Origin of the sequence: Paenibacillus flagellatus (genome assembly GCF_003217775.1) — a bacterium.
Taxonomy (GTDB): domain Bacteria; phylum Bacillota; class Bacilli; order Paenibacillales; family NBRC-103111; genus Paenibacillus_AB; species Paenibacillus_AB flagellatus.
Map to the genome: position 1 here is coordinate 1 of NZ_QJVJ01000010.1, position 57,671 is coordinate 57,671.

General features: G+C 60.8%; 40 protein-coding genes, 1 pseudogene and 4 riboswitches (1 of these 45 running past the window's edge). Of the genes and pseudogenes, 35 read left to right on the top strand and 6 right to left on the bottom strand.

What is annotated here, in order from left to right; all coding sequences use genetic code 11:
- Positions 1–395 (top strand): annotated as a pseudogene (locus DLM86_RS21280) (IS3 family transposase); the annotation flags it as partial.
- Positions 396–1,278: 883 nt separating this feature from the next.
- Here DLM86_RS21280 and DLM86_RS21285 read toward each other — a convergent pair.
- Entirely contained in the window at positions 1,279–2,670 is a 1,392-nt protein-coding gene (locus DLM86_RS21285; protein ID WP_110842092.1) for a sensor histidine kinase, read from the bottom strand.
- Positions 2,667–3,338, bottom strand: coding sequence for a response regulator transcription factor (locus DLM86_RS21290; RefSeq protein WP_110842093.1), 672 nt, complete (start codon positions 3,336–3,338; stop codon positions 2,667–2,669). The genes DLM86_RS21285 and DLM86_RS21290 overlap by 4 nt, the downstream gene beginning before the upstream one ends.
- A gap of 278 nt (positions 3,339–3,616) precedes the next feature.
- Between DLM86_RS21290 and DLM86_RS21295 the strand changes: the two genes are divergently transcribed.
- The 22 genes from DLM86_RS21295 to DLM86_RS21390 all read left to right on the top strand — a co-directional run bounded on the left by DLM86_RS21295 (position 3,617) and on the right by DLM86_RS21390 (position 33,314).
- Positions 3,617–4,633, top strand: a complete 1,017-nt coding sequence (locus DLM86_RS21295) for an NAD-dependent epimerase/dehydratase family protein (protein WP_110842094.1) — start codon at positions 3,617–3,619, stop codon at positions 4,631–4,633.
- Positions 4,634–4,635: 2 nt separating this feature from the next.
- Positions 4,636–5,703 carry a dihydrodipicolinate synthase family protein gene (locus DLM86_RS21300; RefSeq protein ID WP_110842095.1) on the top strand — a complete coding sequence of 356 codons (1,068 nt, stop codon included), beginning with the start codon at positions 4,636–4,638 and terminating at the stop codon, positions 5,701–5,703.
- A gap of 102 nt (positions 5,704–5,805) precedes the next feature.
- Positions 5,806–6,495 (top strand): L-serine ammonia-lyase, iron-sulfur-dependent subunit beta, encoded by a 690-nt coding sequence (sdaAB, locus tag DLM86_RS21305; RefSeq protein ID WP_110842096.1) that lies wholly within the window; start codon positions 5,806–5,808, stop codon positions 6,493–6,495.
- Complete coding sequence (gene sdaAA / locus DLM86_RS21310; protein ID WP_110842097.1) at positions 6,492–7,412, top strand: L-serine ammonia-lyase, iron-sulfur-dependent, subunit alpha; 921 nt, start codon at positions 6,492–6,494, stop codon at positions 7,410–7,412. The genes sdaAB and sdaAA overlap by 4 nt, the downstream gene beginning before the upstream one ends.
- A 30-nt stretch (positions 7,413–7,442) precedes the next feature.
- Entirely contained in the window at positions 7,443–8,636 is a 1,194-nt protein-coding gene (locus DLM86_RS21315) for a M20 metallopeptidase family protein (RefSeq protein WP_110842098.1), read from the top strand.
- A gap of 75 nt (positions 8,637–8,711) precedes the next feature.
- A complete protein-coding gene (locus tag DLM86_RS21320; RefSeq protein WP_110842099.1) occupies positions 8,712–10,058 on the top strand; it encodes a helix-turn-helix domain-containing protein in 1,347 nt (448 codons plus the stop codon).
- A gap of 51 nt (positions 10,059–10,109) precedes the next feature.
- Complete coding sequence (locus DLM86_RS31785) at positions 10,110–10,367, top strand: hypothetical protein (protein ID WP_146250268.1); 258 nt, start codon at positions 10,110–10,112, stop codon at positions 10,365–10,367.
- Positions 10,364–14,587, top strand: coding sequence for an S-layer homology domain-containing protein (locus DLM86_RS21325; RefSeq protein ID WP_110842100.1), 4,224 nt, complete (start codon positions 10,364–10,366; stop codon positions 14,585–14,587). The genes DLM86_RS31785 and DLM86_RS21325 overlap by 4 nt, the downstream gene beginning before the upstream one ends.
- A 273-nt stretch (positions 14,588–14,860) precedes the next feature.
- A complete protein-coding gene (locus DLM86_RS21330; RefSeq protein WP_110842101.1) occupies positions 14,861–15,721 on the top strand; it encodes an MSCRAMM family protein in 861 nt (286 codons plus the stop codon).
- 4 nt (positions 15,722–15,725) lie between these two features.
- The gene (locus DLM86_RS21335) at positions 15,726–16,106 is read left to right on the top strand and encodes a hypothetical protein (RefSeq protein WP_110842102.1); all 381 of its coding nucleotides are present in this window, start codon (positions 15,726–15,728) and stop codon (positions 16,104–16,106) included.
- 117 nt (positions 16,107–16,223) lie between these two features.
- A riboswitch (cobalamin riboswitch) is annotated at positions 16,224–16,430 on the top strand.
- A gap of 212 nt (positions 16,431–16,642) precedes the next feature.
- Entirely contained in the window at positions 16,643–18,934 is a 2,292-nt protein-coding gene (metE, locus tag DLM86_RS21340; RefSeq protein ID WP_110842103.1) for a 5-methyltetrahydropteroyltriglutamate--homocysteine S-methyltransferase, read from the top strand.
- A gap of 239 nt (positions 18,935–19,173) precedes the next feature.
- Positions 19,174–19,563: a hypothetical protein gene (locus DLM86_RS32145; protein WP_158289599.1), complete on the top strand. Its 390-nt coding sequence runs from the start codon at positions 19,174–19,176 to the stop codon at positions 19,561–19,563.
- A 38-nt stretch (positions 19,564–19,601) separates the two neighbouring features.
- Positions 19,602–20,801 (top strand): sensor histidine kinase, encoded by a 1,200-nt coding sequence (locus tag DLM86_RS21345; protein ID WP_158289600.1) that lies wholly within the window; start codon positions 19,602–19,604, stop codon positions 20,799–20,801.
- The gene (locus DLM86_RS21350) at positions 20,798–21,484 is read left to right on the top strand and encodes a response regulator (RefSeq protein ID WP_110842105.1); all 687 of its coding nucleotides are present in this window, start codon (positions 20,798–20,800) and stop codon (positions 21,482–21,484) included. The genes DLM86_RS21345 and DLM86_RS21350 overlap by 4 nt, the downstream gene beginning before the upstream one ends.
- A 275-nt stretch (positions 21,485–21,759) precedes the next feature.
- On the top strand, positions 21,760–23,586 hold the full coding sequence (locus DLM86_RS21355) for a sensor histidine kinase (protein WP_110842106.1): 1,827 nt from the start codon (positions 21,760–21,762) through the stop codon (positions 23,584–23,586).
- The gene (locus tag DLM86_RS21360) at positions 23,528–25,072 is read left to right on the top strand and encodes a helix-turn-helix domain-containing protein (RefSeq protein WP_110842107.1); all 1,545 of its coding nucleotides are present in this window, start codon (positions 23,528–23,530) and stop codon (positions 25,070–25,072) included. The genes DLM86_RS21355 and DLM86_RS21360 overlap by 59 nt, the downstream gene beginning before the upstream one ends.
- A 78-nt stretch (positions 25,073–25,150) precedes the next feature.
- Entirely contained in the window at positions 25,151–26,068 is a 918-nt protein-coding gene (locus DLM86_RS21365) for an ABC transporter permease (RefSeq protein WP_110842108.1), read from the top strand.
- Positions 26,062–26,922 carry a carbohydrate ABC transporter permease gene (locus DLM86_RS21370; RefSeq protein ID WP_110842109.1) on the top strand — a complete coding sequence of 287 codons (861 nt, stop codon included), beginning with the start codon at positions 26,062–26,064 and terminating at the stop codon, positions 26,920–26,922. Before DLM86_RS21365 ends, DLM86_RS21370 begins: the two co-directional genes overlap by 7 nt.
- A 66-nt stretch (positions 26,923–26,988) precedes the next feature.
- Positions 26,989–28,539 (top strand): extracellular solute-binding protein, encoded by a 1,551-nt coding sequence (locus DLM86_RS21375; protein WP_158289601.1) that lies wholly within the window; start codon positions 26,989–26,991, stop codon positions 28,537–28,539.
- 31 nt (positions 28,540–28,570) lie between these two features.
- Entirely contained in the window at positions 28,571–29,869 is a 1,299-nt protein-coding gene (locus DLM86_RS21380; protein ID WP_211326565.1) for an FAD-dependent oxidoreductase, read from the top strand.
- Positions 29,870–29,897: 28 nt separating this feature from the next.
- A complete protein-coding gene (locus DLM86_RS21385; protein ID WP_110842112.1) occupies positions 29,898–31,958 on the top strand; it encodes a glycosyl hydrolase family 28-related protein in 2,061 nt (686 codons plus the stop codon).
- A 39-nt stretch (positions 31,959–31,997) separates the two neighbouring features.
- Entirely contained in the window at positions 31,998–33,314 is a 1,317-nt protein-coding gene (locus DLM86_RS21390) for a Gfo/Idh/MocA family protein (RefSeq protein WP_110842113.1), read from the top strand.
- A 388-nt stretch (positions 33,315–33,702) separates the two neighbouring features.
- Here the strand turns inward: DLM86_RS21390 and DLM86_RS21395 are convergent, their stop codons facing one another.
- Positions 33,703–35,637, bottom strand: a complete 1,935-nt coding sequence (locus DLM86_RS21395; RefSeq protein WP_110842114.1) for an S-layer homology domain-containing protein — start codon at positions 35,635–35,637, stop codon at positions 33,703–33,705.
- A 242-nt stretch (positions 35,638–35,879) separates the two neighbouring features.
- A riboswitch (cyclic di-GMP riboswitch) is annotated at positions 35,880–35,970 on the bottom strand.
- Positions 35,971–36,527: 557 nt separating this feature from the next.
- On the opposite strand from DLM86_RS21395, the gene DLM86_RS21405 reads away from it, so the two are divergent.
- Complete coding sequence (locus DLM86_RS21405; protein WP_110842115.1) at positions 36,528–37,160, top strand: hypothetical protein; 633 nt, start codon at positions 36,528–36,530, stop codon at positions 37,158–37,160.
- A gap of 929 nt (positions 37,161–38,089) precedes the next feature.
- Here the strand turns inward: DLM86_RS21405 and DLM86_RS21415 are convergent.
- On the bottom strand, positions 38,090–40,342 hold the full coding sequence (locus tag DLM86_RS21415; RefSeq protein WP_110842117.1) for a cadherin-like beta sandwich domain-containing protein: 2,253 nt from the start codon (positions 40,340–40,342) through the stop codon (positions 38,090–38,092).
- A 313-nt stretch (positions 40,343–40,655) separates the two neighbouring features.
- A riboswitch (cyclic di-GMP riboswitch) is annotated at positions 40,656–40,747 on the bottom strand.
- A 472-nt stretch (positions 40,748–41,219) separates the two neighbouring features.
- Positions 41,220–41,312, top strand: a riboswitch (cyclic di-GMP riboswitch).
- 178 nt (positions 41,313–41,490) lie between these two features.
- Here DLM86_RS21415 and DLM86_RS21420 point away from each other — a divergent pair.
- The 8 genes from DLM86_RS21420 (at position 41,491) to DLM86_RS21455 (ending at position 50,016) form a co-directional block, all read left to right on the top strand.
- Positions 41,491–42,270, top strand: a complete 780-nt coding sequence (locus DLM86_RS21420) for a hypothetical protein (RefSeq protein WP_110842118.1) — start codon at positions 41,491–41,493, stop codon at positions 42,268–42,270.
- 180 nt (positions 42,271–42,450) lie between these two features.
- Positions 42,451–43,356, top strand: coding sequence for a Gfo/Idh/MocA family protein (locus DLM86_RS21425; RefSeq protein ID WP_110842119.1), 906 nt, complete (start codon positions 42,451–42,453; stop codon positions 43,354–43,356).
- A gap of 139 nt (positions 43,357–43,495) precedes the next feature.
- A complete protein-coding gene (locus tag DLM86_RS21430; RefSeq protein WP_245954794.1) occupies positions 43,496–44,530 on the top strand; it encodes an alpha/beta hydrolase family protein in 1,035 nt (344 codons plus the stop codon).
- Between the two features lie 98 nt (positions 44,531–44,628).
- On the top strand, positions 44,629–45,459 hold the full coding sequence (locus DLM86_RS21435) for a helix-turn-helix transcriptional regulator (protein WP_110842120.1): 831 nt from the start codon (positions 44,629–44,631) through the stop codon (positions 45,457–45,459).
- A gap of 114 nt (positions 45,460–45,573) precedes the next feature.
- A complete protein-coding gene (locus DLM86_RS21440) occupies positions 45,574–46,725 on the top strand; it encodes a Gfo/Idh/MocA family protein (RefSeq protein WP_110842121.1) in 1,152 nt (383 codons plus the stop codon).
- 16 nt (positions 46,726–46,741) lie between these two features.
- Positions 46,742–47,911 carry a dihydrodipicolinate synthase family protein gene (locus tag DLM86_RS21445; protein WP_110842122.1) on the top strand — a complete coding sequence of 390 codons (1,170 nt, stop codon included), beginning with the start codon at positions 46,742–46,744 and terminating at the stop codon, positions 47,909–47,911.
- A 28-nt stretch (positions 47,912–47,939) separates the two neighbouring features.
- Entirely contained in the window at positions 47,940–48,761 is an 822-nt protein-coding gene (locus DLM86_RS21450; protein WP_110842123.1) for a sugar phosphate isomerase/epimerase family protein, read from the top strand.
- 25 nt (positions 48,762–48,786) lie between these two features.
- On the top strand, positions 48,787–50,016 hold the full coding sequence (locus tag DLM86_RS21455) for a Gfo/Idh/MocA family protein (protein WP_245954796.1): 1,230 nt from the start codon (positions 48,787–48,789) through the stop codon (positions 50,014–50,016).
- Positions 50,017–50,106: 90 nt separating this feature from the next.
- Here the strand turns inward: DLM86_RS21455 and acsA are convergent, their stop codons facing one another.
- The gene (gene acsA / locus DLM86_RS21460; RefSeq protein WP_110842125.1) at positions 50,107–51,828 is read right to left on the bottom strand and encodes an acetate--CoA ligase; all 1,722 of its coding nucleotides are present in this window, start codon (positions 51,826–51,828) and stop codon (positions 50,107–50,109) included.
- Between the two features lie 341 nt (positions 51,829–52,169).
- Between acsA and DLM86_RS21465 the strand changes: the two genes are divergently transcribed.
- The 3 genes from DLM86_RS21465 (at position 52,170) to DLM86_RS21475 (ending at position 56,022) form a co-directional block, all read left to right on the top strand.
- A complete protein-coding gene (locus DLM86_RS21465) occupies positions 52,170–53,228 on the top strand; it encodes an SIS domain-containing protein (protein WP_110842126.1) in 1,059 nt (352 codons plus the stop codon).
- A 127-nt stretch (positions 53,229–53,355) separates the two neighbouring features.
- Positions 53,356–54,324, top strand: coding sequence for an ROK family protein (locus DLM86_RS21470; protein ID WP_110842127.1), 969 nt, complete (start codon positions 53,356–53,358; stop codon positions 54,322–54,324).
- A 306-nt stretch (positions 54,325–54,630) separates the two neighbouring features.
- Positions 54,631–56,022, top strand: coding sequence for an extracellular solute-binding protein (locus tag DLM86_RS21475; protein ID WP_245954799.1), 1,392 nt, complete (start codon positions 54,631–54,633; stop codon positions 56,020–56,022).
- Between the two features lie 118 nt (positions 56,023–56,140).
- Here DLM86_RS21475 and DLM86_RS21480 read toward each other — a convergent pair whose 3' ends face one another.
- Positions 56,141–57,671, bottom strand: the 3' portion of a protein-coding gene (locus DLM86_RS21480) for an FAD-dependent oxidoreductase (protein ID WP_110842129.1). It continues 125 nt past the right edge of the window; the window shows 1,531 of its 1,656 coding nt (coding positions 126–1,656); its start codon lies beyond the right edge, outside the window; it ends in the stop codon at positions 56,141–56,143.

Sequence of the window (57,671 nt, forward strand, 5' to 3'; positions counted from 1 at the left end):
AGGCTGGAAGCTGGCAGACCGGATGACGACGGACCTGGTCCTTGCCGCGCTGGATCAGGCTTATGAGGCTCAACGGCCACCAAAGGGCTTGCTCCACCACTCGGATCGCGGCTCGCAATATGCCTCTGACGAATACCGCGCAAGGCTAAACCAGTACAAGATGAAGGCAAGTATGAGTCGTAAAGGCAATTGTTACGATAATGCGATCATCGAGTCCTTTCACAGCGTATTGAAGAAAGAGTTTATTTACTGTACGCGCTTTAAGACCAGAGCTCAAGCGCAGCAAGAAGTTTTTTTACATGGAGTTCTTTTACAATCGCAAAAGAATTCATGGTTCTTTGGGGTATGTTTCGCCGGTTCAATTTGAAGCAAACTATTACGAAAATATCGGTTAAACTCCGTTATCCTGCGTCCACTTTCTTGACAGAGGTCCAGTTTTCCCGCTAATCATCCGTGAACGCGAGATTCGCCCAAAATAAAGGGAGGTTTTCCCACTAAATTGTTGATACGGCCCACGGAGGACCACCAATGCCGCAAACGGCGACGGCGCGCGCAACACCGGCCGGAATCGGAATAACGGGAAAAGCTCCTCTTAATTAGCCGGCTTTGGCGAGTCTTCGGCCCATTAGCCGGAATTCCTCCAGCTAATGATTACGAGAACGCCGCCATGCCCGCAAACGGCTCGGATTATCGGGAGGTTTTCCCGCTAATCATCCGTGAACGCGAGATTCGCCCGAAGTAAAGGGAGGTTTTCCCGCTAAATTGGCAGTGTGGCCACAGAGGAGTCGGAATGCCTGTAGTAGAGTCGGAATGCCGCAAACGGCGATGGCGCGCGCAACACCGGCCGGAATCGGAATAACGGGAAAAGCTCCTCTTAATTAGCCGGCTTTGGCGAGGTTTCGGCCCATTAGCCGGAATTCCTCCAGCTAATGATTACGAGAACGCCGCCATGCCCGCAAACGGTCCGGATTATCGGGAGGTTTTCCCGCTAATCATCCGTGAACGCGAGGTTCGCCCGAAGTAAAGGGAGGTTTTCCCGCTAAATTGGCGCTGCGGCATACAAGCGGGCCACCAATGCCGCAAAGGGCGACGGCGCGCGCAACACCCGCGTTCCCCGCGAAAGGAGAGCGCCGCGACCGCCCGCCGCTGCGGCAGGGGGCGAACCCGGCTCCGCCGTCTCCGCGCCCGCGCCTGCGGCAGCGCCCGCTCCGCCGTCTCCGCGTCCGCGCCTGCGGCAGCGCCAGCTCCGCCGTCTCCTGCCGTCCCCGCGCCCCTCGCTCAATCGGCCGCCCATCCCCGAACGGGAGGGCGCTTCGGCCGGATCGCGACGGTCGTGCCCTCCGCCGAGCTTTCGATCTCCTGGCGGAGGTTCATCTCCTTCAGCATGAGCGCGATGATGGTCAGGCCGAGCCCGGCTCCTTTCTCCGCCGACTCGCCGCCCATTCCGGGTCCGCGGTCGGCGATGCGAATCGAGCCCTCGTCGTCGGCCGAGACGCCGAGGTAGATGTAGCGGCCCGATTTGGCGTGGCGCAGCACGTTTTGGAAATAATTGTCCAGCACGCGCTCCAGCCATTCGGTGTCCGCCTCCCAGTAAACGGGCGCGTCCGGAAGGTCCGACTCGATATCGAATCCGGCCTGCTCGAACGCCGGATACCAGCCGGCGAACAGCGTCTTCGCCGTCCGGACGATGTCCACCTGGCGGGGACGGTACGGATACTTGCCGGACGACAGCAGCGTGTAGGAGAACAAATTCTCGATCAGCTGGCCGAGGTAGTCGATTTTGCGCTCGATCAGATCGATCGACCCGCGCCCCCGCTCCGACAACGGCTCGCCGCGCAAGCTGTACGCATGTCCGCGTATCGCCGTCAACGGCGTCCGCAAGTCGTGGGACAGCTTGGCGATCAAATCTTTGCGCAGCGCCTCCTCCTCCGCTTCCCGAAGACGGCTCCGCTCGAGCTTGCGGACCATCTGGTTGAACGTGCTTTCGAGCCGGCCGATCTCGTCGTCGTTCTGCACGTGGATCGTGCCGGGCAGCCCGTTGCCCGAATCGCTCGTCATCGCCTCCTGCAGCCGGACGAGCCTCCGGCGGATCCGGTTGAAGAAGACGAGGGAGAGGAAGAGGAAGCCGCCCAATATCGCCGCCGACCCCACCGCGAAAATTTTCGCGTAATGCTCCCGCATCCGCTGGCCTTCCGGCCGGATGTCCGCACGGTGGATCGCCAGCGTCATGAAGCCCTGCTTCGGGTCCCCGCCGATAAAGGCGACGACGGTAAACGGATCGGCATCGACCCGCTCCTTCATGAACTGCACCGTATAGCCGGGCGTCCATGCCGGGGGAATCGACGGATTGGGCGGCAGCTGCAGCCGCGTCGCCCCGGTCCGGTCGACCCAGAACAGCTCCGCCGCCGCATAGCGCTCCTTCAACCGGCGCAGCGCTTCGTCGATCGCAGCGTCCGAAGCGCCGTCCAGCCGTTTCGCTTCCTCGTGCCACAGCCGTTCGAGCTCCGTCGCATTCGGATATTTCGGCCGGGGAACGCCGCCCTCGAGCAGCTGAATCGGGGCGAAGCTGAGCAGCGTCACGATCGGCAGCGCGAACGGCACCATGACGAGCGCACTTATAATAATAAGCACATATTTCGTCAGCAGCGAACGGCTCGGATGAAACCTCATAGCCTCACCCGGTAGCCGATGCCGCGGATCGTCTCGAGAACGGCCGGCTCTCCCGGATCGATCTCGATCTTTTCCCGCAAATACCGGATATGGACCATGACCGTCTTGTCGCCTTCCATATAAGGCTCTCCCCACACCGCTTCGTAAATTTGCTCCTTCGTCAAAATCTGGTTCGGATGTCTCAAAAAGTACATGAAAATTTGCAGCTGCTTCGCCGTCAGCGCGATTTCCTCGCCCGTCCGGCCGTCGGTTACCGACTGCAAATCGGGCCGCACGATCAGATGCCCGATCCGGATTTCCTGCCCGGCCGGCTCGCCGTATCGCCGCAGCAGCACCTCGAGTCTGGCGGCAAGCTCGTCCGGATGGAACGGCTTCGTCAAATAATCGTCCGCGAATTGCAGCCCCTGCAGCTTGTCGGCCATCGACGACATGGCCGTCAGCATCAAAATCGGCGTCCGGGGAAACGCCTTCTTCAGCCGCTGGCCGATCGAGAAGCCGTCCAGCCCCGGCAGCATGACGTCCAGGACGACGATGTCGGCTTGCCTCGCCTCCTCCGCGGCGCCTTCGCCCGACAGCAGCCACCGGACGGCGTAGCCGCGCTTCTCCAAATCCTCCGACACCCACTTGCCGATATCCGGGTCGTCCTCGATATACAATACGTTTCTCATCGTTAACGCCTCTCCACTCGCGAATCGTTCGGTTCCCTACATGATAGTGGATCGCCGCCTCCGTTGAAAAGTTAAATTTCGTTTAAAGACCGGCCGTCCGCGTCATTCGTCTGTGTTAGAATGCCCCATTTTTTTCCGTTTTACGAGGCGGACGACTAGCGTGAGCCGGCTCGAATCGGACCGCTTTTATAGACATTTAATAGACTTGTCTTTTATTCCGGGGATGCCGTAAGCTTAATGTAGCAACTCCATCATTTCGTCATGCGAAGGGAGAACTTATGAGAACAATAGCGGAATTGGAAGCGAAACTGGCGGAGCCTTCGGAAGCGCTCGTGAAAGACATCGCCGCGATCGACGGGGACATCATGCTGCTCGGCATCGGCGGCAAAATGGGACCGAGCCTCGCGCGTCTGGCGCAAAATGCGCTGAAGCAAGCGGGCGTACACAAAAAAATATACGGCGCCTCGCGGTTTTCGGACAAAGAGCTGAAGGCGGAGCTTGAGGCGGACGGCATTGAGACGATCCAGGTCGACCTGCTGAACGACAGCCAGCTGCAGGCGCTGCCCGACGTCAAAAACGTCATCTACATGGCGGGCAACAAATTCGGCACGACCGGCAACGAGCATTTCACGTGGGCGATGAACTCGTACTTGCCGGGCCGGGTCGCCGAGAAATACCGGAACTCGCGCATCGTCGTGTTCTCGACGGGCAACGTGTATCCGCTTACCCCGGTCTTTTCGGGCGGTGCGACCGAATCCACCCCTCCGGGAGCGAACGGCGAGTACGGGATGTCCTGCCTCGGCCGCGAGCGCGTGTTCGAGAGCTTCTCGCACCGGTATAACATCCCGATGGCGATTTACCGGCTGAACTACGCGATCGACCTTCGCTACGGCGTCCTGCTCGAAATCGCGAGAACGGTCAAAGCCGGCAAGCCGGTCGACGTCACGATGGGCCATTTCAACGTGGTCTGGCAAGGCGACGCGAACGAATGGGCGCTCCGCTGCCTGAACGTGTGCAGCACGCCGCCCGCCGTCTTCAACATGTCCGGTCCGGAGACGCTGTCGATGCGCTGGGTGGCGCACGAATTCGCGAAGCGGTTCGGCGTCGAGGCGAACATCATCGGCCAGGAAGCGGACACGGCGCTGCTCAGCAACTGCTCCAAGGCGCATAAGACGTTCGGCTATCCGCGCGTCAGCATTCTCCAGATGATCGACTGGATCGCCGAATGGGTCGAGATCGACGGCAAAACGTGGAACAAGCCGACTCATTTCCAAGAAAGAGAGGGGAAATACTAAGAATGAGCCGCAAACCTTTAAGTCCCGAGCAAACGAAAGCGCTGCACGACGGCCTCGTCATCCCGGCCCAGCCGCTCGCGCTGACCGAGGAGCGGAAGCTGGACGAACGGCATCAGCGGGCGCTGACCCGTTACTATATCGCGGCGGGTGCGGGCGGCGTCGCCGTCGGCGTCCATTCGACGCAATTCGAAATCCGCGAGCCGCAGCATAACCTGTACGAGCCGGTGCTCCGCCTCGCCGCCGAGGAAGTCGACCGCGCGAAGCTGGACCGGCCGTTCCTGAAAGTCGCCGGCATTTGCGGGCCGACCGAGCAGGCGCTGAACGAAGCGCGCATCGCCGTCGGCCTCGGATACGACGCGGGTCTCGTCAGCATGGGCGGCCTGAAGGATTGGAGCGAGGCCGAGCATATCGAGCGGATCAAGGCGGTCGCCGAGGTGATTCCGGTCATCGGCTTCTACCTGCAGCCTTCCGTCGGCGGACGCATCTTCAGCTTCGACTTCTGGCGCCAGCTCGCCGACATCGAAGGCGTCATCGCGATCAAGATTGCGCCGTTCAACCGGTACCAGACGATCGACGTCGTCCGTGCGGTTATGTATTCGAAGCGCCGAGACGACATCGCCCTGTACACCGGCAACGACGACAACATCGTGAACGACCTGCTGACGACGTACCGGTTCCAGGTCGACGGCAAGCCGGTCGAGAAGAAGATCGTCGGCGGCCTGCTCGGCCACTGGTGCGTCTGGACGAAAAAAGCGGTCGAGCTGCTCGAGGAAGTGAAGGCGGTCCGCAACGACGCGACGCTGTCGGCCGACTGGCTGACGCGCAACATCGAGGTGACCGAGACGAACGCGGCCTTCTTCGACCCGGCGCACAATTTCGCCGGCTGCATCCCGGGCATTCACGAGGTGCTCCGCCGTCAAGGGCTCATGAAGGGGACATGGTGCTTGAACCCGCACGAGGTGCTGTCTCCGGGGCAATCGGAGGAGATCGACCGGATGTACCGCGACTACCCGCATCTGAACGACGACGAGTTCGTCAAGAAGCATTTGAACGAATGGCTTGCCGATTGATAAACGCAAAGCGGACAGTGAATTGGCGCTGTCCGTTTTTGTCCGTTTGTAATAAAATATAGAGAAGTTGAGCGTTTGCGGCGCGAATGAGGGGAATGACACATGCGATTCAAAGACGTTTTCTCGATTATCGGTCCGGCCATGGTCGGCCCGTCGAGCTCGCATACGGCCGGCGCCGTCCGGATCGGGCGAGTCGCGCGCCACATACTCGGCGATTTGCCGGAGAAGGCGGACATTCTGTTCTACGGGTCGTTCGCGGACACGTACCGCGGCCACGGCACCGATCTGGCGATCGTCGGCGGCTTGCTCGATTTCGATACCGACGATCCGCGCATTCCCTCCTCGCTTTCGATCGCCGAGCAGCTTGGGGTCGACATCGCGTTTAAGGAAGGCAAAGGACAATTCCCGCATCCGAATACGGCCAAAATCGTCGCGCGTCGCGGCGACCGGGAAACGACCGTCATCGGCGCTTCGATCGGGGGAGGAAACATCGAGGTGCTCGGCGTGAACGGCTTCGACGTCAAGTTCACCGCGATGTATCCGACGCTGATCGTGCTCCACGACGACCGGCCCGGCATGATCGCCGACGTCACCCGGGTATTGAGCCGGGAAAACGTAAACATCGGCCACATGTCGGTCGACCGGAAAGGCCGGAGCGGCGAGGCGCTGACCGTCATCGACACCGACAGCTCGCTGACGGACGACGTCGTCCGGGAAGTGGCGCAGCTCGCGACGGTGCGGGACGTCCGGCTTGTCGATTTGACGACAAACAAAGGGGGCGCTTCGCCATGAGGTTTCGGACGATGGAGCAGCTGGTCGAGCTGTGCGAACGGGAGAACAAATCGATCGGCCGTCTCATGCTGGAGGAGCAGGCCAAGGAGTCCGGCCGCGACGAGAGGGAGGAATTCCGCAAGATGGCCGAATACTACGCGATCATGAAAGAGGCGGTCCGCAAAGGACTGACCGAGGATACGACGTCCCGCAGCGGGCTGACCGGACGGGACGCCCAGCGGGTGATGCAATATATGGCCGACAACGAGACGTCCGTCGGCGACGTCGCCGCCGAGGCGATGGCCAACGCGCTCGCCGTCTCGGAGGTGAACGCCTCGATGGGACGCATCATCGCCACGCCGACGGCCGGCTCGTGCGGCATCATTCCGGGCGTGTTCGTCAGCTCGCAGAAGCGGTTCGGCTGGGACGACGACACGATGACTTACGCTCTGTTCGCGGCGGGCGCCATCGGCTTCGTCATCGCAAACAATTCGTTCGTCTCCGGCGCCGAGGGCGGCTGCCAAGCCGAAGTCGGCTCCGCGATCGGCATGGCGGCGGGCGCGATGACCGAGCTTCGCGGCGGCACGCCGGCGCAGGCGGCCCATGCCGTCGGGCTGGCTCTCAAAAACACGCTCGGGCTCATCTGCGATCCCGTCGGCGGGCTGGTGGAAATTCCGTGCATCGTCCGCAACGGCTTTGGGGCGGTGAACGCGTTGGCGGCGGCGGATATGGCGCTTGCCGGCGTCCGCAGCGTCATTCCGTCGGACGAGGTGATCCAGGTGATGCTCGAGGTCGGCTCGAGCATGCCCGAGAAGCACCGGGAGACGGCCAAGGGCGGACTGGCCCAGACGCCGACCGGCAAGAAAATTATGGACCAGCTGTACCGGAAAGGCTCGTCCAAGACGACGGCGGCCAAGCAAACCGAAACCGCGGAATAATCTATACGAGAGGCAAGGGAGGAGAACCCGATGACACAAGCGAGCTTGCTGCAGCCGCTGCTCGACTCCGGCAAACGGATGGAGGCGGAGCTGGTCGAATTCCGCCGCGACTTGCACCGCAATCCGGAGCTGAGCTTCCAAGAGTCGGAGACGGCGGCGAAGGTGGCCGAGCGGCTGCGCGCGATGGGCTACGAGGTCCGGACCGGCGTAGGCGGTCACGGGATCGTCGCCGATTTGACCGGAGCGAAGCCGGGACCGACGATCGCGCTTCGCGCCGATATGGATGCGCTTCCGATTCAGGAGGAGAGCGGCTTGCCGTACGCCTCGCAGCGTCCCGGCGTCATGCACGCGTGCGGACACGACGCGCATACGACGATGCTGCTCGGCGCGGCGCGCATCCTGCTCGGGCATAAGGACCGGATCGCGGGCAAGGTCCGCTTCCTGTTCCAGTCCGCCGAGGAGATCAACCAAGGCGCGCGGAGCATGATCGAGCAGGGGGCGCTCGACGGCGTCGACGAAATTTACGGCTTGCACAATTTGCCGACGCTCGCGGCGGGCAAGGCGGCGACCCGGTACGGCTCGCTCATGGGCTCCGTCGACCGGATCGAAATCACGCTCGAGGGCAAGGGCGGCCACGGGGCCATTCCCGACCAAAGCATCGACCCGGTCGTGGCGGCGTCCGCCATCGTCATGGGGCTGCAGTCGGCGGTCAGCCGGGAAATTTCCCCGTTCGACCCCGTCGTCCTGACGATCGGCAGCCTACAGGCGGGCGACACGTACAACGTTATCCCTCACCGCGCCTCGATGACCGGCACGATCCGGACGTTCTCCCCGCGCGTGCAGGCGTCGATGAAGGAGCGCGTCGTCCGGCTCGTCGGCCAAATCGCGGAGGCGTACCGGTGCAAGGCGGCGGTCGATTATATCGAGCTGACGCCGGTGCTCGTCGGCGACGACCGCTGCGTGGCGCACGTCGAGAGGACGATCGACGCCGCGATCGGCGCGGACAACCGGATCGAGGCGGCGCCGACGCTCGCCGGGGAAGATTTCTCGCTCTATTTGCAAAAGGTGCCCGGCTGCTTCTTCTGGCTCGGCTCCGGCCCCCGCGAAGGGGCGGAGAACGCCTACGGTCTTCACCATCCGAAGTTTCGCATCGAAGAGGAATGCTTGCCGCTCGGGGCGTCCTTGCTCGCATCCGTCGCGCTGAACCGGCTGAGCGCCGGCTGACCGGCCCGGACCGACGGGCGGGAGGCCGGACGGCCGCAACACGATTTCTCAAGTCACGTCTGGAGGCTTAAAGCTATGGCCGATACGAATACGGCACCGTACGCCAAAGGCATCGCCATCGGGATTATCGGTCCCGAGCCGCTCGTCGAGAAAATGAACCAATGCTTGAGAGGGTTTCCGTCGTTCGATCCGATCGCCCGGTCGTATTCGCGCGAGGAGGAGGCGCCCGAGCTGGCCCGGGACATTATGGACCACGTCGAGGTGATGCTGTTTTCCGGGCCCGTACCGTACCGTCTTGCGGTTCAGAAGCTGAATTTCAAAATTCCGGTGCATTACGTGCGGCTGTCCGGCACCGGCCTGTACCGGGCGCTGTTCCGGATCGGCCGAAGGCACGGACTCGAGGAAATGTCGGTCGACACCGTCTCCAAGCAGTCGGTGGAGGGGGCGTTCGAGGAGCTGGGCGAACGGTCCAAAGCGGTGGCGTATTACCCCGGCTCCGAATTCGTCTCGAAGGACGCGCTCGTCGAATTCCACGCGGAGCAGTATCGGCTCGGCAAGGCGAAGGCGGCGCTGACGGGCGTCGGCTCGGTATCGGCGGCGTTGACGGAGATGGGCATTCCGAACGAATGGGTGCTGCCGACGGATCAGGACATCATCGTCGCGCTCGAGCGGTCGCTGCTGTCGACGGAATCGCGGCGAAGCAAGGAGTCGCAAATCGTCGTCGGCTTCATCCATGTGGACGAATTCGACCGGCTGGCGAAGAAGAAGACGTCCGAGCACGAGGTGCAGCGGCTCAAGCTCGACATCCACCGGATGCTGCTCGGGTACGTCGAGTCGCTGGACGGGCATTTGACGCATATGGGCGGGAACGAATATTTGTTCATTACGACGCGCGGTATTTTCGAGCGGGAGACGGGCGGCTACAAGTCGATTCCGCTCGCCCGCGTCGTGGAGAAATATTACGGCCTGTCGCTCAGCATCGGCATCGGCTTCGGCCGCTCCGCCAACGAAGCGGGCACGCACGCGCGGCTCGCCCTGCGCAACTCCAAGGAAAGCGGTGGCGACATCTGCTTCATCGTGCGCGAGGACAAGAGCGTCATCGGACCGCTCGAGATGACGCACCCACACGAATACGACTTGTCGCTGATCGACGCGAGCCTGCTGAAGCGGGCCGAGGAGGCGGGGCTGACGTCCGGCTACTTGAGCAAGCTCGTCGCGCACGTCACCCGCTTCGGCAAGACGGATTACACGGCGCAGGAGCTGGCCACCGTGCTCGACGTGACGGTGCGGAGCACGCACCGGTTTTTGCTCGCTTGGCTCGACTCCGGCCTGATCGACATTATCGGCGAGGAGAAGGGCAAGTCGAAGGGGCGGCCGAAGCAAATTTACCGGCTGTCGTTTTTGAGCGAGCTGGTGCGGTGAGGCGGGCCGTTCCTCCAACCGTTTGCCGTTCGATCGGAGACGTCCGTTTCGATGGACTCCCGCTTGATCCGTAAACCGGCCTTTGCGGTTGAGCGTTTACCCCGCGAGGTTACTCTTCTTTCTACAATAGGGACACCCACAGCCGTTGAAAGCGAAGCGCATTCGCCGTCAACGGCTTTTTTGCCGCGTTCGGGCCGAGATTTAGAAAAAAATAGTAGAAAAAAAGATAGAAAAGTAGAGAAGATAGGACTATACTACGAATTGCCATGGGAATTTTGGCAGATTTCAGGAACAGAGGGGGATTTATGAAGCGCTCATTTCATCGGCCTTTCATGTTCATCACCTTGGTCGCTTTGCTGGCGTCCTGCTTTCCGATCGGCGGAGGGGTGCGGACGGCGCAAGCGGCGATGGCGGGACAAGGAACGCCCGCCGATCCGTTTATCGTAACGACGGCGAAGGAATTGTCGGATATCCGCAACGATTTGGCCGCCTCGTACAAGCTGGGGGCGGATATCGATCTTGCCGGCTACGACCACGATCGCGACGGGAAGGGCTGGCTGCCGATCGGCAACGATGGAGCGGCGCCCTTCACCGGGACGTTCGACGGCGGCGGACATACGATCCGCGGCTTGAAGGTGGACCGCGGGCTATCGGACTTTGCGGGGCTGTTCGGTTATGTGAAGGGCGGAACCTTGAGCAACGTCCAGCTCGGGGCCGCGGACATTCGCGGGAAAGACTTCACGGGCGGGCTGGTCGGCATGCTGGAGAACGGCGTTGTCGAAAACGCTTGCACTTCGGGAACCGTAAACGGGCAAGGGGCCGTCGGCGGTTTAGCCGGTGCGATTCGTGAAAGCACGGTATCGGGCGTATGCTCCACCTCGTCTGTGAACGGAGCTTTTGCCACGGGCGGTCTGGTCGGCAGCATGGCGGTCTCCGGTCTTATCGAGAATGCGTTCGCCTCCGGCAGCGTGACGGGCGTGACGCACGGGATCGGAGGCTTGCTCGGCGAAGGGGACGGCGCTTCGACGCTCGTCCAAATCCGCCGCGCATACGCTTCCGGCCCGGTCGCGGGAGGGACGTCCTCGGGCGGGCTGATCGGCGCCGCGTGGAACGGAACGACGGTTTCGTCTTATTGGGATGTCGGCAATCTGCCGGCAAGCGCCGGCGGAACCGGCGTCGCAACCGCGGCCATGAATGCGCAAAGCACTTACGCGGGGTGGGATTTCGCGGGCGTATGGGGGATTCGGGACGGGGAGACGACGCCGTATTTGAAGGCGTTCGCGCCGAAACTTACGGTAGAGCCTCTGTCTTCGCCCGTCTACGCCGGATCGCTGCCCGTGAAGGGGACCGTGTCGGATTTCAGCGCGGGCGAGGAGCTGTCGGTCCGGTACGACATTGTGGACGGCGGGGGAGCAACGGTTACGAGCGTAACCTACAGCGTCTATGCCTCGGGACTCGACCAGCCGATCGACCGGATGCTGCCGCTGACGGGGGTGCCGTCAGGCGCCTATTCGCTCCGGGTATCGGCGAAAGACTCCGTCCATCCGTGGTTCGAAGCCGCCCCGGTGGCCTTTACGGTCGGCAACGGGGCGCCGACGGTCACCGCGGTCGGGATCGCCGGTACGGCGCAGGTGGGCCGGACGCTGACCGGTACGTATGCGTATTCGGATCCGGAGGGCGACCCGGAAGGGGCGACCTCGTTCCGCTGGTACGCGGCGAATTCGGCGGACGGAAGGAACAGGACGCCCATTCCGGGGGCGACGGGGACGTCGCTGACGTTGACGCGGGACGAGATGAACAAGTTCATCTCGTTCGAAGTGACGCCGGCCGCCGCAACGGGTACGCCGACGGGAACGGCGACGGTCAGCGCTCCGACCGGCGCCGTGGCGACGGGGCCGGACTGGTACACGGTGGGGGCGCGCGCCTTCACGGAGGACACCGCGATCTATACCTCGCTGCAGGTTGACGGCGGCGCGCCTTACGTGGCCTTCATGGACGGCGCTCACGGCAATCGGGCATCCGTGATGACCTACCGCCAGGGCGACTGGGAATACGTGGGCGCTCCCGGTTTTACCGCGGGCTCGGCGGAGTTTCTCTCGTTGCAAATCGATAACGGGAAGCTCTACCTGGCGTTTCAAGACGAAGCCAACGGACATCGCGCGTCGGTCATGACCTACAACGGTACGGCGTGGGAGTACATCGGCGCCGCCGGGTTCAGTTCGGATCTCGCGCTGGAATTGTCGCTGGCGTTCAACAACGGCACGCCTTACGTCGGTTTTGTGGACAAGGGCTTGGGGTACAGGGCGACGGTCATGAGATTCGACGGCGGCGCTTGGGTGAACGTCGGGAGTCCGGGGTTCTCCGGGAATCAGATCGCGCTTCCTTCTTTAGCCCTGGATAACGGCACGCCGTATGTGGCCTTTCGCGATCGTGCGAATCAAAGCCGGTTAACGGTCATGAAGTACGATTCGGGTGTCTGGAGCGCCGTCGGTCCCCCGGGATTATCGGCCGACACGGTGTCGGACCTGTCCCTGGTCGTCGATAACGGCACGCCTTATGCGGCGTATATGGATAAGTCGCTCGGATGGAAGGCAACGGTTATGAAATATGACGGAGGCGCCGGTTCGTGGGTACCCGTCGGCACGCCGGGGTTCTCGACGGGCGGTGCCCAATACGTGAAGCTCTACCTGTCGAACGGGGAGCTGTATGTCGGCTACCAGGACGATATCGACGGCATCGCATTGCGGGCGACGGTCAAGAGATTCGACGGAACGTCGTGGACGGACGTCGGCAGCCCGGCCTTTTCCGAAAGCCGGACGTTCTTCAATTCATTGGTCGTCGACAACGGAACGCCTTACATGGCCTTTATGGACGACTCGAACGGGAAAAAAGCGACGGTGATGTACTTCGCCAACAACGCGGCGCCTGTCGCGGGAGGCGTCTCGATCAGCGGCACGGCGCAGGTCGGGCGGACGCTGACGGGGTTTTACGCTTACTCGGACGCGGAATACGATCGGGAAGGCGCGAGCGCGTATCGGTGGTATGCGTCGGACGACGCGGCCGGGACGAACAAGGCGGCCATCCCCGGCGCGACCGGGAAGACGTGGGTGCCGACGAGCGCTTACGAAGGCAAGTTTATCACGTTCGAGGCGATGCCGGTCGCCGCGACCGGAGCGCGGACGGGGCTGGCGGCGGAGAGCGCGCCGACCGCTGCTGTGGCGAAAGCCGATTCCGGTTCGAACTCCTCCGGCTCGTACTCCTGGTACGCGGAGGATCCCAGAGTGATCGTCTACGTAAACGATGAACCCGTACGCGCGGGCATGCGAACCCGGGAGACGGCGCAAGGGCGGACGTCGACGAAAATCGCGATCGATGCCGTCCGGCTGAAAGAAAAGCTGCGGACGGAGGGACGGAATGCGGTCGTCACGATTCCGTTCGAGCAGCCGACGGATGCGGCGATCGGCGAGCTGAACGGCGAGCTGTTCCGCGAGATCGCGGAGCTGGGGACGACCGTCGTCGTGAAGACCGCAGAAGCGTCTTACCGGCTTCCGTCCGGCTTTCTCGACGTGAACGCCTTGGCGGAGAAGGTCGGCCAAGGCGCCGAGCCCGGGAAGCTCGACGTGCAGATCGAAGTCGCCCGTCTTCCGGCCGAACGGGAGAAAGCCGCGGAAGACGCGCTCGTCCGCAGCGGTACGCCGCCCGTCTCGAAGCCTTTCGCTTTTACCGTGAGAGGCGTTTCCGGGGAACGCACGGCGGACGTGCCCGCCTTCGAACGCTACGTGGAGCGCGAGATCGCGGTAACGGCCGAGACCGGCGTTAGCCCGGCCACAACCGGCGTCGCCCTCCAAGCGGACGACACAGTCCGCCACGCGCCGACGCGGCTCGTCGACGACGCCGGCAAGCGATTCGCCAAGATCGGCAGCTTGGATAACGGCACGTTCGCCGTCGTCTCGCACCCTATGGCGTTCGTCGACGTCGCCGGCCATTGGTCGAAGCCGCTCGTGAACGACATGGGTTCGCGTCTCGTCGTTTCCGGTGTCGGCGACGACCTCTATGAGCCCGACCGGGCCGTTACCCGAGCGGAGTTCGCGGCCATCCTGACGCGGGGGCTCGGGTTGAGGACCGAAAACGCCGAGGCCGCGTTCCGAGACGTGACAGGGAACGAGTGGTATGCGGGCGAGGTCCGGACCGCCCTTTCGTTCGATTTGATCCACGGGTTCGAGGACGGGACGTTCCGTCCGCAGGAGGCGATCACCCGCGAGCAGGCGATGGAGATGATCGCGAACGCCATGCGGGTGAGCGGGCTGTCCGGGACGCTTCAACCGGCCGACCCGGGAACGGTATTGGAGCCATTCGCCGACGCCGGCTCCGTGTCGCAATGGGCCCTCGCGAGTGTGGCCGACAACGTGCACTCCGGTGTCGTAACGGGCAGAGACGGGAACAGGCTCGCGCCGAAAGCGAGCATTACCCGGGCGGAGACGGCCGTTATCGTCCGCCGGCTGTTGGAACGGTCCAAGCTGATCGGCTGAATCTTCGAAAGCCGACCGGTCCCTGAAAGGCTCCCCGACTCGAAGGGGAGCCTTTTTTGTCCCCAGAAGGTGGAGGCCCCGGGCGGAAAACGCCGAAAGCACGGCATCCGCATAAGCACGCCTGCGAAAAGGCGGGTCCGGTAGGAAGGGTGCCGCAGCGGTTAGGGGGTTCTAAATTGGGCACGGTTAAATAGGTCATATTACAGCATCATGATTCTTATGACTCCCGTATCCTGTATAGAATCGGCAAAACCTATCGGGGAGGAAGTTACCATGCCAATCATAGACCGGTATAGACTGCAGCCGAGCCCCCCCATTACGATCGACGGGCGTGAAGAAGAAACCGCGAACATCCCCCTTCAGCAAGCCCCAGGCGTGGACGCGGGCAACGTTTCGGGCTCCGTAAGGCGTCCGGACGGAACGATGATCCCGCTTGCGACGGTCAAGCTGTTCAATTCGTTGGGCGTCCCCTTCGAGCACACCAACAGCAACCCGGGCGGTCAATTCATTTTTCCGCGAATCCCCGTCGGGTCGTATTTCATTACGGCTTCCGAACCCGGCTTTCTGACGCCGCTCCGTATTCCGATATCGGTTCTCGCCAATCGGACGACGATGGTCACGATCACCATGCAGCCGGATGCGGACGCGCCGCGCGGGGCTTTTTTCGGCATCGTCAAAAATAGCGCCGACAACACCCCTATCGCCGATGCGACGGTCGAGCTATTCCAAATGGTAGCTGGAATCCCCCAGCTGATAGGCATCGTCTCGACTAACGAAACGGGCCAATATTTATTCGCCAGACTTACGGACGGCATTTATTTCATTACGGCAAGCAAGGCCGGCTTTTTGTCCAGTCAAAGCGCCCCCGTGGATTTAGCCGGCAGGGAGTTTGTTCCGCAAGACGTGATACTCCCGCCCGATCCGGACGCCAATACGGGCACGATAAGCGGCATCGTAACGGACAGCCAATCGGGGCAGCCGATCGCTCAGGCTATCGTCGCGCTTTATTCGATTGCGAACGGAACGGAAACGATCATCGATATTACAAAATCCAATGATGGCGGATTGTATTTGTTCGGGGATCTTCCGGCCGGAACCTATCGCGTCAAAGCGACGGTTCAAATCGAGGGGTGAGCCTATGGCCATGACGGACAAATATGCGCTGGAAAGCAGCGTACCGATCCAATTGCCCCCTAAAGGCCAAGCGCAGGTCGATCTGAAGCTGGAAGAGAAGCCCTATGCGATTCCCGAGTTGGAGGTGGGCTTGTGCTTTAAGATCCGGACAAAGCGCAAAGTTGTCAAAAAACGGTACCGGTATCGGCTGCCCCCCGGCCTCGTGATTCCCGGGGCCGGAAAGCCGTTGGAGGTATGCGCCTTCGAAAAGGCATGCGCAAGACGCATCCGAAGGTGCGCCCGTAAGCGATATGGCTCGGGAAGACGCGTCAAAATCTCCATGAGCGTAACCATCAAGCTGAACGCTTCCGTGATCTACCGGCAGCTTAGCCAAATCCGGAATTGACGATGGGTCGGAATCGTCAGCTCTTCTGCGGCGGGGTCCGACATTCGATGCAGAATGGAATTGTATCTATTTCCAAATTGGTCTATAATACAACATGCAATAGCGGATATGTCATACAACTTGATACCGGGAACAGGTGCCGTCCGAGGCGATGCGTTTCGGAGCGGCTTAAAAGGGAAGTTCGGTGCAATACCGACGCGGTCCCGCCACTGTAACGGAGGAGCTGGGCAGCCATTCGTGCCACTGATCGAGATTCGATCGGGAAGGCCGCTGCCCATGCGAGGATACCGGAGCCAGGAGACCTGCCTGTTCTGACAGCACTGCAGTACCTACGGGAGATAGGGAGGTGTTAGATGATCCGTCATAACGTGTTATGAAGGCGTCTTTCCCCATGCTTTGCTAGGGAGAGGCGTCTTTTTTGTTATCCGGCTTCAAGCGTCGGCCACAACTTGTTCCGGCAAGGCGCGTGAGGTGCGCCGACGCCGACCGTAAAACGAAATGAAAATGACCATCAAACGGACGAGGAGACTGCGAATATGGCAAAAAGCAGCGTATTGGGTTACCCGCGCATCGGCGCGGACCGGGAATGGAAGAAAGCGCTTGAGGCGTTCTGGGCCGGCAAGCTGGAGGAGCAAGAGCTTCACCGCCAGCTGCGGGAGATTCGTCTGAACCATCTGCGCAAGCAGCAAGCGAAGGGCATCGACCTGATTCCGGTCAACGACTTCACCTACTACGATCATGTGCTCGATACGGCCGTCATGTTCGGCATCGTGCCGAAGCGTTTCCCGTATGCGGGAGGCGCCGTGCCGCTGCCGACCTACTACGGCATTGCACGCGGGACGAAGGATGCCGCCGCCAGCGAGATGACCAAGTGGTTCAACACCAACTACCATTACATCGTTCCGGAGCTGCACGATGCGGAGCCGGTGCTGACCGAGAACCGTCCGCTGCAAGCCTACCGCGAAGCGAAGGAGAAGCTCGGCATCGAAGGCAAGCCGGTCATCCTGGGGCCGCTGACGTTTCTGAAGCTGTCCAAAGGCTATGCCGTCGGCGACACGGACCGCTGGCTCGAGCGCCTGCTTCCGCTCTACGTCCGGGTGCTGGAAGAGCTGGCCGCCGAAGGCGTCCGATGGGTCCAGCTGGATGAGCCGGTCCTCGTCACGAAGCTGTCGGCCGGCGACCTGCAACGACTGGCCGCCGCCTACCGTACGATGACGGCGGCCGTGCCCAGCCTGAACGTCATGCTGCAGACGTACTTCGAATCGATTGACAGCTACCGTGAAGTGATCGCGCTGCCGGTCCAGGGCATCGGCCTGGACTTCGTCCACGGCGCGGAGGGCAATCTGGCCTCGATTCGTTCGATCGGCTTCCCCGATGACAAGGTTCTCGGCGCCGGCGTCATCGACGGACGCGGCATCTGGCGGGCGGAGCTGGGCGACAAGCTCGCGCTGCTGGAGGAGCTGCGGGGGCTCGTATCGTCCGAGCGCCTGATCGTACAGTCGTCGTGCAGCCTGCTCCACGTTCCGGTATCGACCGAACGCGAAACCGAGCTGCCGGCGGAACTGAGGGAGGCACTCGCCTTCGCCGACGAAAAGCTGGGAGAAATTGCGCTGCTCTCCAAGGCGCTTCGCGAAGGCGCGGCGGCCGTAGCGGAGGAGCTGAAGCGGGCGGAGGCCTCGCTGCTCCCGCTCAAGACGTCGGCCGTGCGCAATCGTACGGATGTCCGGCAGGCGGTCGCAGCAGCGATGACGGCCGTCGAGCCGAAGCGAAGCAAGCCGTTCGCGGAGCGTCATGCGGCGCAGCAAGCGAGGTGGAAGCTGCCGCTCTTCCCGACGACGACGATCGGCAGCTTCCCGCAATCCGCGGAAGTGCGCAAGGCGCGTCAGCTGTGGCGCAAGGGCGAGTGGAACGACGCGCAGTATGCGACGTTTATCCGCGAACAGATCGACGCTTGGGTGAAGCTTCAGGAGGAGATCGGCCTCGACGTGCTCGTGCACGGGGAATTCGAGCGGACGGACATGGTCGAGTTTTTCGGCGAGAAGCTGGAAGGCTTCGCCTTCACCCGGCACGGCTGGGTGCAATCGTACGGCTCCCGCTGCGTGAAGCCGCCGATCATCTACGGCGACGTCGCGTTCCGCGAAGCGATGACGGTGGAGGAGACGGTTTACGCGCAGTCGCTGACCGACCGCCCGGTCAAAGGGATGTTGACGGGACCGATCACGATCTTGAACTGGTCGTTCGTCCGTGACGACCTCTCCCGGGAGCAGGTCGCCTACCAGCTGGCTTACGCGCTGAGGCAGGAGGTCGAGGCGCTGGAGAAGTCCGGCATCGGCATGATCCAGGTCGACGAGCCGGCCGTCCGCGAAGGGCTCCCGCTTCACGCGTCGGAGCACGAGGCGTACCTGGCTTGGGCGGTCAAGGCGTTCCGGATGACGACCTGCACCGTGGAGGATACGACGCAGATCCACACCCATATGTGCTACTGCGAGTTTCACGACATGATCGACTCGATCGAGGCGATGGACGCGGACGTGATCTCGATCGAGACGTCCCGCAGCCACGGCGAGATGATCCGGAGCTTCGAGGACAATACCTATAGGCTGGGCATCGGCCTCGGCGTTTACGACATTCACAGTCCGCGCATTCCGGCCGTGCGGGAGATGACGGATATGATCGACCGGGCGCTTCGCGTGCTGGATCCGAAGCTTTTCTGGATCAATCCGGACTGCGGTCTCAAGACGCGCGGACGCGAAGAGACGGTCGAGTCCTTGCGCCATATGGTCGAAGCGGCGAAGCTGGCCCGCGCGAAATACGCCTCCCTTGTATAAATAAATCTTCAAGAGGCGCCTAGAACGAACCGGAAGCATCGCGGATATCGACCGAGATGCTTCCGGTTCGTTTTTGTTCGCATCAAGAGGCTATGAAACGGAGCATTGCAGGGCCGGGATCCGAGCGTTCCGGTTTTTTTCGTATTGCTGAAAACTCTATCCGTAGATAGACGCATGCGGCCTCCCGAACGATTATTATGGTCATATAGGTCGCGCAAATAACATGGAGGTGAACCTGAATGAAGAAGCTTAACGGAACGTTACTTATCGCCGCGCTCGTTTTCGTGCTTGGCGTCGTTCAAGCGTTTGGAGTCGATGGCTTGGGAACCCGAGAATGGCTGCTTGTTGCGGCAGGAACGCTGCTTGGATTCGGCGCCGGCGCATGGCAGGCCAAGGCGGTTTCGCTAGCGCGAAAAGGACGGATCAGCAGAAGGCTGAGGACGCTTCAGGTTATTTCATCCTTTGCCGCATTATTCGCACTCAAGGCTCTGATTGCTTCGCTGATCCCTTCGCAGTTGAATCAGGGAGGACCCGCTGTTTTCCTTCAGGTGTTCTTCACCGTATTCGGGCTGCTTCTCGCAAGGGGAGTCGCCAAACGGGCTGTAGAAAATCAAAGGGCGGCCCGTTAAACTTTGTATATCCCAAGTTAAGGAGGGTGAGCCGCGGAATGGGTCCGCTTCCAGTACGTGTATTGGCTGCATGCGCGACATTTGCCATCTTCCTTCATTACATCCTTAGAAGCAATTTCAGGACGCCCGGTCCATGGTACATCGCACTCGTGCTGCTTTTGTCCTATCTGGGCTTTATCTGGCTGCGGCGAAGAGAATGGTCCATCTCGGCGTATATCGTGCTGTCGCTGATCGCCGTAGCGGGCGTGCTGGCATTGGAAAACCTCGCCCCCGCGATCGGAAACGATATCGGGCTGGGAGGCGGGTCTCTCACGTCCGGCTTGCTTTGGCCGCTGATCTGGATGTTGGCCTCCACCCCCCAGCGGCAGCTCAAATCCGGGAGCATCGTGTTTGCGGCTGTTTCCGCAGCGATTGTTTACCTCCACTTAGAGACGCAGCTGCCGTTCAGCCCATTGTTCGGGCCGACAGGTCTGTACCTCGGCGTTCGCGGGATAACCTCACTGAAAGAGAGTCATCGCATCAGTCGGCAGCATTTAGCGGAATTGAACATCGCACACGATCAGCTAAAGAGCGCGCACCAGGAGCTTCAGGAGGCGACACTCGAATCGATGAAATATGCGGCACTGTCGGAGCGCGCACGTCTTGCCCGAGATATCCATGACGGGATCGGTCATCAGTTGACTTCTCTCATCATCCAACTTCAAGCGGTTGAACTGATGCTTCCGGACGATCCTCGCCAAGCCGAACGGCAGATTCCGCTGATGCTCGACAGCGCCCGCAAAGCGATGAGCGAAATCCGGATAGCCGTTCGCGATTGGACCGAGAGCGAGAACGGAATCGGACTCATCGCGTTAAGGGGATTGGTAAGCCAAGGCGCCGCCCGTTCCGGCATCCATTTCCGAATGGAATTTGACGAAGATCAATTTGCCGACATGCCGATGTCTATCGGCATAACTCTTTTTCGCGTCCTGCAAGAGGCGCTTACCAATGTGATGAAGCATTCCGGCGCGACATCGGCGCTGATTCGTTTAGAGATGATGAACGGCTTTTGCGAAATGACGATTTCCGACAATGGACGCTATACCGGAGATGCCGATGTTCTCTCCGGCTTTGGCATCCGAACGATGAAAGTCCGCTGTGAGGCTGCTGGAGGAAGCTTGAACTTTAACGCCATACAGCCTCATGGCCTCTGCCTGCGCGTCAACCTCCCGCTCGGTCAAAGAGGGGAGGCTTCATGAACGTGCAGAATCGACAGATCAGAATCGTGCTGGCAGACGATCAGCCCGTTATTCGTCAAGGGATGCGGTATATTATCGGGTCCCAGTCCGATATGGAGGTGGTCGGGGAGGCGAGCAGCGGGGAAGAAGCGCTGTCGGTAACGGAACTCCTAAAGCCGGACCTTGTCTTGATGGATATCCGGATGCCGGGGCTCTCGGGCATTGAAGCGACACGCCTCCTTCATGCGGCCCATCCCGAGATAAAAGTTATGCTTTTGACGACTTTTGACGTTCAATCCTACGTTGTGGATGGGATTCGTGCCGGAGCGGTCGGCTACTTGCTGAAGGATGCAGAAACCCGTACGCTGCTCGACAGCATTCGATCCGCTTATCGAGGTGCCGCAATCTACCAGAGCTCTACGGCATCCAAAGCGATGGCGGAAGCCATGAAAGGGGGGGAACTTCAGGATTTTGCAAACCTAGAGACCGATGCGAACGACAGGTTTCGCGAGTCTTTAACCGAGAAAGAGCTTGACGTGCTGCAATGGATGGCATATGGTCTTCGAAACGCCGAAATCGCCCAGCGTCTCTATGTTTCGGAAGGTACGGTCAAAACGCATGTTCACCGCATCCTGGGCAAGCTTGGAGCGGCAGACCGTACACAAGCCGTCGTCCTTGCCATTCGCCAAAAAATGGTGAAGTAAATACAATCCCAATTGAACGAACAGCGATTGGAAGGCTGCCCTTTTGGCGGCCTTCTTTTTGGTGTTAAGGATATATGTTCTTGTCGTCCGACACCGCCGGATTGCGTGACGAAGCCATCCCGATATGCTCCTCAGTCGTGCGGAACTGCTGTTATCAGGACAAATTTGTTCCTGTATGTAGACAAGAATGCGGATTCCCAAGGCGGGACAGTTCCGATAAGATGGTGCTAACATGGGCATAGACTAACTATCGATCGTGACAGGGAGGGTCCCTCATGGGCGTATGGCTGAACAAGCTGCTGCCGCAAAAAATCAAACACCGGTTTTTCTTCAGCTTCGTCCTCTTCGTGCTGATTCCGCTGCTCCTGCTGCAGCTGTATTACTACCGGTCCACGGAGCGTCTGATCGTAGAGAAAATCCAGGAGCAGAGCGGGGAACAGCTGAGCCTCATGAAGTCGGAGTTCAACGAGATGACGAACATGGCGCTCCTGCAATGGATCGCGCTGGAGCGGAGCCGGGATCTGGTGAACGCCCTCCGCGAAAGCGACGGAGACGTCGACGCGCGAAGCGAGACGATCCGGGAAGCGATCGATCGCAGCCGCAGCCGCGCGATGCCGCTGAGCCGGTATCTGCACTATTCCGTAGCCGATCTGGCGGGGGTCCAGGCGAGCTCGGCCGAAGCGGAAGGAGGACAGCCGGAGCCGGGCTGGGGCGCCAAAGCGCTGGAGAAGCTGCAGGAAACGGGCGCCCCCTACAAGTGGATCCCCGGAGTGCCGAATTACTTGCCCGCCGGCTTGACGTGGAGCGGCAAGCTCCTTACCCTCATCGCGACGATCCGGGACGGGGACGCCCTCATCGGCGTGATCCGCATCAGCTTCGACTACGAGACGTGGTTGAAGGAGGCGGCCAAAAATTTCCCCGTGCTCCAAACGTACTACATCCTGGACGAGACGGGCCAAGCGCTGGCGCAAACGGAGCCGACCAGTCGAATCCGGCCCGCCGTGGTGAAGAAGTTGACGTCGGCCGCACCCAAACCCGCCTATTGGGTGGAGGAGTCGAACACGATGCTGTACGGCTCGACTTGGCTGCTGCCGGAGCGCTGGCAGATCGTCTGCGCTTTTCCGCTGCGGATCTATTTCGGCGACCTGAAGCTGCTGGAACGGCGGTTTCTCCTCACTTTTCTGGTTTTGACCGGCATTTTCATCCTGCTGACCTTATTCATCTCCGCGTCGGTGACGCGGCCGCTCAAGCTGCTCAAGAACAAGATGGAGGGCATGGTCCGGGCCGAGATGAAGACGTTCCTGCCGGAACAGGCCTATCGCGGCGAGCTGTCGGCACTGGCCCGCGCCTTCAACCGCATGGTCTCCGATATGCACCTGATGGTCGACCGGCTGAAACGCGAGGAGCGGCAGCGGGAGTCCGTACGCTTCCAGATGCTGATCAGCCAGGTGAACCCCCATTTTCTGCTCAATACGCTGAATACGTTGAAATGGCATGCGATTGACAAGGACGACCAGACGGCGGCCGATATCTGCAAGCGGCTCAGCAAGCTGCTGGAATCGAGCCTGACCGACGAAGCCGACCTCATCCATCTGCAGGACGAGATCGATCTGGTCGAAGCGTACGTGCGAATTCAGAAATTCCGCTACGACGACCGTTTCGCCGTGCAGTACGAGTACGACGAGCAGCTGCGGTACGCTCTCGTGCCCAAGCTGAGCCTGCAGCCGCTGGTGGACAACTGCATTACCCACGGGTTCCCGCGCATGGAGAAGCAGGGGATCATCCGGGTCCGGGTTTTCCGGGCGGGGGACAAGCTCGTGATGGAAGTGCAGGATAACGGACAAGGCGTGGAGGAAGCGGAGAAAAAGAAGCAAAGGCGGATTCGGAAGGGCATCGGGCTGACGAACGTCCGCGAGCGGCTGCAGCTTCTCTTCAAGCGGGAGGCGGAGCTCGAGCTGATTGCGTTGGAAGAGGGAGCCCTTGTCCGGGTCGCCTTTCCGCTGCTGCTTGCCGACCCATATCAAGCCGAAGGAGGGGACGTCCATGTGGAAACTGATCATCGCAGAAGACGAGCCGATGGTGCGCCGGACGATCCGGAATAAGGTCGACTGGGGGCGGCTCGGCTTCGAGATCGTCGCAGAAGCGGAGAACGGGGAGGATGCATTGCAGCTCATTCGGGAACACGAACCCGACCTCGTGATCGCCGATATCGTCATGCCGTTCATGGACGGGATCGAGCTGCTCAAGACGGCGCGTGCGGAAGGGCGAGAGACCCGCTTCCTGATGCTGACGTGCATGAACGAATTCGAGTATGCACGCCAAGCGCTGGAGCACGGGGCGTCCGCGTATGTGCTGAAGGCATCCATGGATATGGAATCGCTGGCGGAGGCTTTGCGGAAAATCCGACGGGAGCTGGAGAGCCGCACGGAATTGCTGGAGCTGAAATCCCGGACGAAGCTGTACGCCTACGAGCAGCTGCTGCCGCAGCTATGGGAGCGGCTGTACGCCCCTGCGAACGACGCCGGCCTCCCCGCCTCCGCCGACGCCGAGCGCGGCGAGCTCGTCGTCCGGCCGGTCGCCGGCTCGGAATACGTATGGATCGGCGTGTTCCTGAGCAGCCGCCCCGACCGCTGCCTGGAGGAGGTCGAGCGGCCGGGCTTCTCGGTCGCCGGCCCGCTCGCCGGCTTGACCGCTTATTGCCAGTCGGGCGTCACCACCGTGTTCGCCTTCGCCGGCCGGCCGCCGAAGTGGAACGGGCCCTCCGCCCTCGATCGGGGCGGCGGCGCTTCCTCCACGCTGCTTACAGGCGTCAATGGGCGCGCGGTCCCGGTCGCGGAGCTGCCGCATGCGTGGGCCCGCCTGCTGCAAGCGGCGGACCGGCTCTGGTACGACAACCGGGTCGGCGTGATATACGAGGACCTGCAGGGGCAACCGAAAGCTGCGCCGCCACAGCTTTCCTGGGTGTACGAGAAGGAGCTGCTTCGCGAATTCGAGCAGGCCAAGCTGGAGGCCTGCACCAAGACGCTGGAGGCGATGTGGGAGGAGCAGCGCCGGCTGCTGTATCCGCTCGTGCTCGTCAAGTCGGCGGCGCTGCACTTGGATCAAGTGCTGGCGCGCATAGCCGGCCGGCCCGCCATCCCGGCGCGCGAGCTGCTGGAGGCCGCCTCGTTCGCCGACATGAAGGCCCGGTTCGAACGGCGGCTCTCCCTGTATATGCATCATTATGCCACGTCCGAGGGGAGCCCGACCGACCACGAGGAAATCAACAAAATCATCGCCTATATCCGCCAAAATTACGACGCCCCCCTCACCCTCAAGTCGTTGTCTCGCTATGTGTCGATGGAGGAGCATTACGTCAGCCGGCTGTTCAAGAAAAAGGTCGGGGAGTCGCTGATCCACTATTTGCAGCAATACCGGGTCGAGAAAGCGAAGGCGCTCCTGACCGAGACGGACTTGAGCATCGGCGACGTCGGGCGCAGCGTAGGCTTCGCGAACGACAACTACTTCAATAAAATTTTCAAACGCACCACAGGGCTGACGCCGAGCGAATTCCGCAAACGGTTCCAACCGGATAAAATCGTTCCATAAACGGGACAACAATGTTCCTTAATCCCGGCTCCCGCCCCTGTTACGATAAGAGCAGAACAGCAGAGGGGGAGGAACCGAATGATCCATTCGGCCGCATACTGGAAAAAGGTTTGGGAGTTTCGCGCCATTTACTTGATGCTGCTCCCGGGGATCGTCTATTACATCGTATACAAATACGTCCCGATCTATGGGCTCGTCATCGCCTTCAAGGATTACGACATCCTGAAGGGGATCCTGGGCAGCCCTTGGGCCGACCCTTGGTACAAATACTTTCAGCAATTTTACGATTCTCCTTATTTCACTCAGCTGTTGACCAACACTTTGCTCATCTCCGTGTACAAGCTGTTGTTCGGCATGGTCCCCCCCATCGTCCTGGCCATCCTTTTGAACGAATGCCGGGTCCGGTGGCTGAAGGGGCTCGTGCAGACGCTGAGCTACATGCCCCATTTCTTGTCCTGGGTTATTATCTACGGCATCCTGATCGTGCTGCTGTCCCAGAACAGCGGTATTGTAAACCGGTGGATCGTCGAGGCCGGAGGGACCGCCATCCCGTTCCTGAGCTCGCCCGAATGGTTCCGGACCGTCCTCGTGGGCTCCGAATTGTGGCAGAACCTGGGCTGGGGCGCGATCATTTATCTGGCGGCCATGGCAGGCATCGATCCCACCTTGTACGAAGCGTCCCGCGTAGACGGGGCAAGCCGCGTGCGCATGATCTGGCACATCACGCTGCCCGGCATCCGCAACGTTGTCGTGCTGCTGCTGATTCTGCGGCTCGGCCACCTGCTGGACGCCGGCTTCGATCAGATCTACATCCTCTACAACGTCCATGTCTATCCGGTAGCCGACATTCTCGACACATGGGTATTCCGGACCGGTCTCGAGCAGTTCAATTTCAGCCTTGCTTCCGCCGTAGGTTTGTTCAAATCGCTAATCGGACTCGTGCTCGTCCTGGCTTCGAACGCGATGGCCAAACGTTGGGGGGAGAGCATATGGTAAACTCCGCCTCCGACCGTGTGTTCAGCCGGGTGTCCTATGCGATTCTGGCGATCGTCGGACTCGCGGCGGTCATTCCCATGCTGTACGTATTCTCCGTCTCTCTGACGCCCTACGGCGAAGTACTGAAAAACGGCGGGTACGTGCTGATTCCCAAATCGATTACGTTCGAGGCGTACCGGAAGCTGTTCGAAACGTCGAATATCATGCGCTCCTTCTATGTGACGATCTTCCTGACGGTCGCAGGTACGGCGGTGAACTTGACGCTGACGGCGCTGACCGCCTACGGGCTCAGCCGCAAGAAGCTGCCGATGCGCTCGCTGTTCCTGTACATGATCGTGTTCACGCTGCTCTTCAGCGGGGGCATCATCCCGACGTACTTGATCGTCAAGGCTACCGGGCTGCTCGATTCGATCTGGGCGCTCATATTGCCGAACGCGATCTCCAGCTTCAATGTGCTGCTGATGAAAAGCTTCTTCGAGAACTTGCCCGAGGAGCTGTTCGAATCGTCGCGGATGGACGGGGCTACCGAATTCCGCATTCTGTGGCAGATCGTCGTCCCGCTGTCGAAGCCTTCGCTGATCACGATCGGCTTGTTCTACGCGGTGGGGCACTGGAACCAGTTTTTCTCCGCGATCATGTACATCACCGACCGGACGCTGTATCCGCTCCAGGTGGTCGTGCGGGAGATTTTGACGATGGCGCAGCAGCCGCTGGAAAATGCGGAAAATATGGTGCCGACCGTGACGATGCAGATGAGCGCCGTCGTCGTGGCCAGCCTCCCGGTGTTTATCGTCTATCCGTTCCTGCAAAAGCATTTCACCAAGGGCATGCTGCTCGGTTCCGTGAAAGGCTGACGACGGTTGAACTTGGCGCGCCAATTTCAATACATGCAACATTCCACAGAGAGGGGCTTTCATGCAATGAATCATTGGAAGAAAGGCACGGCCGTTCTGACCGTCGCCGCCCTGACCGCTGCGCTGACAGCCGGCTGCGGCGGCAAGGGGAGCTCGAACTCGGAGGAGACGCCGGGTGCATCCGCGACCGGAACGCCGGTCAAACCGGCGGCACCCGTCCCCCTGAACGTCACGCTGACCGGGACGGGACTCCCGCCTCCGGACGCGGATGTCATCAAGCAGACGCTTGACAAGAAGCTGGGCATCGACCTGACCTTGGCTCCGCTGCAGACGTTGGACGACTACACCAAGCAAGTGCGGCTGCGCATCTCCGCCGGCAATTATCCCGATCTGTTCCAAGTATCCTACGCCGAGATGAAGGAATATGCCGACAAGGGGCTGCTGCTCGATCTGACGCCGTATTACGGCAAGGAGCTGAAGCCCGCGGCCGACTTCGTGACCTCGCTGTCCGGCGAGCTGCTGAAGAAAGCTTCCTACAACGGCAAAATGTATGCGATTCCGCGCAACGGGGACGCTCCGTTCGACGCCTATTGGATTCGCAAGGATTGGCTCGACAAGCTGGGCCTGAAGGCGCCGACGACGCTCGACGAGCTGCTCGCGGTGGCGAAGGCGTTCACCGAGAACGACCCGGACGGCAACGGCAAGAAGGACACATACGGCATTCTGGGCGGCGAGTTCGCCACGTTCGCCTCCGTGCTGGGCGCGTACGGCGTGAGCAATCCGTTCGCGGGCGCTTTCTACAAGCAAGGCGACAAGCTCGTCAACGCCTTCTACGACCCGAACATGCCGCTTGCGCTCGGCGCGATCAAGACGCTCATCGACGCGAACGTGGTCGATCCCGAGATCATGACGAACAAGTCCAACGAAATTCAGCAGAAGGCGTTCCAGGGCAAGGGCGGCATCGTCAACTACCCTTGGACCGGCTTCGCCAAGGATGAATTCATAGCCCAGATCAAGACGGTAAATCCCAAGGCGGAATGGATGACGTTCGACGCGCCCAAAGGGCCTGCGGGCCAATTCGACGGAGCGTTCGACTATGACCGGCCGGGCCGTCTGCTGGCGATACCGAAGACGCTGGAGAAGGACAAGGAGAAGCTGCAAAAGGTGTTCGACCTGATCAATTACGTCTCGTCGAAGGAAGGCAACGAGCTCGTCATGTACGGGATCGAGGGCAAGCATTATACCAAGCAGGACGGCAAGTATACGCTCACGGACCTGATGACCAAGGAAGGCGGTTACTTCTCGCTGTACCAGTTTACCGGACGTCCGAACGAATCGTACCTGGCGAACAAGTTTCCGAACCAAAAGGAAGTCAGCGCCTATGCGGCGAACGCCAAGCGGATCCGCTTGCTCGACAGCTCGGTCATTCCGCCGGACGGGTTCAATAAAGCCGACGCGGATCGCTACGCGAAGGAGGAGATGGTCAAGTTCGTCTACGGCAAACGTCCGTTGTCCGAATACCCGGCCTTCCTCAAGACGCTTGAGGAGACGTTCAAATACAAGCTCTACACGGATTCGGCCGAAAAGCAATTGAAGGAGCAAGGCTTGTTGAAATAAACGCGAAGCCAGCGATGAAGGACGATGGAGGATGACTGCGATGACGGATTTGGAGTATGACGTAATCGTCGCGGGGGGCGGGCCGGGCGGAATCGCCGCGGCCGTCGCCTCCGCGCGGCTGGGCGCGAAGACGCTGCTGATCGAGCGGTACGGGTTTCTGGGCGGGGCGGGCACCGCGATGATGGTGAACCCTTGGATGACCTATTGGGCGCACTTCTCGGACGGGAAGGAGATCCAGGTGATCAGCGGCGTGCTGCAGGAGCTCGTCGAGCGGATGGAAGCGCTGGGCATGTACGGCCATCCGAAGCAGCGGACCGCGTTCGACCCGGAGGCGCTGAAGGTCGTCGCCGAGGAGCTGTGCCTGGAAGCCGGCGTTCGCCTGCTCTACCATACGTTCCTGGGCGGAGTCCGAACGGATGCGTCAGGGCGGAAGGTGGAGTCGCTGATCGTCGCCAACAAGGCGGGACTTGTGGAGCTGAAGGCGCGGCTCTTCGTCGACACGACGGGAGACGCCGACTTGGCGGCGATGGCCGGCGCGACCGTGGAGAAGGGCCGGAGCGTCGACAGTCTGATGCAGCCGATGACGCTGAACTTCCGGATGGGCGGCGTCGACGTCGACCGGATGCCGGAGCGCGCGGAAATTTCCCGCCGGTATGCAGAGGCCAAGGCCAGGGGCGAGATCGATTGCCCGCGGGAGAACGTCCTGTGGTTCTACGCGACGCAGCCGGACGTCATCCACTTCAATACGACGCGGATTCTTCGAAAGGACGCGACCGACCCGTGGGAGCTGACCGAGGCCGAGATCGAGGGACGCCGCCAAGTGCAGCAGCTCGTCAAGTTTCTGACGCGCGAGGTGGAAGGCTTCGAGCGCGCCTACCTGCAGACGACGGCGCCGCAGATCGGCGTGCGCGAGTCGCGGCGGGTGATCGGCGACTACATCCTGACCGCCGACGAGCTGCTCGCGGCTTGCAAATTCGACGACGTGATCGCGCGCGGCACGTATCCCGTCGACATTCACAATCCGAGCGGCGAAGGGACGATCATGAAGCATCTGCCGCCGGGCGAATGGTACGACATCCCGTTCCGCTGCCTGATCCCGCTCGGGCTCGACAATCTGCTCGTCGGCGGCCGTCCGGTATCGGCCACGCACGAGGCGCATTCCGCCATCCGCGTGCAGCCGATCGCGATGGCGATCGGGCAGGCGGCCGGCGCGGCGGCGGCGATCTGCGCCCGGGAGGGCCGGACGCCGAGGGAAGTGGACATTCGCAGCGTCCAGCAAGCTTTGACCAAGCAAGGCGCATCCTTGGGACTCGACACACGTGCATTCTGACATCCTACTTGATTAGGAGGAATCACTAATGGAGAACCGCAATGGAAGCAACGGAGAGAATGGGGAGAAGCCGGGCGGAGAGCATCGGGTCGGCGAACGGTCGGGCGGCTTCGAGGGGCGGGAGGGCAAGGCAATCTCCCGGCGCAAGCTGCTCGTCTCGCTGGGCATGGCCGGCGCCGCGGTCGCGGCGGGCTCGCTGGTCAATGGCTCGGGGGCGTTCGCGAATGGATCGGACAGCGTAACCGAATCGGTGTACGGCAAGGGCAAGGGGAAGGGCAAAGACAAAGGCAAGAAGGGCAAGGACGACGGGTTGGACGATCCTTGCTGTTCCTTGGACGAGTTCGTCCTCAACACGACGATTGCCGAGCTGCGTGTCGCCACGACGGCGAACGCGGACCATGTCTACTATGTGCGCGATCTCGGTCAGCAGGGGCATTTCCGCTACGACCCGACGGACACGGCGTCGGCGGACAATACGGGCACCGTGCTCGTGTCCGCGGCGGGGCTCCGGTTCAAGCGTATTTACGCCGAAGCCTTGAACGTGAAATGGTTCGGCGCCAAGGGTGACGGCGTGACCGACGACGCGGCCGCGATCCAGCTCGCCGTCGATACGGCGCAGGGCCGGGGCGATACGCTGTTTTTCCCGACGGCGGACTATATGATCGCCGCGCCGATCTCGATCGGCAGCTCGAAGAAGCCGATCCGCATCGTCGGCGACGGGTTTCAGAAGGGCTCCTGGATTCGCGCCCACTCGTCCGTGTCGCCGACGAACCCGCTTAAGGCCGCGTTCCTATTCGACGACACGAAGGTCGCGGAGCGGTTCGAATTTTCGGACATCGTCATCCAGGGCGAGACCGGCAAGTTCGAATACGGCATCTACACCAAGATGATCTCCCACTCCCTGTTCCGCCGCATCCGGATCGTGCAGACGAAGGTCGCCGCGCTGGCCATCGGCTATGGCTGGAGCAACGATATCGAGACCTGCGAGTTCTCCTACAATTTAGGCGACGGCATCCTGTTCGCCGCCGACAATGTCAACATGCTTAACGTAGTCAACACGAAGCTGTTCCTAAACAATGGCATCGCCATCAACATGGCGAACAACTCGCTCGGCGTCCGGATCAACGGCTGCACCATCGAGAAAAACAAAGTGTGCGGCATCTATACGAAGATGCTCAATACGCCGCTTGACGTCACCGACTGCTACTTCGAGAACAACGGGGAGGCGGGCTATCAGCTGACGAACCCGAACCGGCTCGTGCGCACGTGCATCCTCATCAACGGCAATACGGCGGCCGGCGTCGTGGCCAACGCGTACCCGACCAGCACGGTCAGGATCAACAACAACATCGTGTCGGTTTCGTCCGACGAGTCGTTCGTGACCTGCTACTCGGCCGGCTCCAGCCTGGAGGTCGCGAGCAATACGTTCGTCCGGTACAAGACGCCGGCGGCAGCCTATGCGGTGCTGCGAACGGGGACGAGCAAGACCGGCCTGGGCGCCCGCGTGAACCATGCCCGGATCTACGGCAACGGAGTCTGGGACAATCACAAGTCGGCGCTGACGCTCCGGCCGCTCTGGGTCGAGGATTTGGCTGCGTCCGCCAGCCTGCTGCACACGGCGTGGATCCAGGGGGTGCCCGAGCTGGACTACGCGCCGCCCGCGGGCTCCTATACGTCCGTACTCGGCGGAGGCGGCGGCACGTATACGCTGTCCGCGACGGTCAAGTTCAACGGCCAGGACGTCTACGAATTGGCGGGCGCCGCCAATACCGACGTGTTCGGCTATACGATCGATCTGGCCGACTACCCGCGGCTCGCCGGCAAATACGTCTACATCGCCTTCTACGCCAAGCCTTCGGCAGCCGGTACCGGCGCCGCCGCCTATACGAGCCAGCTGGGGATGAGCACGACGGCGTACCCGGCCGATACGAGCTGGCGGCTGATCAGCTATGTGGACCTGATGCCGGCGAGCGGCACGGTCGCGTTCGGGCTGCGCAAAATATCCGGCTCGGCCGGCACGACCTTGTACGTCTCGCAGCCGGTGCTGAAGGAAGTCGGCGCACCGACGAACAGCTTCGTGGAAAGCTGAATCCGGGGCACCAAGAGAGAATAAAGGCAGGAGAGACCGATGGCAGAGAAACAAACATATATTCGGCAAACGAAAACGCCGCTTCGGGTCGTGATCGTGGGCGCGGGCAACCGCAGCTTGACCTATGCCTCCTACGCACTCACGCATCCGGAGGAGCTGCAGGTCGTCGCGGTCGTCGATCCCGACGGGCTGCGGTGCAATCGGCTGGCCGACCTGCACGGCGTCGCGCCTGACCGGCGGTACGCGAGCCTGGCCGCCTTGTTCGCGGACGGGCGGATCGCCGACGCCGCGATCAACGGCACGATGGATGCGCTGCACGTCCCGACCAGCCTGCCGCTCTTGGAGGCCGGGTACGATATCCTGCTCGAGAAGCCGATCGGCATCTCGAAGGAGGAGATTCTCGTCCTGCTGGATGCGGCCCGCCTCCATGACCGGAAGGTCATGATCTGCCACGTACTGCGGTATGCGCCCTATTATCGGGAAATTCGCCGGCGGATTGCCGACGGGGTCATCGGGGATATCCTGAATATCCAGACGGGCGAGCATGTGAGCTACCACCACATGGCGGCCGCTTTCGTCCGCGGCAAGTGGGGCAGCAAGGAGCAAGGCGGCTCCTCGATGCTGATGGCCAAATGCTGTCATGACATGGACCTGATCACATGGCTGAAAAGCGGGATCCCGCCGGTCCGGGTGACGAGCAGCGGGAGCCTGAGCTTCTTCCGCAGCGAGCGGGCACCCGCCGGATCGGGAACACGCTGCCTGGCCGATTGCGCCATCGAAGCGAGCTGCGATTATTCGGCCCGCAAGCATTACATCGACCAAGGCCGGTGGGGGCCATACGTGTGGAGGTCGATCGAACACTTGGGAACGGAGCCGACGACGGAGCAGAAGCTGGAGTCGCTGCGCACGGACAATCCGTATGGCCGCTGCGTCTGGCGCTGCGACAACGACGTGGTCGACCACCAGTCCGTCGTGATTGAATTCGCGGACGGGTCTACGGCGACCCATACCCTGATCGGCAACACGGCCAAGCCGTGCCGGACGCTGCATATCGTCGGCACGAAGGGCGAGATCAACGGCGTCATGGAGGACGGCTTCTTCACGGTTCGCCATCCCGATCCCCGGGCCGGCCATGAATTCACCGAAGAGCGGGTGCGCCTGAACGTGTCCATGGACATGCACGGCGGCGGGGATCTGCGGCTGGTCGAGGATTTCATCCGCTGCTGCCGGGGCGAAGCCCCTTCGCTCTCCACGACGTCGCTGGACGACTCGATCTACGGGCACTTGCTCGGGTTTGGCGCGGATCAGGCGATGGAAGAAGGCGTCTGGGTGACGCTGGAGCGCCTGGAGTCGTAAGCCGGTGGCCGGTACCCAATAGGAGTAAAATGGGGTTGTACTAGGTTTGAATAGATTCGTCGGACGACCGGCACACAACGTTGGCATAGTAGGTGCCGGGCGTGGAAATCGGCTTCTTGTTCGCAACACGGAAGAGGAAATTTGCCGCATGCTGGGCGCACCCGAGGCTTTCGTGAAAGAAATGATCACGGAATACCGGATCGGGCAGACTTGCTCAACAAACGGGCATAAAGAACGGCCGATTAAACGGGCTCATGCAAGGTAGGATTGAAACAATCCGGCCGTGGCTGCCGCCTATGATGATGGGGCGGTACATGCCTAAATGAAAAGAGTCCTTCCGGATCTTCTCCGGAGGACTCTCTTCGCGTTCCGTAGACGGCCGGACGCCTTACGGCTTGTCTTGCAGAATGCGGACGAGCACCGCGACGGCTTCCGCTCTCGTGGCCATGCTGGACGGCTCGAACCGGTTGTTGGAGCGGCCCTCGACGATCCCTTCCCGTTCCGCTTTCGCCACAAACCCTTTCGCCCAGAACGGAATGTCCGCATCGTCCGCGAACGATGTCGCCGTGATGGCGGCGGACAGCTTCCAGCCGCGGATCAGCATGGTGACCATTTCCGCTCGGTTGATCTTCACGTTCGGGCGGAGCGTCACGTCCTCGTAGCCCACGATAATGCCCGCTTGGACAGCGGCGGCCAATTCGGCTTCCGCCCAGCCGGGAATGTCGTCCCGGTCCTTGAACGAATCGAGGACGGCGGCATCTCCCGATTTCGGCAGCTTCATCGCCCGCGCGACCATCAGCGCGAACTGCAGCCTCGTCACTTCATCGTCCGGCAGGAACTTGTCGCTCGAAGGGCCTTGCACCACGCAAAGCTCCGAAGCCGATTCGATGTGCGATTTCGCCCAATGGTTTTGGATATCCGTCCAGGTGAGCTTCGTACAAGCGGCTCCGCCCGACTGTCCCGGTGGTTTGTCCGGATCCGGCTTATCTACGGGATTGCCGGGAGTCGTCGACGTCGATCCGCCTCCGCCACTTCCGCCGCCGTTGCCGGTATCCGCGCCCCCGTTTCCGTCTGTCTCTCCTTCATTGCCCGGCGATGTCGAAGCCGTGTCCTGACGGGTCACTTCAACCGTGTATGTCTTTTTCGTCACGCCGTCTTCCGCCGTTATCGTTACCTCAATCTTGTTATACCCGACGTTCAGCGGAATCGCCTGCGATGCCGTCCCGCTCGTTACCGGCGTTCCGTTTACGGTCACCGTCGCCATCGGATCGTAGACGGTCGCCGTGACCGTCAAGCTGTATACGCTGTTCGTCACTGTAGCCGTGTAGTTCGTCGTACCTCGGTGGAACCCCGGCGACAGTTCGCCCGGCGATAGTGTCAGGTTGATCAGGTCCGCATTGCTGCTCGCCGAGACGGTTACGGTGCTGGCCGCCGTTCGCCCATCCGCCGTAGTCGCGGCGATGGTCGTCGTTCCCGGCGTATGGCCCGGCGTGACATAACCGTACCCGTCGACCGTCGCGATCGACGAATCGTAGGTCGCCCACGTCACGCTTGGGGTCGTGCCGTCGTCCGGATCAAAGCGCGCTGTGAGCTGCGCGCCGCTTCCGCCCTTGACCAGACTCAACTGCGACGGCGTAACCGCCAAGTCATTCACGGTGTAAGTGACGGTCAGCTTGGGTCCGAAGGTCAGGTGCTCGTCTGAATAATAGCGTCGAACCCAATTCCCCGACGAGAAATGCTCGGATCGCAACACAATCCCATCGTTCGGCACGACTCCATCGATCCATTGCTGCGTCAGGCCGGTCAAATCAAACTGTGTTTTCGAGGCCGTATCAAAACCGTTGACCCGCTGCGATAAGACAGGATCGGGGTCAAACGCCGACGCACTGTTCCACGTAATCGTGTTTTCGTCCCAGGCGCCCATAACCCGATAAACAGCAACCGTTGCGCTAACGTTATTTCTGTTAAATGCGGAACTCATCGAGGTCAATTCCAAAGTGGCGTTCGTGAGGGTCGCATCGGGCGGTATTGACGAAAGATCGAATTGGATGTACGGTCTTACCTCATTTGTGTCGTTCCCGAGGGTTAACTGGGACGTATTGTAATATAAGTCGGGTATTTGTCTGGTAACGGCTTGTCCTTGCACGGCCGTAGGATAGCTGGCACTATTCTGAACCACCACCGTCTTCGATGTCGCCGCCGCAGATGCCGCGTCAGGGAACATCAGCATTGAGCCAAGAGAAAAAAATGCGAGCAGTCCACTGAGAAAGGCGGAAATGTTGCGTTTGCGGAAACGACTTCGGTTACGTAGTGAAGTTGGCATGTTCTTAATCCTCCAATGGTATGACGTATGTTGTGACTGTGCGAACCGGGAACGGATGCCAACCGATCTTCCGCGGCAACGGCTCAGACGATGAATTCCTTATTCAGGGATAACTCCCCTTTCCTTAATCGCTAGTTGGCGACGTTCCACCTCCTCTAAACCTTCTTCCCGGGTTTCAAGGCCGGAGTGTTTTTTTGAACGCAAAAAACCTCCGCCTGACCGACGGAGGTTCATCCGCCGTTTCGAGCAGCTGGCTGGCATCGCGGATACAACTCCGCCTTAGCCCCTGTAGCTTTGCGTCCCCGCTTTTCAACGGGTTTGCCTTTGTTTCCAACGGTTCGATAGATTGTTACAAATGTTGACAATTGCAACTATAACAACATCTGTTACCTTTTGGTATAGGTCAACCGAAGCTTGTAAATTCCCCCAATTGGGAAAAAGCTACTGTCCAAGCGATAAGGGGTTCAGCCAAGGATGGCCGTTTTACGGTTGGGATCGGCTGCCTTCCATTGTTTTTATGCCGGCTGGAGAGGGTTAAACTCGTTTTTCATTCCAACTTGAAAAAAGATGACTCGTCAAGTAAATATTTGTCGATTTTTGTAGGAAAAAAGAAATTATTGTTTTTTTTGAAGGAGCGGAACGGCGACGGATTTTCTCTGTCCGTGGGAGGGCCGTCGTTTTCGGCGTGACGGCGAAGGAATGGATGCCTTCCGCTTTCGCCAGAGCCGAAGACCCGAACAGCGGCGGGCGGGTAGGATTTTTCCGAAAATAGGCAATCATCTAAGCGCTGCCACACATGGACACATACCATGATGAACGGGAACTAGGCGCGAAATCGCAAAGGAATACCCGTTCCATTACGGCAAGCATGAAAGGTGCGAAGCATACAGATGATCTCACGGGCTGTTTTTGATGTAGATGTTGTCCCCGATTTTGCAAATCAAGCATTGTTGGTTGCGGGCTGCGGAGGCTCGCCATTGCCTACTTTTACGGTGCCCGATGGTAATGTTGTCCTGCGACGGGGGAAGGCGAAAGCAAGGGTTTCCCTAACCAACAGCGATTCTTCCGAATGCATCGATAATCGAATCGAGGTGGGGGTAGCGACTGCGCGAACGTTAGGCTTGATCAATAAGAGGCGCTACAATGTGCGGTTTGACTCGGTCGAACGAAGCATTTCTTTTTTTCGAAAACCGGTGTCGCGTACTTCGATCGCCACTAGAATTGGCAGCACAGTCGTTGAAATAAATACGAATGGCGACAGGACCGTCACTCGGATCAAGGACAATGAAATACACGTTTCGGCGATCGGCGTAGTATTACTCGGAATTCTCAAGAATCAGCTGCTATTGAAGCGCGGAGTTGTAACGAAAAGGGTTCGACTTCAAGCAGGCTCGGACATATTTGTTGAGCCGTTCATTCAAGTAACTCCCAACACGGCGAACATGTTTGGCTTGGTTGAAGAGGACACTCCGGTAGCCTTTAACCAAATCAGCTCGGTCCTTCGCATACATCCCGGCAAGTAAGCAGCGCCTCCGGATAACGGCTTTCCGGACCGGAAACTTATTTTAGTTGGAGGGAGCAACAAGGTATGGCATGTTCATGTATACAGGGTCAATTACGTCGAAATCCAAGGATCGCGTGCGCAGGTTCAAACGGCGACGTACTCCGCTGCCAAAAACTGATTTCCGGAATAAAGCGGCAAATCAACAGTCGACTATTGTTATTAAGAACGCTTGTAGGTGCAAAAAGCGCGAGCGGAAGCTGTAACCCTCGGGGGTGCAAGGTTTCCTTTCAGGGACAAAGTCGCCCCGGTCCAAACGTGCAGGTAGCCAGACTGAAGCGGGAGGTCATTCGTCTACTCCAACGCTTATTAAAAATAGTTGGCGCAAAGTTCGTTGATATCAGCTGTTCTCGCACAACGTGTGGGGAATTCGTATTTAATGATCGGATTTGATGAAAACAAGAAGGACGTGACGACTTTGAAAAAGGCTGTAAAAACCAAGCGTCTAATGGTTGCCCGCAAGAAAACAGTCGAACGGGAAATACAGACTCTAGCGAAAATGATTGGCACCCAAAATGTTGGAATCACTTGTTTTAAAGTAAACGGGAAATTCAGATGCTTCTTTCGTTTCGGACCACAGCCAGGTTAAAAAAGGAAGGGATCCATTTGAAAAAAATAAAAGGAAAACCACTCGTATGCCAGCAAGTCATAGCCCGGAAAAGACAGATCATCCGAAGAAAGCTTGAAGCCCTATCGAAAATTTTGGGCGAAGATCTTGTATTTGTCAGATGTTCTCCAGTAAACGGCAAGTTAAGATGCACGTTTACTTTCCGGCATTCCAATGGAGGAGAGGAAACCGGCTAAGAAACCGCAAGAAAAGCCTCCGTCCAAGCATTCTCAGGAATGCATGGACGGAGGCTTGCGTCATCGTGGAACCTTTATCCCTGCCGGTTAGGGCTTGTCCTGCAGGATGCGGACGAGCACCGCGACGGCTTCCGCTCTCGTGGCCGTGCTGGCCGGCTCGAACCGGTTGCCGGAGCGGCCCTCGATAATGCCTTCCTGCGCCGCTTTCGCAACAAACCCTTTCGCCCAAGCCGGAATGTCCGCATCGTCCGTGAACGATGTCGCCGTGATGGCGGCGGACATCTTCCAACCGCGGATCAGCATGGTGACCATTTCCGCGCGGTTGATCTTCACGTTCGGACGGAGCGTCTCGTCCTCGTAGCCTTCGATGATGCCCGCTCGGATCGCCGCGGCCAGTTCGGCTTCGGCCCAGCCGGGGATCTCATTCCGATCCTCGAACGATTCGAGGACGGCGGCTTCTCCCGATTTCTGCAGCTTCATCGCCCTTGCGACCATAAGCGCGAACTGCAGTCTTGTCACCTCGTCGTCCGGCAGGAACTTGTCACTTGAAGGACCCTGTACCACGCAAAGCTCCGATGCCGATTCGATGTCCGATTTCGCCCAATGGTTTTGAATATCCGTCCAGGTGAGCTTCGTACAAGCCGCCTCACCCGGCTGTTCCGATGGTTTCTCCGTTTCCGGTTTCTCCGTATCCGGTTTATCTGCGGAATGATCGGGAGTCGTCGAACCGCCGCTGCCGCTGTTGTTGCCGGTGTCCGCGCTCCCGTTTCCGTCTGTCTCTCCTTCATTCTCCGGCGATGTCGATGCCGTGTCCTGACGGGTCACGTCGACCGTGTATGTCTTTTTCGTCAGCCCGTCTTCCGCCGTTACCGTTACCTCAATTTTGTTGGACCCGACGTTCAGCGGAATCGCCTGCGATGCCGTCCCGCTCGTTACCGGCGTGCCGTTCACCGTCACCGTCGCCATCGGATCGTAGACGGTCGCCGTGACCGTCAAGCTGTATACGCTGTTCGTCACCGTAGCCGTATAGCTCGTCGTTCCGCTAAGGAATGTCGGCGTCAGTGTGCCTTGCGACAGCGTCAGGTTGCTCAGGTCGGCGTTGCTGCTCGCTGCTTCACGAGTTACCGTCACCTTATACGTCTTCTCCGTGCCGTCTAGTGCCGTCACCTTCACCGTGACCTCGTTATCCCCGACATTCAGCGGAATCGAATGCGACGGCATGCCGCTCGCCGTTACGTTTCCGTTCACCGTCACCGTCGCGGTCGCGTCCGCCACGGCCGGCGTGACCGTCAGGCCGTATACGCTGTTCGCCACGGTAGCCGTATAGCTTGTCGTCGCGCTGTCGAAGCCTGGCGCCAATGTGCCTTGCGACAGCGTCAGATTGCTCAAATTGGCGTTTGGCTCGGACACCGTTACCGTACTCGTATCCGAGTAGTTCCCGTCCTCCGTCGTTGCGGTAATGATCGCCGTACCCGGGGCAACCGGCGTGACGACGCCGTTCGCATCCACCGTCGCGACGGCGGTGTTGGACGACGTCCATTGAATATTTTTATTGGAAGCATCCGTGGGGTGCACATTTGCGTTCAGTTGTCCGGTGCTTCCTCCCCATACAAGCGACAGGGAGTCCGGCGTCACGCTCACCCCCGTAACGGGCTCATACGAATAGGTAACGGTCAACTTGGGACGATTTTGCGCTGTTGTATGCTCTTCAGAGTAAATAGCTCTAGTCCAGTCGCCGGTCCATTCCCCCACTTGCAACATGAGCCCGTAATTGGTAGAGGTTCCATCGATCCATTGCTGAACAAGATTGGTTAGATCCAACGAGAACTTGGTACCGATCCCGTAGCCGTTGATCGATTGTGTGGAAACAGGAGTCGGATCATAGATCGCAGCCGCTACCGAATTGTTCCACTTAATTTGGCTTTCGTCCCAGTCGGTAATGACCTTATAAACAGCTATTGGTGCACTTGCATTTGGGCTGCCGTTGCCAAATATACCATTGGTTAATTCCAGACTGGCGTTTGTGATCATCGAGCCTTGCGGTATGGAGGAGAGGTTGTAATAAAAAAACGGTACTAGATCAGTGAGCGAGTGTCCGCGAAGCCCCAGGAAAGTAAGATTACCATAATTGTCGTCAGCAGAATCGCTCTTGACGTGAGCGCTCTTCATGTCCGTGTATCCGTCAAGACCATACTGAAACACCTTCGTCACCGGCGTGGAAGCCGCAGAAGCCGGACCCGGGAATGCTATCAACCCCGTAAGTACAGAAATAACCAAGGCCATGCTAAGCACAGCCGAAATCAATGGCCGAAACGGCCGCAGTCGAGGGCCTGTCCGCATTTTGCATACCTCCTGTCGAATTCCGTGTGAGAGAGCGGGGGCATCGCGAAAAACGCATTTCCGATCCGTTCGGCACGACTGTCTTCCAGCCGGCGCCCCCGTTTTGTTCCATTCATCATCGCCTCGTGCTTATCAAGTTCGGTGCCCCCGGGAAGACGAGGCAATCCTGGTCGATTATGATTTCACCTCCTTTCAATGTCTGTCGTTCAACCGCGAAAATGACCGTTTACCCCTCCGCTTCGCGTTTTTGACGAACAAAAAAACTCCGCCCGGCAGCATACGCATGCAAACAGACGGAGCTTCATCCGCCGTTTCGGGCAGCTGGCTGGCAATAGCGGGAAAAGTTCCGCCTTAGCCCCTGTAGCTTTGCGTCCCCGCCTTTCGACGGGTTTGCCATGGTCCAACGGTTCGATACATTGTTACAAATGTTGACAATTCAAACTATAACAACATTTGTTATCTTTTGGTATAGGTCTGCGGAAGCCTATAAATTATTCCATTTAGGAAAAACCGACTGCCCGGCGAAAGGGAGGCTCGGCCATGGAAGGCCGTTTCGCGGCGGGAACCGTTCTCTTTAGGCTAGCCGGAGAGCGTCATATCCGTTTCTCCTCCCATCTGGCAAAAAGAATGCTGATCAAGCGAGGGTTTGTCGATTTTTGTAGAATGCATTTTTTGGCCCCGAGGCTCTTGCCGCTCGATGGCATCATGGATTGTACCCGGAACGCCAACGCCAAGAATAGGTCCATGACCTCAACCGGCACGGCGATCCACGGTTATCGTAAGAGAAAATGGAACGCGGGACCTATCGATTTCCGCTGGAAAACGCCGTATATTCAGCATAGATCGACCGGTTCCAATGCTGACAAAATCATACTTCGTACGACAATAGCAAACCCACTGAAAAGTGGCGACGCAAAGCTTCAGGGGCTAAGGCGGTCATCTTTTGCCGCTATGCCAGCCAGCTGCCGAATACGACGGATGCCTCCGTCTACTTTCCTATTGAGTCAGACGGGGGTTTTTTTGTTCAAACGACCCAATACAGCGTGACGAAAAGGAGGCGACGAATCCAAGGAGCTTGGTGCGAGACCGACCGGAATCCGAGGAACGGATCCGACAACGACGATCAGGATCGAAAGGGGAATGTCCTTATGCATCCATACTTGGCCCCGTGCCGCATCGTGGAGTTGATCAACCCGTACGAGCAATGGCGCGACCCGCTCGTTCGCGAGCTGTTCGAGAAGACGACGACACTCAAGTTCGAAAGCTACAGGAAAAAATATCCGGCAGGCGTCATCCCGACCGATGCCGTCAGCTGGTTTTGCGATCATCTGTTGGTCTGCCGGGAGCACGGAGGCCGATTGCAGCCGATCCTGGGCTTCCAGCGCGCGACGATGGAGCGTTACCGCAGGCACTACCACCCCTTCACTCCGCTGGCGATGTGCGAGGGCGCCCGGGATTCCCGGCATATCACGGCGATGAAGAAACTGGCGGCCCAATTTGCCGGTCACCCGCATCTGCTTTCGTATACGGGTTCTTTTGCGGTCGCCCCCGGGTTTCGTACGGACCGGACATTGACGGAAGAGCTCGTCCGGCTGATGGTCGTCCTGCACTATTTTGTCCATAGGGAAGCAGGGGAAGGGCATGAGATCGTCACCGGCCCGACGATCCGCTCCGGACTGGATACGCTTCTGCTCGATTTCGGGTTCTTCCCGCTCGTGGAGCCGAAAGACGAGCACGATAAAGCGGCTTTGCCGGTAAGTTCCTTCGACGGTGAAGAAGTCCGGATCGTGCGTTGCCGGGAGTTCAACCGGGATTTGGTGCAGCTGGCCGAGCCCTATCGGTCGATGTGGGCGAACCGGCTGGTGCTTCACGGCCATACGGGCTTGGAAGGCATGCCGGGGGAGAGCTTGGTGCGGGCGCACGGCTGAACAACCGGTCGCGGTGCGGCCGGCGCTTCCTTGTTCGCCGGGACGGCTGCAAACATCGAAAAATAATGGCAAACCGATCGAAAGAAAAGGCAATAATTCCGTCCCCCTTCTTGGTATAGTGATACTAGGAACGTGCGGCACGCCAAGCCGCCGGACAATACGAACAAGGAGGTGCGTTCGATGCCGAACGCATTGAGAATCGGAATCATCGGGCTGGACACGTCTCACGTGACCGCCTTCACCCAGCTGCTGAACGACTCGTCGCAGCCGTATCACGTACCGGGCGGACAAGTCGTCGTCGCCTATCCGGGCGGCTCGCCGGACTTCGAGCTGAGCATCTCCCGCGTCGCGGGCTTTACCGACAAGCTGCGGGACGAATACGGCGTGGCCATCGTCGACTCCGTCGAAGCGGTAGCCGAGGCGAGCGACGCCATTTTGCTGGAATCGGTGGACGGCCGCGTACACCTTGAGCAGTTCGCGAAAATCGCCCCGTACGGCAAGCCGGTGTTCATCGACAAGCCGCTCGCGGTCGAATCCGGCCATGCGAAGCAAATCGCCGAGCTGGCCGCGAAGCATAACGTGCCCGTCATGAGCACGTCCGCGCTCCGGTTCGCCGAAGGGCTGACGGACGTGCTGGCCGACGGCGAGAATGGCGCGATCATCGGCGTGGACGCCTACGGTCCGATGGCGATCCAGCCGACGCAGCCGGGCTTTTTCTGGTACGGCATCCATACGGTCGAAATGGTGTTCGCGGTGCTCGGCAAAGACTGCATCGACGTCACCGTCACGACGAACGACGACCACGACTTGATCGTCGGCCGTTGGGCGGACGGCCGCATCGCCACCGTGCGCGGCAACCGGAAAGGCAACAACGCCTTCGGCGCGCTCGTCCATCGCGAGAAGGGAAGCCGGTTCGTCGACGTCTACTCGAACCCGAAGCCTTACTACGCAAGCTTGCTCGAGCGAATCGTGCCGATGTTCCGGGGCGAAGGCGCCGCGATCGACTTCGCGGAGACGCTGCAGGTGATCCGCTTCATCGAAGCGGCGAACGAGAGCCGCGCCAGCGGCAAAACGGTGGCGCTGTAACGAGCGGCCGCGATTAGGAAGGGTGTGCGACCGGGCGAAAGCGGGACGGAAACGGGCGGGCGTCGAACCGCCGCGGCCTCGTCCCGTTCCGCTGCGCCTTTCGCACGCAGCCCGACGGAGAAAGGGGAACGTTCCGATCATGAGCTATTCGCTGGAACGATTGAACCGCGAAGGCGTGCCGAAGCTGCTCGACGGCATCGCCGACGCGACCGCTTGGGAAGCGAAGCGGAGCGCGATCGAGGAACGGTGGCTGGCGTTCATCGGGGGACTTCCCGAGCGGGTGCCGCTGCGCTATGACGTGCTGGCGGAGACGGAGGAGGAGCGGCATACGCGTATCCATCTCCGCTACGATTCGGTCGACGGCGACCTTGTAACCGCTTACCTGCTGGTGCCGAAGCGGAAGCCGTCGGCGTCGAGCGGCGGCAGGCTGCCGGCCATCATGGCGCTTCACCAGACGGCGAACGAAGGCAAGGCGGAAATTTGCCTGCCGACCGGCACGGCCAACCGGCGGTACGGCTTGGAGCTCGCCGATCGCGGCTACGTCGTGCTGGCGCCCGATACGATCACGGCGGGCGAGCGCGTGTACGAGGGGGCCGCCCCGTTCCGGACGGCTCCCTTCTACGAGCGATACCCGGCCTGGACGGCCGTCGGCAAAATGATCGCCGATCATCGGCAAGGCGTCGACCTGCTCGCCTCGCTCGACTGCGTCGACGCGGACCGGATCGGCGCGATCGGCCATTCGCTCGGCGGCTACAACGCGATCTTCCTCGCCGGCGCCGACGAGCGGATTCGCGCCGTCGTCTCGAGCTGCGGCTTCGCCACGTTCGCGGGCGATCCGAACCCGAACCGATGGGGACGGCGCGACTGGTTCTCGCATATTCCGGCCCTCACCGACGAGCTGGAGCGGGGGACCGTTCCGTTCGAATGGCACGAGATCGCCGCTCTCGCCGCGCCGACGCCGCTGTTCAACTGGAGCGGACAGGCGGACGCGATCTTCCCGCATTGGGAGCCGATCGCCGAGGCGATGCGCGACCTGCACGGGCTGTACGCCCGGCTGGGCGCGCCGGAGCGGATGCTGTCGCTCGACGGCACGAGCGGACACGACTTCCCGGGGCCGGTGCGGGCGGCGGCGTACGATTTTCTGGACCGCTGGCTCGCACGGGAGGAAGATTAGACGGATTCGTCCCGAACGTATCTTTCGCTTGTAAAACGCTTCCTCTCCGGGATAAAATGGGCATAAACAAGCGCACGCGTCCCGGTTGGAGGTTACGCATGGCGATCAAATGGATCGACTTGTCCCGCAATCAGATCGACATCTACGAGCAAAAGCATATGGGCGGCCATCTCGTAAGCGACCACCATCATCAAATTCATCAGCTGCTGTTCGTGCTCGAGGGGGAAGGCCGCCTGCGGCTCGAAGGCGCCGCGCACGGGCTCTCCGGCAACGACGCCGTGCTGATCGCGCCGTACGCGGTCCACTCCGTCATGTCCGACTCGAAGCTGACGCTGCTCGTGCTCGCCTTCGACGAATCGGCGCTCGACCCGGAGGTCGCCGAGCAGCTGCTCCGCGGCCCGTTCCGCCATTCGGTCGTGCTGAAGCCGTCGCTGTTCGCGGGCAGCGAGCTCCGGCAGCATTTGCGGAGGATGCTGTTCGAGCAGTCCAAAGGGCCGTCGGCGCTCACCCGGCTTTCGCTCAAAATCCATCTGTCGCACATTTTGCTCGTGCTGGCCCGATCGGCCGAGGCGCCGCAGGCCGCCGCGGACTCGAACCGGCTCCGCGCGGACAAAATCCGCCACTACATCGACATGCACTACTACGAGCCGCTCACCGCCGGCGACCTCGCCGCGAAGCTCGGCATCAGCACGCGGTACGTCAACAACATTTTCAAGGAACGGTACGACCGGACGCCGATGCAGTATTTGACCGAGGTGCGCATCCGGGTCGCCCAGAAGCTGCTCGCGGAGACGGGCAAGGACATCATCTCGATCGGCTTCGAGGTCGGGTACGACTCGGTGTCGACGTTTTACCGGACGTTCAAGGCGGTGGCGGACATGTCGCCGAAAAAATACAGGGAGCTGCATCCCGACCGTTCCGAGGAGTGAGCGCGGAACGGTTTTTTTCTGTTCCGAAAGTAAGAATCGCATTCCCGGACTCGTAAGAAACCGGTCGGCCTTCCGTTTTACAATGGCGGTAGAAACGGAAAGGAGCCATGATCCATGACAGTACACAATATCGGTATCATTATGAACGGGGTAACCGGACGGATGGGGACGAACCAGCACCTGATCCGGTCCATCCTGGCCATTCGCAAGCAGGGAGGCGTCGCCCTGCCGAACGGGGACGTCATCATGCCGGACCCGATTCTCGTCGGCCGCCAGGAGAGCAAGCTGCAATCGCTCGCCGAGACGCACGGCGTCGAACGGTGGAGCACGGATCTCGAGGCGTGCCTCGCCGACCCGTACAACGAAATTTACTTCGACAGCCAGACGACGGTGCGCCGCGCGGAAAGCGTGAAGCAGGCGATCGCTGCGGGCAAGCACATTTACTGCGAGAAGCCGACGGCCGTCGATCTCGACGGATCGCTTGAGCTGGCCAAGCTGGCGCGGCAGGCCGGCGTGAAGAACGGCGTCGTGCAGGACAAATTGTTCCTGCCGGGGATGCTCAAGCTGAAGCGGCTCGTCGATTCCGGCTTTTTCGGACGCATCCTGTCCGTCCGGATGGAATTCGGCTACTGGGTGTTCGAGGGCGATTGGCAGCCGGGGCAGCGGCCGTCGTGGAACTACCGCAAAGAGGACGGCGGCGGCATCATCGTCGACATGTTCGCGCATTGGCGTTACGTGCTGGACAATTTGTTCGGGGAAGTGAAGGCGGTATCGTGCCTCGCCGCGACCCATATTCCGAACCGCGTGGACGAGCAGGGTCGCCCGTACGCGTGTACGGCGGACGACGCCGCGTATGCGACGTTCGAGCTGGAGGGCGGCATTATCGTCCAGGCGAACTCGTCGTGGACGGTGCGCGTCGACCGCGACGACCTGCTGACCGTCACCGTCGACGGGACGGAGGGCAGCGCCGTGGCGGGCTTGCGCGACTGCAAGGTGCAGCACCGCGTCAACACGCCGAAGCCGGTCTGGAATCCGGACATCCCGAACCCGTTCAAGTTCCGCGAGCAGTGGGTGCCGGTGCCGGAAAACCAGACGTACGACAATGCGTTCAAGGTGCAGTGGGAAATGTTCCTGAAGCACGTCGTCGTCGACGCCCCGTTCCCGTGGGATTTGCTCGAGGGCGCGAAAGGAACCCAGTTGGCCGATCTCGGCTTGCAGTCGTGGCGCGAGCGCCGGTGGATCGACGTGCCGAAGCTCGGACTGTAACGGGGAGGGACGGACGATGACGATCAAGCTGACGCTCCCCCGGGCCGGGGGGACGCTGTACGATTATACGCTCGCTCCGGCCGGAGCCGCGTTCGACGTCCCGGCGAAGCCGTTCGCCGGCCGGATCGCCTTCTCGGCGGCGCACGTCGTGTGCGATCCGTTCGCGGACGCCGATCCGCTCCATCACGCTCAGATCGATTGGGAAGGCACGCTCGCGTACCGCCGCCATCTGTGGTCGCTCGGCCTCGCCGTGGCGGAGGCGATGGACACCGCCCAGCGCGGCATGGGGCTCGACTGGCACCGCGCGAAGGAGCTCATCCGCCGCTCGATCGCCGAGGCGAAGGCGGTCGGCGGCCGGATCGCCTGCGGCGCCGGCACGGACCATCTCGCGCCGGGGCCGAACGTGACGCTGGCCGACGTCGAAGCCGCCTACGAGGAGCAGGTCGGGTTCGTCGAGGGCGAGGGCGGCCAGGTCATCCTGATGGCGAGCCGGGCGCTCGCCGCGTGCGCCGCCGGCCCCGACGATTACGAGCGCGTATACGGGCGCATTTTGCGCCAGACGAAGCGGCCGGTCATCCTGCACTGGCTCGGCGACATGTTCGACCCGGCGCTGGCCGGCTACTGGGGGTACCGCGACGATCCGGACGCGGCGATGGACGTCTGTCTGCGCGTCATCCGGGCGAACGCGGACAAAGTCGACGGCATCAAAATTTCGCTGCTCGACGCGGACAAAGAAATCAGGATGCGCCGGCTGCTGCCGGAAGGCGTCAAGATGTATACGGGCGACGATTTCAACTATCCCGAGCTTATCCGTGGCGACGATCAAGGCTACAGCCACGCGCTGCTCGGCATATTCGACGCGATCGCGCCGGCCGCGGCGGCGGCGCTGCACGCGCTGGACGCCGGCGACCTCGACCGGTACGAGGCGATTATGGGACCGACCGTCCCGCTGTCGCGGCATATTTTCCAAAAGCCGACGTACGCCTATAAGACCGGCATCGTGTTCATGGCTTATTTGAACGGCAAGCAAAATCATTTCCGGATGATCGGCGGGGCGGAAGGAGCGCGCTCGATCGTCCATCTCGCCGAGCTGTTCGTCCTGGCCGACCGGGCGGGCTTGCTCGCCGATCCGGAGCTGGCCGCCGAGCGGATGAACCGGGCGCTGGCGCTGGCGGGCGTCCGATAGGACGAGGGACGATAGGAGGAGCGAAGCGATGGAACCGTTGCACAACTTCGACAGGCTAAGCTTGAACCAAATTACGACCGACCGGCTGAACATGCGGGAGGCGGTCGACTGCTGCGTCCGCGCCGGCGTGCCGTGGATCGCCCTATGGCGGCACAAGGTCGCCGAGGCGGGCCTCGCCGCAAGCCGCCGTCTCGTCCGCGACGCCGGCTTGCGCGTCTCGAGCCTGTGCCGCGGCGGCTACTTCCCGGCGGCGACGGCGGAGGAGCGCAAGGCGCGGCTCGACGACAACCGCCGCGCCGTCGAGGAGGCGGCCGAGCTCGGCACCGACACGCTCGTGCTCGTCTGCGGCCCGGCGCCGGACCGCGACATCGACTACGCGCGGCGGACGGTCGCCGAGGCGATCGCGGAGCTCGCGCCGTTCGCGCGCTCGCACGGCGTGAAGCTCGGCATCGAGCCGCTGCACCCGATGTACGCCGCCGAGCGGTCCGTCGTCAATACGATGGCGCAGGCGCTCGCGCTCGCCGAGCCGTTCGCGCCGGACGACGTCGGCGTCGTCGTCGACGCGTTCCACGTCTGGTGGGACCCCGAGCTGTACGCCCAGATCGAGCGGGCGAAAGGCCGCATCCTCGGCTTCCACGTGTCGGACTGGATCGTGCCGGTACCCGATCTGCTTATGGGCCGGGGCATGATGGGCGACGGCGTCATCGAGCTGCGGCGGATGCGCCACGCGGTCGAGGCGGCCGGCTACGCCGGACCGATCGAGGTGGAAATTTTCAATCGGCAAGTATGGGATATGCCGGGAGACGAGGCGCTTTCCTTGATCAAGGATCGTTACCTGAAGCATGTATGACGATACGCCCGAGGAGGATACGGGAGTGGACGGAAAACGTTGCAAAGCGCTGCTGATCGGCATCGGAGGTTTCGGCAAAATTCACGCGAACATGATGAAGGAGTTGGCCGGCGACAGCAAGCTCGACATCGTCGCCTTTGCGGAAATCCGGCCCGAGGCGTACCCCGAGACGTACGCCGGGCTGACCGCCGCCGGAGCGGCGCACTACGCCGACTACGAGCGGATGCTCGCCGAGCACCCGGAGGCGGACTTCGCGGCGATCGCCACGCCGATCGCCGCGCATAAGACGATGGTCATCCGGGCGCTGCGCATGGGCTTTCACGTGCTGGTCGAGAAGCCGCCGGCCGTCACCGTTCAAGATCTCGACGAGATGATCGCCGTTCGGCGGGAGAGCGGAAAACGGTGCCAGGTCAACTTTCAAAATACGTCCGGCCGTGCGTTTCGCCATTTGCTCGAGCGGATCGGCGAAGGCGCGCTCGGGACGGTGAAGCACGTCACCGGGGTCGGCATGTGGAACCGGACGCGCAGCTACTACGAGCGGACGCGCTGGGCCGGGAAGCTGATGTGCGACGGCGAATACGTGCTGGACGGCACGATCAACAACCCGCTCGCGCATTTGCTTCACAACAGTCTGATCGTCGCCGGGGGCGGAGACGCGTCGCGAGCGGCGCCCGTGCGGGTGCAGGCCGAGCTGTACCATGCGAACGATATCGAAGGCGACGACACGTCTTGCGTCCGGATCGAGACGGCGAGCGGCGCGGACGTCCATTTCTACGGGACGATGTGCCACGACAACTACGAATCGCCCTATATCGCGGTGTCGGGGACGGAAGGCGAGGCGTTGTGGGATTACCAGAACAATTTGACGATCCGCAACCGCGACGGGGAAACGGTGCTGTCGTTCGGCCAGGAGGAGCTCGTCCGCAACATGTACGTGAACTTGATCGAGGCGATTCGGGACGACGGCTTGCCGCTCTATGCACCGCTCGAGCATACGCGCAGCTTCGTCGCCGCCTCCAACGGCGCCTTCGAATCGTCCGGCGCGATACGCGCCATCCCGTCCCCGCATTACCGCCAGATGGGCGAAGGGGGAGGCGCGTCGAGGCACCTTCCCGATCTGTCCGAGCGGATGAAGGACGCGGCCGGGAAGCGGCTGCTGTTCTCGGAATACGGGTTCCCGTGGGCGGTGCCTACGAAGCCGTTCCCGATGGACGGCTACGTCCGGTTCGAGCTTCCGGCCGGGATGAGGACGTGAAGCCGACGGCGCACGAGGCTAGCCAAGCGTCAAACCGCAAGGTACAGGAAAGGCCGCCCCGGAGGGCGGCCCTTTTCGCATGCTTATGAATCAGTCTTCGATCGTCGACAAGTCGCCGGTCGGCAGGCCGAGCTCCCACGCTTTCAGGACGCGGCGCATAATTTTGCCGCTGCGCGTCTTCGGCAGCTTATCCTTGAACTCGATCTCGCGAGGAGACGCGTGCGCGGACAGCCCTTCCTTGACGAACTTGGCGATGTCGGCTTTCAGCTCGTCGCTCGGCTCGTAGCCGGCGCGTAGCGAGATGAACGCCTTGATGATTTCCCCGCGAAGCGGGTCCGGCTTGCCGATGACGCCCGCTTCCGCGACCGCCGGATGCTCGACGAGCTTGCTCTCCACCTCGAACGGCCCGACGCGCTCGCCGGACGTGTTGATGACGTCGTCGACGCGGCCTTGGAACCAGAAGTAGCCGTCTTCGTCCATGTAGGCGGAGTCGCCGGAGACGTACCAGCCCTGCAGGCGGAAATACTCCTCGTATTTCGCCGGGTTGTTCCAAATTTTGCGCATCATCGAAGGCCATGGCGTCTTGATCGCCAGGTTGCCCATCCGGTTCGGCGGCAGCACGTTGCCGTTGTCGTCGACGATCGCGGCGTCCGTGCCCGGAATCGGCTTGCCCATCGAGCCCGGCTTGATGTCCATGCTCGGGTAGTTGCAGATGAGCTGGCCGCCCGTCTCCGTCATCCACCACGTGTCGTGAATGCGCTGGTTGTACACTTTCAGCCCCCAGCGGACGACTTCCGGGTTAAGCGGTTCACCTACGCTAAGCACGTGGCGCAGGCTGCTCAGGTCGAACTGCTTCACCGTATCGTCGCCGGCGCCCATCAGCATCCGGAACGCGGTCGGCGCGCTGTACCATACCGTCACCTTATAGCGCTGAATCGTGCCGTACCAGTCCTGCGGGCTGAACCGTCCGCCGCGGATGACGTTGGTCGCCCGGTTCAGGAACGGAGCGAATACGCCGTAGCTCGTGCCCGTTACCCAGCCCGGGTCGGCGGTACACCAGTACACGTCGCTGTCTTTCAGGTCGAGTACGATGCGGCCCGTATAATAATGTTGGATCATGGCGTTATGAACGTGAAGCACGCCTTTCGGCTTGCCCGTCGAGCCGGACGTGTAGTGCAGGATGAGCCCGTCCTCGCGGTCGACCCACTCGATCGCAAGCTCGTCGGAGGCTTGCGCCATCTCGGCCTTGAAATCGACTTGTCCGGCGCCGAGCTGCAGATCGTCCCCGACGAGGATGACATGCTTCAGGCTAGGCAGGTCGGCTACCGGCACGCGCGAGAGCAGCGCCGGCGTCGTGACGATGGCGACGGCTTGGCTGTCGTCGAGACGGTCGCGCACCGCTTGCTCCATGAACGCCTCGAACAGCGGGCCGACGATCGCGCCGATCTTGATCGTGCCGAGCAGCGCGTAGTACAGCTCCGGCGAGCGGGGCATGAAGATGAAGACGCGGTCGCCCTTTTGCACGCCGAGCTTGCGCAGCACGTTGCCGAATTTGTTCGAATTCGCTTTCATTTGCCCGTAAGTGACGGCTTCGTCGCGGTTCGCGTCGCTGTAATAGAGCGCCACCTTATCCGCATAGCCGGCTTCGACGTGGCGGTCGATCGCCTCGTAAGCCATATTCACTTTGCCCGTGGCATACCAGGAAAACTGCTTCTCCACCTCGGCCCAGTCGAACGATTGACGGGCTTCTTCGTAGCTGGGCAGGTTCGCATCCGTTGCGGTCGCTTTGACGATATCCGCTTGATTGTCCATAACGTAGGTCCTCCTGAATGGGTAAAATCGATGAAACGCTTTCACGGCTGCGAGGGGTCGCAGTCGGCTATCCACAAAACTCCCAAAATATTATAGCACATCGTTCGGGGCTTAGGTATGCGAATTTTCAAATATTGGACAACGTCCGCGTTGCGAAAAGATGTCCTTAAATCGTAAGGACATGCTCGGGAGCCGAAGCACCCTTCAAAAAACGATCTAAAACGGAACAAAACGATCGCAAAAATCACTAAAGTGATTGAAACGATCAAACCGTTTGATTATACTTAACGTATGAGCGGTTCGGGTTTTGCCGGAACCGCATGACAAAGGAGTGGATCATCATGTCCAGCACGTTCGGTCAATTGACTTATCCGGAAATTTCCGCCCAAGCGGAGGCGCTCGCCGCCGCATTCAAGCAGCTTGAAGCGCAAAAGGAATGGGTGACCCGCTTTATCGGCAACCCGGCGTTCGACGAAGTGATCTTCATCGGCTCGGGATCGTCGTACTACCAGGCGCAAACGATGGCGGCCACGTACAAAAAGTGGGTCGGCCGTCCGGCCTCCGCGCACCCGTCCTCGGAAATTTATTTGTTCCGCGACGCGGCCGCGGTGCCGGGCCGCAACTATTTGCTCGTCGGCGTCTCGCGCTCGGGCGAGTCGACCGAAGTGATTCTGGCGCTCGAATCGGTCAAGGGCGTGGCGGGCTGGACGACGTGCGGCATTACGTGCCACGAGGACAGCAAGATGGCGCAGATGACCGAATGTCTCGTCTCCCCGCTCGGGAAGGAAAAAAGTACCGTCATGACGAAATCGTTAAGCAGCATGACGTTCATGATGCAGGCGGCGGCGGCGCTCGCCTCGGGCAAGCCGGAGCTGTGGGCGGAAGCGGCGCGGGTCGTCGAGGCCGACGCGGACGTCGTGAAGGCGGCCGATTCGTTCGCGAAGTCGTTCGTGCAGGAGCATGACCTGCACAAGTTCATTTACTTGGGCATGGGCGCTTACTACGGCCTTTCGCAGGAAGCGTGCCTGAAGATCAAGGAAATGTCGTACGTATGGACGGAAAGCTTCGGCACGCTCGAATTCCGCCACGGTCCGAAATCGATCGTCGAGCCGGGCACGCTCGTCTGCCTGCTGCTGTCGGAGACGGCCCGCTCGTACGAGCTGAAGGTCGCCGAGGAGATGAAGGCCTACGGGGCGACGGTTCTCGTCGTGACGGCGTACAAGGGCGACGACACCGCGTTCGCGGACGCGGTATTCGAGGTGGGCGGCCGCGAGCTGAGCGACGAAGCGCGCAGCGTGCTTTATTTGCCGGCGCTTCAATATATCGGCTTCTATACGGCGCTCAAGAAAGGCGTCGACCCGGATCATCCGCGCAATTTGACCCAAGTCGTCAAAATTTGACGGGATCGCATTCGCGCGACCGGACGGCGCTGCCGCGCTGCACGCGGGCTTTACGATCGTAAAGCCCGGCACATGCTTACGAAGCGAGCTTTGCTCTGCAAAGCAAAGCTCATCAGGAGGAACCTCAATGAGCCATTTCATCGGAGTCGACATCGGCGGAACGAACATCGTATTCGGCCTGCTGGACGACGAGCTGAACCTGCTGCGCAAATCGAAGAAGCCGACGGGAGCGGCGAACGGCGTCGATTACGTCCTCAACCTGATCGCGTCGACGATCGACGAGCTGCTCGCGGAGCAAGGACTTTCCCGCGCCGACCTCGGTGCGGTCGGCATGGGCAACCCCGGCTTCGTCGATCCGGAGCGCGGCGTGGCGCTGTCGTCCGCGAACCTGAAATGGGAAAACGTGCCGGTCGCCGAGAAGCTCGGCGGGCTGCTGGGCGGCATCCCCGTCTTCATCGACAACGACGTCAAAATGTATACGTACGGGGAAGCGGCGCGGGGAGCCGGCCGCGGCTACAAGCACGTCCTGGGCGTCACGCTCGGCACCGGCATCGCCGCGGCGATGGTGAACGAGGGAAAGCTGTATTACGGCAGCGGCTTTCTCGCCGGCGAGCTCGGGCACGTGCCGATGGAAGGCGAGAGCGCCCTGTGCGGCTGCGGCATGCGCGGCTGTCTGGAGACGATCGCTTCGGCGACGGGCATCGCCCGCATCGCGAGAGAGCGGCTCGAGCGGGGAGAGGCGAGCGTCCTCGGCGAATGGTTCCCGGGCGAGCGGATCCGCGACATCACGGCGGCCGACGTATCGCGCGCCTATGACGCGGGCGACGCGCTGGCGGCGGACGTGCTCCGCTTCGTCGGCGTCAAGCTGGCGATCGGGCTGGCGTGGGCGATCACGCTGTGGAGCCCGGACGTCGTCGTCATCGGCGGCGGCGCGGCGAATGCGGGGGAGCGGCTGCTCGCTCCGATGCGGGAGGCGCTGATGCCGCTCATCCTGCCGATGTACCGCAACCGCGTCGTCATCAAGCCGGCCGAGATGAACGACGACGCGGGCGTCGTCGGCAGCGCGGCCTTCGCCCGATCTCGCGCGGGCCTGTGACCTTCGCTTCGTTCCCGGGCGATGCTATCGAATTGGAAAGCAGCTTGCCGGCCGGACATCCGGTCGCAGGCTGCTTTTGCTTTTTTTCGTCGGCCGCGGAAAGGGGGCGGCGCGAAAGGAGGCCCGCCTCGGCGGAACGGTTCGTTCCGGCCGCGAGGGGCCCGGGCATCGGCGACCGTAACTTCATATGTCCGGCGAATTTACAAACCATGTTACGTAAGGTAGAATAGGTGTAATGAACATGTATTGGAGCGGAATCTATTGCTGCGGAGAAGAAACCTGTTTCAGGAGCGTTACAATCATTTTTTGACTGAGTTGAAGAATGAAATATTGAGCGGCGGGTTGAAGCCGGGCGAATTTATTTTGCCCGAGAACACGTTGAGCGAGAAATATAAAATCAGCCGCGTCTCCGTTCGCAAAGTGCTGGCGCAGCTCGTGGACGAAGGGCTGATCGAGAAAATCGCGGGGAAGGGCAACCGGGTGAAGACGCCCGGCGACGAGGTCGTCCGGCAGACGATTACGATGACGTGGTTCTCGCAATCGTACGAGCAGGACGTGCTGCAGTCGATCATCCGGCGGTACGAGGAAACCCACCCCTACGTCAAGGTCGAGCTTTTGATCTTGCCGGCGGAGCAGTACGCGACGAGGCTCGCCGACATGATCGAGCAGGGGACGGGGCCGGATCTGTTTTTCCTATCGGACGCCCACTTCCGTCATTTGACCGAGCTCGGCAAGCTCGATCTGTTCGAGCCGTACCGGCCCGACAGCTTGCAGCCGGAGCGCGACAGCTACCGGAAGCTGTTCGATCTGTTCACGTACGGCGACAAGCAGCCGACCGTCCCGATTCATTTCTCGCCGATCGTCATTTGCTATAACAAGGATATGTTCGAGCAGGCCGGCATCACCGGCGAGGATCCGGTCCGGACGTGGGACGATCTGCTCGAGGTGGCGCACAAGTGCACGAAAGGCTCGAACGAGGAAGGCATGGTCGAGCAATACGGCTTCTGCTTCTCGTCGGCGATCAACCGGTGGCCGTCCTTCCTGCTGCAAAACGACGGGACCGTCCGCAGCGAAGACCGGAAGCGCTCCGTATTCGCGAACGAACGGAACGTCGAGGCGCTGCAGTTTTGCAACGATTTGATGTACAAGCACCAAGTGTCGCCGGTATATTCCCATTCCAGCAGCTATTTGGCGGAGCACATGTTCAAGAAGAAGCGGTGCGCGATGATCCTGTCGACGTACTACTTCATGAACGAATTCCGCGGCATGGATTTGCGGTGGGACGTGCTGCCCGTGCCGGCCAACCGGCGCAAGGCGACGCTGCTCATCGGCGGCTCGCTCGGCATCAACAAATATAGCGACAAAATCAAAGTGGCGCAAAGCTTCATCGATTACATGGTCGGCGAAGAAGCGCAGACGATGCTCAAAAAAGCCGGCTGCACCATCCCGGTGCTGCGTTCGGTCGCCGAGGACAATTCGCTGCTCGATCCGAACATCCATCCCGACCATTACAATTCGTTCATCGACGCGCTCCATCACAGCTATTCGCTTCAGGAGCTCGGCATGACGAACGAGATCATCTCCATCATGTACGACGAGCTGATCGCGCTGTGGGCCAACATGGAGACGAGCGAGACCGTATGCCGCCGCATCGAGGAGCGGATCAACCGGAAGCTCGAGGAGCAGGAAGGCGCGTAAGCTCGCCTTCGCTACCCGTTCGTCCGCGTTAGGAATAACATAAACGCATGAAGAAGGCTGCCCCGAAGGGCAGCCTTTTCCGCGCGGCGGCGGGTCGTGCCGGCCGTTCGGCCGGCCGTCACTTGGCCGCCTTGCGCTTGCTCGCGTATTGCGCGTATACGATTTCGCCCGTGTCCAGCTTGCGGAGCTCGTCCGGCGTCCAGCCGGCCAGCTTGTTGTTGCCCTTCACTCCGGTCAGCTTGATCCGGTACTTCGACTCCAGGTACCGATACAGCTCCGGCATATCGGCTTCCGTCAGCTCCTTCAGCTTCTTCTTGCCCTTCAGCTGGCCAAGCAGGATGCCGATCGTCTCGGCGGCCAAGCCGGTGTTCGGCTGGATGCGGGCGCTGCCGTAGGCGATCGCGGAGGCGCCGACGTTTTTGCCGGCCATGATGACGTTGTCGTATTTTTTGAGCAGGAAGCTGCGCAGCGGCATGCCGTACTTGTCCGGACGCCCCATCTCGATGCCCCACTTGTTGACGCTCGTTCCTTGCAGGTCGAGCGGGTACCCCGCGATGCTCACGTTGTCCCAGAACATGTTCGCCCCGAGCATATCCGACGGCTTCAGCACGTACTCCGTCTCGTAATGGTTGTATTCGCGTATGTACAAATAGTCGGGGAACCCGTTCAGCTCCGCCTTCTCCCAGCCGACGATCGACTTGCGGAAATGGTCGAGGATGAGCGGCATTTCCTTCTTCCCGAGCTCCATCGCCTCGTTCACCGATTTCGGATCGGCCGGATCGACCGTGTAGATCAGAAACGCGTTGATCAGCACTTCGCCGTCCCGCTGGTTCACCGCGTTCAGTCCGCGCAGAAACACCCGGTCGTTCGTCGGCTTGTACGCGTTGGTCATGCCGGTCAGCCCGATCGCGAAGCTGTCGTTCACGTAGCCGCCGCCGTACTTCTTGTTCCGCTGCTCGGCGGTCAACCCGTTGAAATGGGTGGAGAACGTTTTCCAGTCGACGTTTTTGAACTTCATCATCATGCCCGCGCTCATATACTCGACCTTGTCCGGATGGCCGTAAAACCCCTCCAAGCCGGGAAGCCGGGTGACGTTCAGCCTCGAGGCGAAGGCGGCGTAATCGGTGTTTTCCACCCAATAAGACGCTTCGATCCGCTTCGCGACGCCGTCCTTTATCTTGTAGTCGACCGAGGCGACCGTCGAATCCGCGGAGCCGCCTGCGGGCGGCAATGTTTTGACGTCGGCGATCGAGATGCCCGTCTCGATCGGAATGTCGCGGCGCAGCTCGTCGAAGTAGCGGACGTATTCGTCTTTTTTGCGGATTTTCGCGCTCTTGAAGCCGTCGAACAGCTGCTTGATCCGTCCCTGCACGAGCGAACGGCCTTGATCGTCCTTCGTCTCGTCCAGAAACAGCATCTCGCCTTCGAGCACTTGCCCGCCCAGCTTGTCGCGGGGCTCGAGCACCTTCACCTTCAACCCTTCGTCCGCCGCAGCTCTCGCGAGGTACATGCCCTCGAATTCCGAGCCGAAGACGACGACGTCGACGCGCTCCGTCTCGATTTTCGGTTCGGGCGGGGGAGACGGCTTCGTGTCGACGGCCGTCGGCGTCTTCGACGGTCCGCCGCCGGGCTGCGCCGATTGTTCGGCG

Coding starts and splice junctions, on each gene's coding strand:
- DLM86_RS21285 (WP_110842092.1), bottom strand. CDS start 2,670: ATGAGGTTTCATCCGAGCCGTTCGCTGCTGACGAAATATGTGCTTATT.
- DLM86_RS21290 (WP_110842093.1), bottom strand. CDS start 3,338: ATGAGAAACGTATTGTATATCGAGGACGACCCGGATATCGGCAAGTGG.
- DLM86_RS21295 (WP_110842094.1), top strand. CDS start 3,617: ATGAGAACAATAGCGGAATTGGAAGCGAAACTGGCGGAGCCTTCGGAA.
- DLM86_RS21300 (WP_110842095.1), top strand. CDS start 4,636: ATGAGCCGCAAACCTTTAAGTCCCGAGCAAACGAAAGCGCTGCACGAC.
- sdaAB (WP_110842096.1), top strand. CDS start 5,806: ATGCGATTCAAAGACGTTTTCTCGATTATCGGTCCGGCCATGGTCGGC.
- sdaAA (WP_110842097.1), top strand. CDS start 6,492: ATGAGGTTTCGGACGATGGAGCAGCTGGTCGAGCTGTGCGAACGGGAG.
- DLM86_RS21315 (WP_110842098.1), top strand. CDS start 7,443: ATGACACAAGCGAGCTTGCTGCAGCCGCTGCTCGACTCCGGCAAACGG.
- DLM86_RS21320 (WP_110842099.1), top strand. CDS start 8,712: ATGGCCGATACGAATACGGCACCGTACGCCAAAGGCATCGCCATCGGG.
- DLM86_RS31785 (WP_146250268.1), top strand. CDS start 10,110: ATGGACTCCCGCTTGATCCGTAAACCGGCCTTTGCGGTTGAGCGTTTA.
- DLM86_RS21325 (WP_110842100.1), top strand. CDS start 10,364: ATGAAGCGCTCATTTCATCGGCCTTTCATGTTCATCACCTTGGTCGCT.
- DLM86_RS21330 (WP_110842101.1), top strand. CDS start 14,861: ATGCCAATCATAGACCGGTATAGACTGCAGCCGAGCCCCCCCATTACG.
- DLM86_RS21335 (WP_110842102.1), top strand. CDS start 15,726: ATGGCCATGACGGACAAATATGCGCTGGAAAGCAGCGTACCGATCCAA.
- metE (WP_110842103.1), top strand. CDS start 16,643: ATGGCAAAAAGCAGCGTATTGGGTTACCCGCGCATCGGCGCGGACCGG.
- DLM86_RS32145 (WP_158289599.1), top strand. CDS start 19,174: ATGAAGAAGCTTAACGGAACGTTACTTATCGCCGCGCTCGTTTTCGTG.
- DLM86_RS21345 (WP_158289600.1), top strand. CDS start 19,602: ATGGGTCCGCTTCCAGTACGTGTATTGGCTGCATGCGCGACATTTGCC.
- DLM86_RS21350 (WP_110842105.1), top strand. CDS start 20,798: ATGAACGTGCAGAATCGACAGATCAGAATCGTGCTGGCAGACGATCAG.
- DLM86_RS21355 (WP_110842106.1), top strand. CDS start 21,760: ATGGGCGTATGGCTGAACAAGCTGCTGCCGCAAAAAATCAAACACCGG.
- DLM86_RS21360 (WP_110842107.1), top strand. CDS start 23,528: ATGTGGAAACTGATCATCGCAGAAGACGAGCCGATGGTGCGCCGGACG.
- DLM86_RS21365 (WP_110842108.1), top strand. CDS start 25,151: ATGATCCATTCGGCCGCATACTGGAAAAAGGTTTGGGAGTTTCGCGCC.
- DLM86_RS21370 (WP_110842109.1), top strand. CDS start 26,062: ATGGTAAACTCCGCCTCCGACCGTGTGTTCAGCCGGGTGTCCTATGCG.
- DLM86_RS21375 (WP_158289601.1), top strand. CDS start 26,989: ATGAATCATTGGAAGAAAGGCACGGCCGTTCTGACCGTCGCCGCCCTG.
- DLM86_RS21380 (WP_211326565.1), top strand. CDS start 28,571: ATGACTGCGATGACGGATTTGGAGTATGACGTAATCGTCGCGGGGGGC.
- DLM86_RS21385 (WP_110842112.1), top strand. CDS start 29,898: ATGGAGAACCGCAATGGAAGCAACGGAGAGAATGGGGAGAAGCCGGGC.
- DLM86_RS21390 (WP_110842113.1), top strand. CDS start 31,998: ATGGCAGAGAAACAAACATATATTCGGCAAACGAAAACGCCGCTTCGG.
- DLM86_RS21395 (WP_110842114.1), bottom strand. CDS start 35,637: ATGCCAACTTCACTACGTAACCGAAGTCGTTTCCGCAAACGCAACATT.
- DLM86_RS21405 (WP_110842115.1), top strand. CDS start 36,528: ATGATCTCACGGGCTGTTTTTGATGTAGATGTTGTCCCCGATTTTGCA.
- DLM86_RS21415 (WP_110842117.1), bottom strand. CDS start 40,342: ATGCGGACAGGCCCTCGACTGCGGCCGTTTCGGCCATTGATTTCGGCT.
- DLM86_RS21420 (WP_110842118.1), top strand. CDS start 41,491: ATGCATCCATACTTGGCCCCGTGCCGCATCGTGGAGTTGATCAACCCG.
- DLM86_RS21425 (WP_110842119.1), top strand. CDS start 42,451: ATGCCGAACGCATTGAGAATCGGAATCATCGGGCTGGACACGTCTCAC.
- DLM86_RS21430 (WP_245954794.1), top strand. CDS start 43,496: ATGAGCTATTCGCTGGAACGATTGAACCGCGAAGGCGTGCCGAAGCTG.
- DLM86_RS21435 (WP_110842120.1), top strand. CDS start 44,629: ATGGCGATCAAATGGATCGACTTGTCCCGCAATCAGATCGACATCTAC.
- DLM86_RS21440 (WP_110842121.1), top strand. CDS start 45,574: ATGACAGTACACAATATCGGTATCATTATGAACGGGGTAACCGGACGG.
- DLM86_RS21445 (WP_110842122.1), top strand. CDS start 46,742: ATGACGATCAAGCTGACGCTCCCCCGGGCCGGGGGGACGCTGTACGAT.
- DLM86_RS21450 (WP_110842123.1), top strand. CDS start 47,940: ATGGAACCGTTGCACAACTTCGACAGGCTAAGCTTGAACCAAATTACG.
- acsA (WP_110842125.1), bottom strand. CDS start 51,828: ATGGACAATCAAGCGGATATCGTCAAAGCGACCGCAACGGATGCGAAC.
- DLM86_RS21465 (WP_110842126.1), top strand. CDS start 52,170: ATGTCCAGCACGTTCGGTCAATTGACTTATCCGGAAATTTCCGCCCAA.
- DLM86_RS21470 (WP_110842127.1), top strand. CDS start 53,356: ATGAGCCATTTCATCGGAGTCGACATCGGCGGAACGAACATCGTATTC.